Source organism: Aminobacter sp. MET-1 (genome assembly GCF_026521175.1).
In the GTDB taxonomy this organism is placed as follows: domain Bacteria; phylum Pseudomonadota; class Alphaproteobacteria; order Rhizobiales; family Rhizobiaceae; genus Aminobacter.
The window spans coordinates 111,696-160,139 of sequence record NZ_JAMSHL010000014.1 but is presented as its reverse complement, the minus strand read 5'-3'; the positions used below and the strand labels follow the sequence as shown (position 1 = coordinate 160,139).

Sequence of the window (48,444 nt, the reverse complement as noted above, 5' to 3'; positions counted from 1 at the left end):
TTGGGGCGTCGCCAAGCGGTAAGGCATCGGTTTTTGGTACCGACATTCCCAGGTTCGAATCCTGGCGCCCCAGCCACTGCATTCGCAAGCCATTGAGACCATTCATGGATTTCTGGCGAAGACAATCTAAGATAGGCAAGAATTCCGGGGAGCCCTCTCGGCCCGGATGATGCCTATCGCCTGGCTCGGCCACGGACAGCGTTCCGATGGCCATCCAACACGATCTCGGCCATCAGAATGCGGCCTAATTCTGGCTCTTCGCGCCCTTGAGCTATTTAAATAACTATATGATTTTGTTACCTAGTTTCAGAATTTTTCTTGCCAATTCCGCATTCCGGCGCGGTGATCAGGATAGGAGACATCCAGATGCGCGCACTGTCCCAGGACCTAAGAGTCCTCGCTGGCAATGCCGCTGAACGGATGGCCGCCACCTTGGCGCCAGGCATCCCTCGTCAATCCTCTCCGCCCTGCGGGTAGGCGATGATCGACAGGAAGCGGATCGGCAGCCGGGCCAGTCGCTCCGGGCCGTGCGGGGTGTCGGCTTCGAAGAACAGGCTGTCGCCGGGGGTCATATGGTAGAGGTTCGTGCCGTGCCGGTAGGTGATCTCGCCTTCGAGCAGGTAGAGAAACTCCATCCCCGGGTGCTGGAACAGCGGGAAGGTGTCGGTGTCGCTGGCCAGGGTGATGAGGTAGGGCTCGACCGACACCGTGCTGGAACCGGATCCGATATAGCCGAGGAGGTTGTATTGATGGCCCGCCCGGGTGCCGCGCCGCTCGACCCCGACGCCTGCGCCCGCCTTGACGAACACCGCGCTGCGCTCTTCCTCGAAGCTCCTGAGCAGCGCGGTCATCGGCACGCCGAGCGCCTGGGACAGCGCCTGCAATGTGGTCAGCGACGCCGAGATGACGCCGTTCTCGATCTTCGACATCATGCCGACCGAGATGTTTGCGGCGCCCGCAAGCTCGCTGGCCGTCATGCCATGGCGTTTGCGACAGGCCCGCACCTCCCGGCCGATCGCCGCCTGCAGCCCGTTCTCCCCAGGCGCGCGAACGGCGTGCGGGTCCTGCTGCAGCGGAACCGACACGACTTTCCTGCCGGCGACAGCCCCGCCCCGAAGGAACCCCACGGAGCGGGTCTGATGTAAAGGGGCTGAAGTACTCATCCAGGCACCTCATGCTGTTGGGCATATGCATGCTGCTGCGCTCGCGGAGCAGCAGATGGCTTCATCGGTCTCAGACGAGACCGGTCACCACGCCGACACCGGCGACGGCTGCCACTGCGCCGAGCGAACGAACAAAAAGCGCCCCCCTCGCCCCGCTCCTGCCATCGAGCAGCAAGCCGAAGCCAAGGCCCGCCGCATGCAGCATCGCGGTCGCCAGCACAAAGCCCAGGCCATAGGCCAGGCCGCTGACGCTCTCCGGCATCTCGGCGCCGTGGGCATAGCCGTGGAAGACCGCAAAGAAGCCGACCAGCGCCATGGCGGCCGCCACTCCGGCGCGCAGGTTGAAGGCGACAACGCCGCCGAGAACGACGATGGACAGGCCGATGCCGAGCTCGACGAAAGGCACGGCAATGCCGGCCAGGCCAAGTGCGCCGCCCAGCACCATCACCGATACGAAACTCGCCGGCACCAGCCAGCGGGCCCGGCCGGCCAGTTGCGACGCAAACAGGCCGACCATGACCATGGCAAGGACGTGGTCGAGCCCGCCCAGCGGATGGACAAAGCCATGGGTAAAGCCCTCGACATGGCCGAGGCCGGTATGGGCGTTGGCGAGGCTGGGCGCCAGGGCGAAGGCGGCCAGCGCGGCGGACCTGGCGAGAGACTTGCTGTTCATGATCGGCTTTCCTTCACGGTTGCGATGTGAGTGCGATTGTCATTTGCGTCGTGGCACGGGCCGGATGCCGAAGGCCGCGGCCACGGCGAGCTCGAAAAGGCTTTCGCCCATGCTGCGGGCGGCGATCGCATCGGCCGCCAGGCAGCGCAGGCCAAAGCCCGCCCCATTGGCAAGTGTGCTCACCCCTAAGATCGCCGAGGCCATGTCGTTCAGCGCCACAAGCGCTTCGGCCGTCGGAAGCCGGGTGGGATCGCCCAGCAGCATGAAGTTGGACACGACCTTCCAGCCGCCGATGGGCGAAGCCGGCCCTGCGAGATGCGCGCCGCTGACTTCGAGATTGTCCCGCACGAGCAGCCGGCCCGCGGCGTCGCGGATCGAGACATCGGAGCCAAGCCGGTCGAAGCAACGCAAGCGCCCCTCCGGATCGTGGCAGGTAAAGGCATCGGACAGTAGCAGTACGGCGCCGGGTGCGAGCCTGGCCCGCACTGTGCTTGAACTGGATGCGCCGGGAAACAGCACCAGCGGATCGGGCGTCAAGGCCAGGAACGCGTGCTCTTCCAGGACAATCTCGGTCTCCTGGTGCGCCGGCTGGCCGTGGCAATCATGCACCACGGTTGCCGCCTGGGTGGTGACATGGGCTGCCGCACCGGCGCCGAGCTCGTAGCGGCTCGTCAGCCTGTCGTCGCGATAGAGGCCCCCCGAGGAGGATTGCTGATAGACCGTCAGCAGCGACGGAATGGCCCTATCGAGCGCGAACGGCCGTGTCATGTGGAACGGGTAGCACACGAACTGGCGGCCCAGATGGGTGCGCGGCCCATGACGGGAGAAGGCGAGCTCGAAACGGCCACAGCGTGCCTCGGCCTGGCGCGGCTGTACCAGGACGTGAGCGGTACGCGGTTGGGGCCAATGGCTCGTCATCTGAACAACACGTCCGAGACGATGCGGTCGGCAATCGCGTCGACCCCGTCATTGCTGCGGCAATTGGTGAGCGCCATCGGCCGGCCAGCCCGCGCGGTGGCGGCTTGCGCTGCCATCGACGCGAGATCGACGCCGACATGGGGGGCGAGATCGGTCTTGTTGACCACCAGCAGGTCGCATTTGAGGACGCCGGGGCCCTTCTTGCGCGGAATGTCGTCGCCGCCGGCAACGTCGATGACGAACATCCACCAGTCGACAAGATCGAGCGAGAAGGTCGAGGCGAGATTGTCGCCGCCGCTCTCGATGAGGATCAGCTCGACATCGGGAAACAGCACTTCCAGATCGTCGGCGGCGGCGATGTTGAGCGTCGGATCCTCGCGGATGACGGTGTGCGGACAGGCGCCCGCCTCGACGGCTGCGACACGCGCCGGATCGATCAGGCCGGAGCGCCGAATGCGTTCGGCATCCTCGGCCGTCACCAGATCGTTGGTGACGATCGCCAGCGACACGCCGCGCTCGGCAAAGGCCGGGATCAGCCGTTCGATCAGTGCCGTCTTGCCGGAACCGACGGGTCCGCCGATGCCGATGCGGGCAGCCCCGACGCGCGAGGCCGACGGTGCAAAGGAAGAAGTCCTGACGTCCATGATATCACCTCAGCATGTAGCGTTGGGTCAGCGGCAGCTCATGCGCCGGCTCGCAGGTGGCCAATTCGCCATCGACAAAGACATCGAAGGTCTGCGGATCGACGCGGATGTTGGGGCAGGCATCGTTGTGCAGCATGTCCTTCTTCGTGAGGCCGCGATTGCCGCGCGAGGGCAGCAGCGCCTTCTTCAGATCGAGCGTCGCGGCAAGGCCCCGGTCGATGGCGAGCGGATTTACGAAGCAGGCCGAGAGCGCCTGCTTGGCGCGTCCGAAGGCGCCCCATTGCGGGCGCAGCAACAGCGGCTCGCAGGTCATCAGCGACGCGGCGCTGTCGCCCATGGCACCCCAGGCGATGAAGCCGCCCTTGATGACGAGCTCTGGCTTGATGCCGAAGAAAGCCGGCCGCCAGATCACGATGTCGGCCATCTTGCCGTCTTCGAGCGAACCGACATGCGCGGCGATGCCGAAGGTGCGGGCTGCATTGATGGTGTATTTGGCGACGTAGCGCTTGATGCGTTCGTTGTCGCCGAAGCGCGTCGCCTCCTCTGGCAGGCGGCCGCGCTGCTTCTTCATCTTGTCGGCGAGTTGCCAGGTGCGGCAGATCACCTCGTTGATGCGGCCCATGCCCTGGCTGTCGGAGCCGAGCATTGAGATCGCGCCGATATCGTGCAGGATATCCTCGGCGGCGATGGTCTGGGCGCGGATGCGGCTTTCGGCAAAGGCGACATCCTCGGGAATGGCCGGGTTGAGGTGATGGCAGACCATCGTCATGTCGAGGTGTTCGTCGAAGGTGTTGACGGTGTAGGGATTGGTCGGGTTGGTCGAGGACGGCAGGCACCACGGCACGCCGGCGACGCTGATGATGTCCGGGGCGTGGCCGCCGCCGGCACCTTCGGTGTGGTACATGTGGATGGTGCGACCGTTGATGGCGGCGAGCGTGTCCTCGAGGAAGCCGGATTCGTTCAGCGTGTCGGTATGGATCTGGACCGGGAAATCGAGCTGGTCGGCCACCGTCAGGCAGGTGTCGATCGAGGCCGGCATGGTGCCCCAGTCCTCGTGCAGCTTGAGGCCAAGGCAACCGGTCTCGATCTGCTCGACCAGCGAGGCCGGCTTGTGCGAATTGCCGCGGCCGAGAAAGCCGAAATTGATCGGCCATTCTTCCGCCGCCTGAAGCATCTTGCCGACATTGAACGGGCCGCCGCAATCGATGCCGACGGTGATCGGCCCGAGCGAACCGCCGAGCATGGTGGTGATGCCCGAGGCAATGGCATGCTCGCACAATTGCGCGCTGTCGAAATGGACATGCACGTCGAGCGCGCCGGCGGTGGCGATCAGGCCCTCGCAGTCGCGCACCGTGGTTGCCGCGGAGACGATCAGGCGCGGATCGACACCGTCCATGATCGCCGGATTGCCGGCCTTGCCGATGCCGACGATCTTGCCGTCCCTGATCCCGAGATCGCCCTTGACGATGCCGACCACGGCATCGATCACGGTGACATTGCACAACAGGAAGTCGAGCGCGCCCTCGGCACTGGTGACGCCGGCGGCAAGGCCGGCTCCGTCGCGCAAGGTCTTGCCGCCGCCATGCAGGCATTCGTCGCCATAGACGGCGAAATCCTTCTCGACGACGGCGACGAGCGAGGTGTCGCCGAGGCGAAAGCCGTCGCCGGTGGTCGGGCCATACATTGCCGCATAGTCGCGGCGTGACAGTGTTGCCATGGTCGTTCCTCCCCTCAGGCGCCGCGGAAGCCGCGGGCGCGGGCGTTATCAAGGGCAGCGGCCTTGACCGCCGCATCGTCGGCCGAGCCGTTCGACAGCCCGTTGAGGCCGGAGAGCTGTTGCTGCCCGCCGAAAGTGGTGAGCGGCACGTCCTTCTCCTGCCCCGGCTCGAAACGCACCGCCGTGCCCGCGGCAATGTCGAGCCGCATGCCGAAGGCAGCCGCGCGGTCGAAGTCGAGCGCCTTGTTGACCTCGAAGAAGTGGTAGTGGCTGCCGATCTGCACCGGACGGTCGCCGGTGTTGACCACCTTCAGCGTCAGCTTGCGGCGGCCGGCATTCAGCTCGATCTCGCCGTCTTCGGTGATGATCGCGCCGGGTTCGAGATCGTCGGCAACGGCACCGGCTGCCGGCCGCAGCGGCTCATGCACGGTGACCAGCTTGGTGCCGTCGCGGAACGTCGCCTCGATCTGCAACATCGGCAACATCGCCGCCACCCCTGGCATGACGTCGGCCTGGGTCAAGATGGCGGAGCCGAACGACATCATCTCGGCGACCGAGCGCCCTTCCCTGGCGCCTTCGAGAATCTCGTCGGAGATGATCGCGACGGCTTCGGGGTAGTTGAGCGACAAGCCTTTGGCCCGGCGTTTGCGCGCAAGTTCGGCCGCCGTGTAGATGGTCAGGCGTTCAAGTTCGGTCGGGGTAAGCAACATGGCGTGCGCTCCTCATCAATTGGAAAACAGGCGCTGGCCGGACGTGCCGTGCATGGCGACTGCGATCTCGCAAAGCGGCGTGAACGAACGCAGCGCCTCGCCATCCGCGACCGGCCTGCAGGCCGCGGCTTCGATCGCGGGTAGTGCCCGGGCCATCGAAGCCTGCGCGTCGATGGCCCCGATCAGGCCGAGCCGCACCGCAGCCGTCGCCAGCGAGGCGACCATCTGGTAGCCGCCGATCGCAACGGCCGTCGCCTCGTCGAGGCCAAGCGCCTGCCACACAAGGCCCTGGACGACGGCGAGGTGGCCGCAGGCGCTGCCATAACGGACCATTCCGCGATAGGCAGTCGCCCCCTTGGTTCCCAGGCGCCCATGGGTGGTCAGGAGGGCCGTGCCGTTGCGGCGCGAGCCCGACCGCAGCCCCTCCACGAAGGTCGAGGCCTCGACCTCGCGGTCCAGTTCGGCAAGCGCGTCGAGATCGCCGGCAAGCCGATACGCCCGCACCAGCGCGACACGGTCCGCATCGGCCCAGCGGTGGCGGATCTGGGTGTCGACGAAATCGGCGAATTCGAACACGCCCAACCGGTCGGCCAGCGATGACGATGCCTCGAGCCCTTGCGAAAAGGCAAAGCCGCCTGATGGGAATTGCCCGTCGGCATGCTGCAGGGCGACGAGCAGGTTCGTTGCGGAAAGGCTCATTCGGCCTCCTCGCTCAGCTTGACCCGACCGCCGGAAATCAACGGCTCGATGCGCGCGGCATAGGCCGAGGCGGGCCCGTCCTGCGCCACCAGAAGATCCTCACCGTCGAAACGCACCCGCCAGTGGAGATTGCCGGCGTGATAGCCGAGTTCCAGCGCATCGCTGGCCGAGTGCGGCGTGATCCTCAGCCAGCGCTGCTCGCCGGCCCTGACTATCACCGCGCGATGGTCGTCGAGCACAAGCACGGCACCATCGTGCAGCTTCTGGTCGCGCGGCAAGGTGATCGCCACCTCCTCGCCCTTGTCCGTCCGCGCCATCAGCCGCCGCCGGTCGAGATCGCCGGCCGCAACCGTCACGAACTCGACCGCATGGTGATGTTCGAGATGGTGGATGGCCTCGTGCAAGCCCGGATCGCTTCGGCTGCCTACAACGCTTTCAACTCGCAGCATCTCAAAATCCTTTCTGCGCTAGACCACTCGTCGGTGCCATCGGATATCCCGACCACCAAAGCCACTTCGGCTCTACAGGCTCATATGCTTGTGGATCAGCTCGTTGCTGAGGTCGGCAGTTTCGCCGGCTGCCGCGATTTGTCCCTTTTCGAGGATGGCAAATCGATGCGCAGCGGTACGCGCAAAGCGTATCTTCTGCTCGACGAGGATGATGGTCAGCCCATGATCCCGGTTGAGCGACATGATCGCTTTTTCGATATGCTCGACTATGTTTGGCTGGATGCCCTCAGTCGGTTCATCAAGGACAAGAATGCTTGGATCCGTGGCGAGTGCCCGGGCAATCGCCAGTTGCTGCTGCTGGCCGCCGGAAAGGTTGGTGCCACGTCGGTTCAGATGATCTTTCAAGAAGGGAAACAGGGTCCAGACCAAGGGAGGGACCGACATCTGGCGATCCGCCCGCGCGTTGCAGCCAAGCAGGATATTGTCGAGCACGCTGAGCCCTGGCACGATTTCACGCCCCTGGGGCACATAACCGATGCCGCGCCGCGCACGTTCATAGGTAAGGTCCCGGCTGATCTCGGTACCTTCGAATTCGATCGCGCCCTTGGTCTGCACGGTGATGCCGAGCAGGCTGCGCAACAGGGTCGTCTTGCCCACACCGTTGCGCCCCATGATGCAGAAAACCTCGCCCTTGCGGATTTCAAGATTGAGATCGTGGATGATGTGGCTGGTTCCGTAGAACACGTTGAGGTCTTTGAATTTAAGCATGGCTGAGCGTCGCCGATCCAAGATAGGCCTCGATGACCGCGGGGTTGCGTTCGATCTCCTCCGCGGTTCCCTCGGCAAGTACTGATCCCTGGTGCATCACGGTAATGGTCCGGCAGATGCGGCGGACGAATGCCATGTCGTGTTCGATCACCAGCACCGTGTGTTGGCCCGCAAGGTCGAGCAGCAACTCGGCCGTCTTGTCGGTTTCGGCCGAGGTCATCCCTGCGGCGGGCTCGTCGAGGAGAATGATCTTGGGGTCCTGGCTCAGGACCATTGCCAGTTCGAGCCATTGCAGTTGACCGTGCGACAGTTCCGATGCCTTGCGCTTCATCGAACCGAGCAACCCGGTCCTTTCTGCGACGGCGACCTCCCTGTCGCTTGGCCTGGGCTTCACCCGTTCGAACAGGTTCTGGAAAACACGGACCCTGCGGTTGCTGGCAACCTGCAGGTTTTCCAGCACGGTCATGTCCTTGAAAACCGTTGGCGTCTGGAACTTGCGGCCGACGCCGCTCCTTGCAATGGCAGCCTCGCCGATGCCGGTGATGTTGCGGTCATGCAGCCAGATCTCGCCCTCGGACGGCAGCGTCTTGCCGCAAAGGAGGTCGAGCAAGGTCGACTTCCCGGCACCATTGGCGCCGATGATCACCCTGAGTTCGCCATCGGCGATCGACAGATCGACGTCGCGAACGGCGGGAAATTCGTCGAACCTCACCGTCAGATTCTGCGTCCGCAGGATGGGGGCAGCTGATGCCAGTGCCGCAGTTCGAGATGGCCTGTGAAGGGCATTCATCAATCATGCCTCCCTTGCGGACAGTTCGGCCTCGGCAAAGCGCTCGGCCTTGCCGGAGCGTTCGACCAAAGCCTTGAATATCCCGGCAATCCCGTTCGGCATGAACAGAACGACGAAGACAAAAAGCAGACCCAAAATGATCGGCCAGACCGGCTGGAAGGTGGCGCTTTCGCTGGCAAGGGAGCCGACGAAATTGACGATCAGAGCGCCGATACAGGCGCCGAGCAGGGATGCACGGCCACCTGTCGCAGCCCAGATCACCATCGAGATGCTCAATGACGTCGCCATCAGCGACGGCGTGGCGAATTCGGAGGTCAGGGTGAACAGCATTCCCGCCAGGCCGGCGACACCGGCCGAAACGCAGAAGATGAAGAGCTTGTAATTCTCGACGTCGTAGCCGAGGTAGCGGGCGCGCGCTTCGTCCTCGCGAATGGCCTTGAGGACCTGGCCTATCCGCCCCGACAGCATGTAGCGGGCCAGGAGGATCACCGCGAGGAGCGTGAGCGCGACGGTGTAGTACGCGCTTGGGCCGTAGGGGTCGAATTCAAAGCCGCCAATTTCCAGCAGCGCAAGGTTGGCGAGGCCGTTGAAGCCGCCGGTGAGCGGCTGGTTGTTGATGATCAGCAACTGGCCGATCAAGGCGAAGGCCAGCGTGATGATGCTGACATAGACGCCGGTCGTCCGTCGCTTGAACATGACATAGCCGATCGCGGCAGCCAGTACGCACGGCACGACGATCGCAGCAATCATGCCGACCGTGATGGATCGAAATGGAATCCACAGGAACGATCCGGTGGTGACGCAACATAGATCGCGGACAGCATCCGGCTCCATGTTGAGAAGCATGAGTTGCGGTACCGGATTGTTTTCCGGTACGGCCAGGGTCAGCGACATCGCCAGCATGTAAGCGCCCATGCCGAAAAAAAGTCCCTGGCCGAGGCTCAGGATGCCGGCATAGCCCCACGACATGCTGATGCCGATCGCACAGATCGAATAGACAAGGTAAGTCGCGACACGGTTGGTCCAGAAGCTGTTGAGCACGAGCGGAAGCGCAAGCACAACGGCGAAGAACACTATGTATGCGATTATGGAAGCGGTGCGGTATGTCATGCGCTCGTCCATGTTGCAGCCAAGCTCAGCGGCTCTTGGTGACGAAGAGGCCCTGAGGCTTGAAGAGGAGAATGAGGATCACGACGGTGAACAGGACCGTTCGCCCGTAGACGTCGTTTGCCCAGGTGGCGACGAAGCTCTGGACTTCGCCGAGAATGCCTGCCGAGGCGAAGGTGCCGAGCAGATGGCCAACGCCGCCGGCGACGACAACGAGAAAGGCATCGACGACATAAGGCGTTCCCATGTCGGGTGACACGGTCTTGAAACCCGACACCAGCACGCCCGCAATGCCCGCAAGTCCGGAGCCATAGGCGAACGCCAGCATATTGACGCGCTTGTCGTTGATACCGCAGGCCGCCGCAGTATTCCTGGCAACCGAAACGGCCCGAAGCTGGCTGCCAAATCGCGTCCTGAAGATCAGCAGCCAACTGATAGCGCCCAACGCCAGGGCGGCCACGAACACGAAGGCTCGGTAGACCGGTATGTTGGCGCCGAAGACACGTATGGCCTGCTGCAGTTCGGCTGGAACAGGGACGTTCTGAAGGTCCGAGCCGAGGCCATCGATCTCGATGCCGAAGAGCCCGAGCCCAAAGTGAATTCGGATGAGTTGCTGCAGTATGAGCGCAATGCCCCAGGTTGCCAGCAAGGTGTCGAGCAGCCGCCCGTAGAGCCTGCGAACGACTGTTCGCTCGATGATCAGCCCGAAGGTCGCTGTCACCAGGAACGCCAGCGGCAGGCAGAGATAGATGTTGAAGCCAAGGTGCTTGGTCGCCAGGACCGTGGTGTAGGCCCCGATCATCACCATCTCGCCATGGGCCAGGTTGATGACGTTCATGGTGCCGTAGATTATCGCCAGGCCAAGGGCGACCATGAAAAGTATCGATGCGATACTCAGGCCGATGACAAATGTTTCCATGCCGCTTTCATCCGCGTCTGTCGAGGGATCGTGCCGGCGCGAGCATCCGCGCCGGCAAAGCTGGCTGATCGAGGACTAGAGGGTCGCCCCGCTTGTCGCGCAGACCCGCTTCTCGGCCGTCTCGCCGACACTCGAGTACGGCAGCGGCACAAGCGGCTCGGCATACTGATCGACTACGTCGAGCAGGCCGTCCGCACGGGTCTTGCCGATGCGCGGCGTCAGGTAGCTGTGCAGGTTGTCGGGATCGACCGTGACCTTGCCCTGCGGCGCGTCGAAGGACAGGCCGCCAACACTGGCAACAATGGCCTCCGGCGCGAGATCACCGGCCTTTTCTGCCGCCATTGCCCACATGTTGACGCCGATATACACCGCCTCCATCGCCGCGTGGGTTACAGCGTCGGCTCCGGCGTAGGCCTTGAATGCCTCGACGAAAACCTTGTTCTGCGGTGTGTCGACGGTCTGGAAATAGGGCAGCGAAACATAGCTTCCCAGCGCGTATTCAGGACCCATCGCCTTGATCTCGACTTCGGTTGTCGTCGAAGAACACAAAGGCAGCTTGTCGAAGTCGTAGCCCTGGTTGCGCAGCTCCCGGTAGAAGGCAACGATGGAGTCGCCCACGACGTTGGAGAAGATGACGTCTGCGCCGCTCGAACCGATCTTCGAGACCATGGACGCCCATTCGGTATGCCCGAGCGGGAGGTATTCGTCGCCGACAACCTCCATGCCGATCCTTTGGCAGATCGTCTTCGAGGTCTTTGCCATCCCGCGGGGAAAGGCATAGTCGGAGCCAACGATGAAGACCTTGTTCTTGCCGAGGCTCTTTTTCAGCCACGGCAGGGAATTTTCCAGCTGCTGGTTGGGCACTGCCGAGCCGGCGTAGAGCACGTTTTTGGAGCACTCCTCGCCCTCGTACCAGGTCGGCCAGACCAGCAGGCCCTTGCGCCGCTCCACGACCGGCAGGACAGCCTTGCGGCTGGCTGTGGTGTAGCAGCCGAAGATCACGGGAACCTGGTCTTCGATCGTGAGCTTGCGCGCCTTTTCGCTGTATATGCGCGGCTCGGATGCCGGGTCTTCGATGATGGCACGCAGCTGGCGGCCAAGAACGCCACCCTTGGCGTTGATTTCGGCAATCGCCATCTGGGCGCATTGGTTCATCGATTTCTCGACGATCGCCGTGGTGCCCGTCAGCGAATACATGATGCCGACGGGAATCTCATTTGCCGCCCAGGCCTTGCCCCCGAGACGCAGGATCGCCGGAGCTGCCAGTCCGACAGCCGCAAGACCCGATGCTTTAAGAAACGTACGTCGATCTTGGTTCTTCATTGTTCCTCCTGTTCGCATCTATGTGCGATTTATTTTTAGGAAGCCGCCCCATTCGCGGCCGTGCAGAACGTGTATTAGAACGATGTAATAATCAAAACTTATTCAGTATTTTTTCGCTCCTCCTGATATTTAGAAAGCTTAACTCCAAATCATACCATTCACTTCTCCGAAATAGTTGCGGAACACACGCGATAAGAATTTGGTTTTATTTTCTTGTTATTTACTATTACTACAGACATCCCTTTTCAGACGAACGAACGCTTGACTGACGATCCGGCACGCATGACGCCGAAACAGGTATCCGACTTTGGCCAAAGCAATGCCGCGCACGCGTTCGCACGCGCTGACCAATGAGCGTCGGGAATAGCTGTAAACTGAACCAACGGCTGCCAACGGCCCTGTCGGGAACAGCCGAAAACAAAAAAACCCGCCAACTCCGTTCAGGAGTCTTGCGGGCTACACAGCCTGTCAGTGCTGACGACCTTGTCTCGCACCGGATCGACGCTCAGGCTTCACCCGGCGTCAATTATTTTTCATTCTAGTCACGCATCTCTTTGAAGGTCAAGAGCTCATGTGCATTGATGATCGCACTCGCCAGATCGTCCATCGGAACGCGCTTTGCCATCGCCTGCCGACGAATGTTTTCGTAGGCATCATGCTCGCTAAGCCCTTGTGTTTCCATCAGAATACTCTTGGCCCGCAAGATCCGATTGTTTCCGGCCAGCTTTCGTTCGAGCTTGCGGATTCTCTTGCCCGCATTCTGTCGCTCCAGCCAAAGCGCGCGTGCGATCGTCAGGTTGGTCAGTAAGCCGAACGGGCGGATCGGCCGCTCGATGACTGCCAGCGCACCGCATTCCAGGACCACCTGAAGTGTGCTTGGGTCTTCGTAGGTGACCACCGCCAGCAAGGCGGGGTCGGACGGCTGCACCGGTCGAAACAGGCGCAGGATCTTTTCCCGGTTCTCCTGCTCGATCGAAACCAGGACCACCACCGCCGAGGGGCTTATGGCATCAGGCAGAGGCCAGGTCGTCTCACAGCTGCAGCCAATGCGGCGAAGATGCTCGATCAATGCCAATCCCTCCGAGTCCGGCGGATGGATGACTTGAACGCGCAAGCCTTTCAGGTCCTGGAGTATCCTGGCTGGCACCGAACGATCCACTATGCTTTGCGTTGCAGCTGATGTGGTTTGCTCATCCAATCATCGAATGACGCGGTGACGAAGTAAGGATCCGGCCTGACTCTCGTTTCGGATTGCCAGATGACGTCGAACTTGCCCTCCGAATTGACACGCCCGATCCGTGACCAGAGTTCTGTGTGGTGATTATCGGGGTCAATCCGTATGCGGCCTTGCGGCGCATCGAATTCCAGCCCGGCCAAGTGTTTGGCCAAAGCCTCAGGCTCATCCGTACCGGCCAATTCCAGAGCATTGGCGTAGAGATGAACCTGAAAATAGGCGGCCTCGGCGCCTGCCGTGACAGGAGCATTGGGGCCGAAGCGTTTTTTGTAGGCGGAAACAAACCGCCGCGCCTGTGGCGTGTCCAGAGTTTCGAAGAACGACGCCGAAGTCAGATGCCCCGCAGCAACCTCGGGCGCCATCTCGGCAACTTCGGCTTCGGTTGTCGTCAGGCTCGCGATCGGCATGGTCTCGACGTCAAAGCCGGCCTCTTTGTAGGCCTCGTAAAGCATGACCGCGCCGGTGCCCACCACCGTCGACACCACGATGTCCGGCTTCAGCTTCTTGATCTGCTTGATGACCCGGTCGAAATCCTTGCGGACGGCTTCGACAGGGACATAGATCTCGTCGAGAATGGTCCCGTTGGCCCTCGTCACAAGATCCATGACGACACGGTTGTACTCGTAGGGGAACACGTAGTTCGAGCCGACCAGGAGGAACCGCTTGCCGTAATTCTCTATCAGATACCGCGCGAGCTGGACCGCATTCTGGTTCGATGAGGAACCCGTGTAGAAACAACGTGTCGAGTACTCGAACCCCTCGTAGAAAGTTGGGTAGAACAGCAGTCCTCGGTAGGATTCTATTTCCGGGAGGACAGCCTTTCGCGCCGACGACATATAGCATCCGAAAATGATCTTGATGCCATCCTCGGCGAGAAGACGAACGGCGAGTTCCTGATATTTCTTGGCAGAACATTCCGGGTCATAAAAAACAGGCTTGATCGGTCGCCCCCGAACGCCGCCGGCTGCGTTGATCTCTTCTGTTGCCAGGCGTGTCGCATTCGCTTCCGCCATCTCGGCCGCAGCAGTTACCCCGCTGCTGGAGAACAAGACGCCAATACGCCAGTCGACATTTGCCATGCGATCTATGCCACCAATTGAGCAGGCCGAAACAAAGTACTCCGGTCATCAGCGTGAGCCGGACAGATTCTGCTTGGGGAGATTTGGGAAACGCCACTGTTTCCGGTGTCATAGAAATATCCTGCCGGCCGAAGAAAGGCAACGCGCTTGGGCAGCGTTACGTGTCAGGACCGTCAATCCAAACCGGCACTGCCCGTCGGGTCGCCTGAGCACACGGCTCCAGCCCCTTCGACTGATGGTCCTGCTTGCCTCACAGCCCAAGCCTCACATGGATCTGCAATCAATCCGCAACGTCTGGTGAAGCGTTCGCGAGGGGGATCCGCCTGAGGTTGCCAGCGTTGCCAACACCAGGCTCACATCGATCCCCCGCTACCATCTTCGGATATTACCCCTTTGCGGTCCGTTTTTTCTTTTCCGGATCGTCGAAGGTCAGCGTGTGAGCGATCGCGTTAGCCCGCAGCGACTTGCCGCGGACTTCCAGCTTTACGCCTTGCTTGGCATAGGGCACATCGAGACGGGCGATCGCCATCGATCGCTTGGTCAGCTTCGAATAGGACGGGCAGGTGATGACGCCGACCTTCTTGCCGTCGGCCCAGACCTCGTCGCCGAGATCGGCCATCTGGTCGCCCTCGATCAGCATGCCGAAGATCTTGAACCGCTCCTTGCCCTTCTGGCGATAATGCTCTTCCGCCCCCCGGAAGCCGGTCTTGCCAGGCGATACCGTGAAATCGAGGCCGAGTTCCCACAGGCTGTCTCCAACCGGCTCTCCTGCAATCGGGTACATCTGGGAATTGTCGTAGGGATAAAACAGCAGGTAGCTCTCGACCCGCAGCAGGTCGAGCGTGCTGAAGCAGCACGGGATGATACCCATATCCTTGCCTTCGGAAAGGATCGTATCCCAGACAAGCCGCGCATCCTGGCCGCGCACGAAAATCTCGTAGCCGCGCTCGCCGGTGTAGCCCGTGCGCGAGATCGTCACCGGAGCGCCGAACAGCGTGGTGTGGATGTGGTTGAAATAATTGAGGTCGCGGATTCCGGGCACGTGTTTGGCCAAGAAATCGACTGCCAGAGGTCCCTGCAGCGATAGATCGTGAAGGTCGTCGTCGAACAGCACGGCACAATTGCGCCCGGCGGCCTGCTTGATGATCTCCTCATGCGCCGTGCCGGTTCCGCTGACCAGCATCCAGGCGTTGGGTCCGTTGCGATACAGCACGCAATCGTCGGTCAGGTGGCCGCGCTCGTTGAGGATAGCGGCATAGACCGAACGGCCCGGCTGGATCTTGGCCACACTGCGGGTCGTGATGTACTCGAGGATCGCAATCGCGTGCGGCCCGATCAGGTGCATCTTCCGCAATCCTGAAACGTCCATCAGGCCGGCCCTGGTGCGGATCGCGACGTGCTGGTCGAACGGATCGGCGTCGTAGGTCCAGGCTGTTCCCATGCCGCTCCAATCCTCGAGATTGGAGCCGAGTGCTCGGTGACGATCGCCAAGGGCGGTAAAACGCCAGCTCAAGGTCATCTTGTTCCTCCGGTCATTTTGGCAAACAGGTTTCGTACCGGCGCGGCATCGCGCGCCAGGGAGTTCAATCGTTCGTCGCTTCCCATTTGCAGGGCATGCGACAGATCAGGATGCGGAGGTTTCAGCCGTATGGCCGAAGCGATGTGCCTGAGCGCCCTCCAACGCTCAGGCCGGGCGGAGGCGGCTGGGCGCCGGCTCCGCCGATCGATAGGCTCGACCGATCAGCCGGCCAGACCGGCTGCCAGGACGACGCCTGCGGCGGCGATGCCGCCACCGCCCACCTTGAGCGCGCTACGCCAGGACAAGCGGGCGACGAAGCTGGCAAGCGAGAAGCCCAGCGCATGCAGGACAACTGTCGAAGCGACAAACCCCAGCCCATAGAGGAAGGCATTGCTGGCAATCGGCAATTCCTGGCCGTGGGCGAAACCGTGCAGGCCGCCGAAGGCAACCGTCATCGCAAAGGCCGCACCGAACGGCACCCGGCTGCCCAGCGCCACGATCGCGCCCAGCAACACCACCGATCCGGCGATGCCCAGTTCGACAAAGGGAAGCGACAGCCCGGTCATGCCAAAGACCGCGCCCGCGATCATTCCGATGACGAAGCCGAGCGGCAGCCAGCGAAAATACGGCTCGTTGTCGGCATTCTGCCCGGCCCAGATGCCTACCCCAGCCATGGCCAGGATATGATCAAGCCCGGAGAGCGGGTGAGATAGTCCAGCCCCGAGGCCGCCGGCCTCGGGCAGAAAATGCGCGTAGCTCGGCATCGTCGACGCGGCATATGCAACGGCAACCGCCGCAGCGAACCGCGTGATCTTTGTTGTGTTCGTTGTCGTGTTCACCATCAACTCCTGTGGCCGGCGGCAGCCGGCCTTGTCCAAGTGGCTGTCTATTCGGCGGCGACCAGATCGGTGCGGCGCAGCTTGTCGTCGATGACGTCGCCATCCTGTGCTGCCAGCGAAGCCATCAGGCGCATGATCACGCACGCCGCCAGGCGGGCCGCCGTGCCGCTGATGTCGAAGATCGGGCATAGCTCGGTGAGATCGATGACGCTGACACCGCCACGCTTGGCGATCATGTCGACAATCCGCATCATCTCACGCGACTCGAGGCCGCCCGGTTCCGTCGAAGTGACGCCGGGTGCCGTCGACGAATCCATGACGTTGAAATTGAAGCCGAGGTACTGCGCGTCGGTGCCGCTCCAGACCCGGTCGATCGAACGCTCGACCAGCGGGTAGATGCCCGCGTCGAACAGGTCGAACATCGAGTCGTACTGAAGGCCTCTCTCCTTCGAGAGGTCGATATGGTCCTTCGGGTTCATGGCGTTGCGGGCGCCCAGATGCGCGACATTCCTGATGTCGAGATTGGGCAGTTCGGTGATGCGCGCCATGGCGCACGGGGCGAGATTGCGCTCGCCGGCCCAGCTGTCGGCCATGTCGAGCTGCGCGCCGAAATGCATGTAGCCCATCTTCTTTTGCGGGCCGATATGGTCGGACAGCGCCCGCGCCGCAGTGATCGAAATCGAGCGGTCGCCGCCGCAGATGATCGGGATGAGCCCGGACTTCAGCACTTCGCGGACCGCACGATAGATGCGCTCATGGGCCACCTCGGGGCTGACCTTCGGCATCGAAACGTCGCCGCAATCGACAGCCTTGCCATGCAGGTCGACATTGTATTCGAACCAGTAGGAAAAATACTCCTGCGTGATGAGGCGGAACTCGCGCGGAGCATCCTCCGAGCCGGGCTTGCCGATGTTACCCTCGTCGAACGGCACGCCGACGAAGGCGTATTTCGCACCGCAGGCCTTCAGCGCTTCGGCATTCAGCGGCACGTGAGCCGAACGCAGGAACGTGATCAGGCCGGGCGCCCGGTAGTTGTCGCCGGCGTCGCCGCCAAGCGGCGAGAACAGATGGGCATAGGATTTTGCTGGGTTCATGACTTAATCTCCTCCCTGAGAATTCTTACGGTTGCTTGCCCTGCTGGCGCAGGGTCTGGGCACGCGAGCCGAGATAGTGGTAGATCATGTTGACCGTCATCTTGGCGCTGATCTGGCTCGGATCGAAGTCCGGGCAGAGCTCGACGATATCGAGAATGTCGCAGCCGTGGCGGCCAGCGATGCGCGCAAGCTGGATCACTTCGCGCCCTTTCAGGCCGTAGCATTCCGGCGCGGAGTTGGCGGGCATGCAACTGATGTCGATCGAGTCCGTGTCCCAGGTGAAGTACAGCGAGTCGGTGTCCTTCTTCACCCGTTCGAAGATCTCGTTGGCGCACACTTCCAGCCCGCGCTCGATCATCTCGGGCATGGTCACAACGCGGATCTCGTTGTCGACGTAGAAGTCCCACCAGTCCTTGGGATTGAGGCTGTTGCGCGACCCCATATGCGCCATGTTCCTGGCGTTGCAATTGGGCAGGTCGAGCGCGCGCGGCGCGCCGGAGCAGTTGGTGATCAGGTTGCCGGCCCAGTCGGGTCCGGCGTCGAGATGGCAATCGACATGCAGATAGCCCATCTTGCCGCTGCCGGTGAAACGCGACAGCGCCTTGGCGCCGGGGATCGGCAGGGAGTGATCGCCGCCGAACAGGATCACCTTGGCGCCGCCTTCGAGGCACTCGGTGACGTAGTCGGCGGTATATTCCTGCGACTTGATGTTGTTGCCCGGCACGGTCGGCACGTCGCCGCAGTCGACGACACGGAAAAAGCTCAGCAGGTCGACGTCGTATTCGAACATGTAGGGAAAATACTGCGTCGTCGCGTCGCGCAGCCCCGCGGCGCCTTGCGAGGCGCCGGCGCGCACGATCTGGCCCTGGTCCCACGGCACGGCCAGGAAGCATATCTTGGCACCCATCTCGCGGATCTTGTGGCGATCCGGCGGGCAATAGGGCGCGCCCATAAAGGTGGCGAGCCCCCTGGATTTGAACGAACCATTGTGCAGCTTCGGCGAGTAGATGTGGTCATTCTCGCCGAACTGCTCGGCGGGGCCGCGATGTTGATGTGGCGTGAATTGCCACTTTGCTGTCTCTGTTTTTCGATCAAGCATGCTGTTCCTCCCAACAGATAACTACTGAAGTGCTTGCCGAGCCTGGGCCGCAGGGTGCTGCGCTTCTTCCTCAAGCTCGATGTGGATAAGCTCCATCTCGCGCCCGGACAGCACCTTGCGTGAAGGCCTCCCGCAGTCGGGGCAACGAAGATTGGAAAGCGAGAGCGGCGACCGCACCTCGGCGCAGTGCTCGCAGAATATGGTCAGCGGCACTTCCTCGATGTGCAGCTTGGCACCTTCACAAAGCGTGCCGCGCGTCGCCGGGCCGAAGCAGAAATAGAGCGAGCGGGCGATGCCGCACATGACTCCGAGGCGCACATGCATTCCGATGACCCGGGCCCGGCCGTTGCGCGCGGCGTGATCGCTGGCAAGGTCGATCAGGCTTGAGGCGATGGTGAGCTCATGCATGACACAACCTCATGCGTGCAGCGTGTTGCAGATGGAGTCCACCCGTGCCTGCAGGTCTCGTGCGAGGTCCTGCAGCTGCTGCTGACGGGCGCGGACGATCCACTCCAGCCATTCCGTCATCCCGGTGCCATCACGCGCCGAAACGACGATGCTTTCGATCGCCGGGTTCACCTCGCGGGCACGGGCAACACAGGCCTCGATGTCGAAATCGCAGTAGGGTGCCAGGTCCGACTTCGAGATGACCAGAAGGTCGGCCGCGGCGAACGCCTCGGGATATTTGACCGGTTTGTCATCGCCTTCGGTGACAGACAGAATGACCACCTTGTGGGCTTCGCCAAGGTCGAAGCCGGCCGGGCAGGCAAGATTACCGACATTTTCGATGAACAGAACGCCGCCCTGCCGTAGCGAAAGCGAAGCGAGCGCACGCTGGATCATGTCGGCATCGAGGTGGCAGCCCTTGCCGGTATTGATCTGCACCGCCTGGGTGTCCGTCGCACGAATGCGATCGGCATCATTGGTCGTCTCCTGATCGCCTTCGATCACCCAGGTCGGGAAGGTGCCCTTCAACCGCTGCAAGGTCTCGACCAGCAAAGTGGTCTTGCCCGCCCCGGGGCTGGCGATCAGGTTGAGCGCAAGCACGCCATGCGCGCTGAGTTCGTCGCGGACGTCGTCGGCAAACATGCCGTTCTTGGCCAGGATATCCTGCTCGATCTGCACCAGCCGCTTCTGGCTCATGCCCGGAACATGGGTCTTGGCGGCATCCTTGCCGAAATGCAGATCACCAGGACCCGCCCCAGCAACGGAATGCCGGTGCTCATGCATGTCGCCGTCGCCATGAACGTGACCGTGGGCGTCGCCGTGGTGGTGGTGATGATGTCCGTCATCGTGGTCGTGGTGATGGTGCCCATCATGGTGATGATGATGATCGTCATCATCATGGTGATGGGCATGCAGGTGCTCGTGGTCACCCCCGCCGCTCTTGCCGTCAATGCGAATGTTCTCAGGCCCGCAGCCGCATACCTGGCACATGGCTATCTCCCGCTCTTGCTTGTGGAGGGGCTTTTGGCGGACGGGTCGCCGGCATAATCAAGCAACCCCCAGATCACCCCCTTGAGGTAACGCATCGCAGCCGGGATCGGAGTTCCATGCGGCATGAAGCAGCCGAAGTAGATACCGTCGATGTTGCGCGAAATGAACGCCGCCATCTCATCAGGATCCGGGCAGGAAAAAATGCCCGCCTCGACGCCTGTGTGGATGCAATCGGCGAAAAGCCTCTTCTCAGACTCGTAGTAATCCTCGACGAAGCTGTCGATGAACTTGGGACCGGAGTCCTTGGGGCCACAGGCATTGACGAACATGATGCGCGCGAGGCTACGCAGCGTCTCCGACATCTCGACATTGAGGTCCAGACAGGCGCTCAGCCGTTCGGCCGGACTTTCATGTTGCGCGACGAGCTCGCTATAGCGGGTCATCATTCGGTCAAGCGCGTGAAGCACGTGAAGCACGGAAGACTGGTACAGCGATTCCTTGTTCTTGAAGTAATAATAGATGAGCGAGTGAGCAACACCCATCTTCTTAGCGATTAGCGGGATCGTTACTCTCCCGTAATCTTCATCGGCGAAGCATTCCAGCGCCGCCTCCAGCAACGACTCTGCCCGGACGCCTGGATTGCGGTAGAGGCGGGTCGTGGCCCGTTTGACTGATTTCACGCGATCTTTGAGATGGATGAGAGCGGCAGATTCCATGGATGATTTCCTGACTTGAGCACTGCCGGAGAAGCGCGACGCGACTGCGTCGGTTCAGCACCTGAAGTAAGGCCAGACTGCCGCTTCAGGTGTCGAGGGCACTGGTACTCGACTGCACTTTCGAGCTTGACGCTACGTAGCTTTGATATCACTGTCAACATCAGTTTTCAACCACTTTGCAACTCCGTTCGAAAATCACACCTGCTACACGCGGCCGCCAATCGCCTCATCCGCAGCGGCGAAAACACGCACAATCTTCCTTTAACTAATTGTTATATATGTATTTATTTTCAGATTTTTTAAAGTATCCTGCCCGCATTAGAGCGTTCAAGGGCATATGCCTTTCGTCTTGATACGTGCGAACTCGCTACTATTTTTACAATTGTGTCAGGAAAATTGTTTGACACGGAATTCAAACTGCCGCAACGTTATGGCGTGATGGGCAGCGACCCTATGCGACAAGACAACGAGCGCGCCGCACATCCGACAATCCGATGGAACCTGGGGTCGATCAGACAGGAGAACCCCTTGCGAGCTTCCCGGTCCTCAACAGAACCAATGCGTCGGGCGAAACTTTTGCCCGCGGGGGAAGCCGCGATGATTCCGGACTGCCAGGAAAACAGGACGATGCCAACCCCGGGGCGTTGAAGGACAATCAACGCCCCGATCGGTGTTCATTTAATCTTTGGAGGAGGATGAAATGACTATAGCTGCAACGAGCCCCGACAATGAAATACGTCGGGAATTGAACAGGCGACTGAACATCATTGCCGATCCGAACTATGAGGATCCGGCGCGAACCGACATATCGGGCCGCGAAATCGGCATGTGGTTCGCCGTCACTTCCTTTATCCTCGTCGTCGCGATCGCCATGTGGATCGGGGGTAACTGATGGCGTCCCAACCCAATTTCACCGGCGCAAGCTCCGCCTTCGGCACGCTACCAGTGCTGAAAGAAGAACGCGAGATCGGCTTCCTCGATCATTCCTGGATCAGTATCGGCCTCGCCATCGCCACTTGGGCATTCTTGTTTGGCGGCACCACAGCCCTGCTTGTAGGTGCCCGCGACGGCATCTACGCCATCATCATCGGCAACGTCATCGGCGTGTCGATCATGGCCGTCAGCGTCTGCATATCGACCGGAAAGTTCGGGATCGAACAATTCACACTGATGCGCAGCGTCTTCGGGCCTATCGGCATCCTGATCCCGGTCGGGCTTTTCCTGGCATTCGGCGTCGGCTGGTCGGCAATCCTGTCGATCATGTTCGGGCGCGCGATCAGCGGCGCCATGAACCAGGTCGGCGGCACGCATATCGGCGAAAACGACCTCGGGGTCACGCTGTTCGCGATCCTCGCGATCGCAATCTCGTGGCTATTGCTGTGGAAAGGCCCGACTGCCGTCAAATGGCTCAACCGCTTTGTCGGCCCTGGCAAGCTCATCTTGTGCTTCGGCATCCTGTTTCTCATCTTCAGCCACAAGAGCTGGAGCGACATCAGCAGTGCCGCTCCTCTTGCACCGTTTGACGACCACAGGCTCAACTTCATGATCGCGGTCGAGTTCAATCTGGCTGCCGGTTTTGGCTGGTGGCCGGTTCTGGGCAACATCACGCGCTTCACGCGTACACCCCGCGCAGCACTTTGGCCCAATCTGATCGGCGTCTTTGCTGCTACTGTTCTCGGCGAAACTGTCGGGTTGTTTGCCGCGCTCAGCCTCGGGTCATCTGACCCGACCGCCTGGATGATCCCGCTCGGCGGAGCCTTTGTCGGAGTGACCGCGCTGCTGTTCGTCGGACTGGCAAACATCACCGCCATCGCCAGCATCTTCTACGGCATGTGCCTCGCCATGCGGCAGGCTGGCGGACGCTATTTCGAAGCCCTGCCATGGGGACTGCTGACCGGTGCGCTGTTTGTGCCGGCGATCGTCATCACCTTCTTCCCGGGCGAGTTCTACGACAACTTTTTCATTTTCCTCGCCTGGACAGCCCTTGGCTTTGCGCCACTCTCCGGCGTGACGGCGATGGACTATCTGGTCCTGCGGCGAGGCCGGATCAAGCAGTGCGACGTCTTCAACGACGGTGCCGATTCCGACTACGCCTTCTGGCGCGGCATCAATCCGGCTTCGTTCCTGGCTCTGGTGGGCGGAGGCCTCGTCTACTACGCGTTGTTCGATCCCCAGTCGCTTGCCGCGCATGGTCCATTCGTCTGGATCAGTGCGTCCGTTCCTGCCTGTCTGGTGGCAGCGATCCTTCACTACGTTCTAACCAAGACGATAGTGATGCCGGCACGGCGCGGAGGATATTGATCCCGGGCCTCGGGTGGTCCGTTCACATGACGGATCACCCGCCTCACGCAATCCCCAGCACCATCGATCCAGATCCCAAAGTGAAGCGAGCCAGGGAACCACTGTTGCATACGGCAATCGGTCGTGAGGTTCGCGCCTTCCGAACCAGGCACGGTATGAAGGTGAGCGACCTGGCGGCGGCCACGAACCTGTCGGTGGGAATGCTCTCCAAGATCGAGAACGGGGGCATTTCGCCCTCACTGACGACGTTGCAGGCGATATCGCGCGGCTTGGCTGTGCCCATTACCTGGCTGGTGAGCCGATTCGAAACTGAATGTACCGCCGTCTTCGTCAAAGCCGGTAGCGACGCTGTTCCGAACAGCAAGGCTGCCAGACAGCAGTGCAAGCCCCTCGGCCATACAGACGTCAACGCCAATGGACTGCTCGTCGAGCCCCATCTGATCTCCCTCACCTGTGAGACAGACGTCTTTCCGGCGGCCGGCCATCAAGGCACCGTCTTCCTCTACCTGCTGCAAGGCGAGATCTCGTACCGTCACGGGGCCAGTATTTATCGAATGTCTCCAGGGGATAGCCTGTTCTTCGACGCGACGATCCAACATGGTGCCGAGAAACCGGCCCAACTGCCCGTCCGCTGCTTGTCCATCATGACCCGCCGTCGGGACCGATGATACGAAGCTCCCAGTCGGTGAAGGTCTCGGAGCCATCGCTCGTGCGCTGCTGCTCGACGAAGTCGGCTACGGCGTAGGGCTCATAAGAAAAGGCCCCGGATCGCTCCGGGGCCTTTCGCATGTCTCATCCACCAGTTCAGTGATGAGCCGTTTCGGCCATCTGCTTGGCATCAGGCAACTCGGCATGTGCTGCCAGGTCCTTGCGCGAGATGAAGGTGTAGAACATCGGCACCACGAACAGCGTGAACACCGTGCCGACGATCACGCCCGAGAAGATCACCAGGCCCATCGAGTAGCGTGCGGCAGCACCCGCACCCGAGGCAACGATCAGCGGCACGACGCCGAGCGCCATCGCGGCCGTGGTCATCAGGATCGGCCGCAGGCGAACCTTGGCCGAGGCGATGATCGCCTCGCTGCGCGACAAGCCATGCTCCTCGCGCTGCTGGTTGGCGAATTCGACCAGCAGGATGCCGTGCTTGGTGATCAGTCCTATCAGCGTGATCAGGCCGACCTGGGTGTAGATGTTGAGCGTACCGAGGCCGAGGTTGAGCGGTACGATGGCGCCGAAGATCGAAAGCGGCACCGACATCATGATGATGAACGGGTCGCGGAAGCTTTCGAACTGTGCCGCCAGCACCAGGTAGATCACGACGATGGCAAGTGCGAAGGCGATCAGGATCGTGCTGCCCTGCTCGCTTTCCAGGCGCGACTGGCCGGAGTAGTCGACGAAGAAGCCACCCGGCAGCAACGGCCGCGCTATGTCCTCGATCGTCTTCAGGCCGTCGCCGGTGGTCACACCGGGCACCGGCAGTGCCGAGATCGTCGCCGAATTGAGCTGGTTGAACTGCTCGATAGAAGCCGGCGACGAGTTGGTCTTGATCGTCACGACGGCCGACAGCGGCACCATTTGCCCGTTGACGCTGCGAACGAAGAACTCGCCGAGCTTCTCCGGATTGTTCCGGTACTCCTCCGGCACCTGCATGATGATGTCGTAGCTGTTGGAATCGCGGTCGAACTCGGCGATCGCGCCGCCGCCGACCAGGAGGCTCAGCGTCGATCCGACATCGCTGACGGACAGGTTGAGCGCTGCGGCACGATCGCGGTCGATGGTCACGGTGACCTGCGGCGCGTCAAAGGACAGCGAGTTCTGCACGACGATGAAGCGTCCCGAGGCCTGCGCCTTTTCCTTGATCTGCTCGGCCACCTCATAGACCTGGCTCGGATCGCCGGTCGACTGGATGACCATCGAGATCGGCAAGCCGCCGCCGGCGCCCGGAAGCGACGGTGGTGCGAAGACCAGCGCCTGCACGCCGCTGACCTTTGACAGCCGACCCTGGATATCGGCCTGCAACTCGGCCTGCGACCGGTCGCGATCGGCCCAGTCCTTGAACGCCCAGACCGAGAAGCCCGAATTGGTCTCGCCGCCCATGCCAACGATGGAGAAGTTGGCCTTGAGCTCCGGCAGGTCCTTGGTCAGGTCGCGGATCTGGTCGGCGTAGAGGCTGGTGTACTCCGTCGTCGCATAGCGGGGTGCGGTGATCAGCGAGAACAGCGCGCCCGAATCTTCTTCAGGCGCCAGTTCGCTCGACGTCTTGAAGAACATGAAGCCCGTCACCGAAACCAGTGCGATGACGATCAGCAGCGTCACCGGCCGGTACTTGAGCGAGCCGGCCACCAACCGCTCATAACGGTTGGCGACCCGTTCGAAGGTGCGGTCGACGAACTGCGCGAAACGGCTGTGGTTGCCGGCCTTCAGCAGACGCGCCGACATCATCGGGGTGATGGTCACCGCGATAAAGCCGGAGATGACGACGGCACCTGCCAGCGTCACCGCGAATTCGCGGAACAGCGAACCGGTGAGACCGCCGGTGAAGGCGAGCGGGGCGAAGACGGCGGCGAGCGTGATGGTCATGGCGACCACCGGCGCGAAGATCTCGCGCATGCCCTTGAACGCCGCCTGCATCGGCGTCATGCCCTCTTCCATGTGGCGGTGGATATTTTCGACCACCACGATGGCGTCGTCGACGACCAGTCCGATCGCCAGCACCATGGCCAGCAGGGACAAGAGGTTGATCGAATATCCCATCATCAGAAGGATGAAGCAGACACCGATCAGCGACAGCGGAATGGTCACCACCGGCATCAGCACCGAACGGAACGAGCCGAGGAACAACAGGATGACGACGATGACGATGGCGACGGCTTCGGCGATGGTCTTGAACACCTCTTCGATCGAGGCGCTGATGGTCTCGGTCGAATCATAGACCATGGTGATGGTCATGCCTTCGGGCAGGCTGGCGCTGATGGCCGGCAGCTCGGCGATGACGGCTGCTGCCGTGTTCAGCGGGTTGGCCGAAGGTGTCGGGAAGATGCCGATGAAGGTGCCCGGCTCGCCGTTGAAATTGACGACGGTGTCGGTGCTTTCGGCGGCCAACTCGACATGCGCGACATCGCGCAGCCGGACGACGTTGCCGTTCGCGGACTTGAGCGGCAGTTCGGCGAAAGACTCCGGTGTCTGCAGCGTCGACTTCATGGTGATCGAGTAAGCGACGTATTCGTTCTTGGTCTTGCCCGGCGCCGACAGGAAGTTGGAGGCGTTGATGGCCTGCAGCACTTCGGCGGCGGTGAGGCCGCGCGCGGCGAGCTTCACGGGGTCGATCCAGACGCGCATCGAATAGTTGGCAGCGCCCAGGACCTGGACTTCGGCAACGCCTTCGATGGTCGACATGCGCGGACGGATGACGCGCTCGATGTATTCGGTCAGCTCTTCCGAGCTCATGTTCGGGTTCTGCATCGCCAGATACATGATGGCGAACTGCATACCCGTGCCCTTGACGATGGTCGGGTCCTTGGCGTCGCTCGGCAGCTGACCGCGCACCTGCTGGACCTTGGACATGACCTCGGTCAGCGCGGTATCAGGGTTTGAACCGAGTTCCATCTGCACGGTCACCGTGCTCGACGACGGGCGGCTCTGCGAGGTGACGTAGTCGATGTTCTCCGTCGTCGCCACCGCGGCGGCGATCGGCGCGGTGATGAAGCCCTGGATCAGGTCGGCACTGGCGCCGGGATAGACGGTGGAGATGGTAATGACCGTCTCCTCGACCTCGGGGTACTGCCGAACCGACAGGTTGAACAGTCCCTGGAAGCCCAGGAGCAGGATCATGAAGGCGACCACCGTCGACAGGACGGGGCGGCGAATGAAGATGTCGGAAAAACTCATTTCGCGGTTGCCTTCGCATTGGCCGAGGCTGTCGGCGAAACGGTGTTGTCGATCTTCACCGGCGTGCCGTTGGTCAGCCTGTTCTGTCCGGCAATGACCAGTTCGTCGCCCGCCGACACGCCTTCGGTGATCTCGACGCGGCCTTCGGAGCGGCGGCCGACCTTGACGAACACCTGCCTGACGGCAAGAGCCGGCTCAGCCGCCGCCGGCTGGGCGGGTGCGGCAGATGCGGCGGCGGAAGCTGCAGTGCCTGCGGCCGCCTTGGCCTCGGCCGGACGAACGACATAGACGTAGTCGCCATAGAGGCTGGTGGTCAGCGCGGTCTGCGGCACGGCCAGCACGCCGTCTTCCTCGGGCAGCTCGACGCGGACGCGCACGAACTGGCCGGGGCTCAGATTGCCTTCCGGATTGGTGATTTCGGCGCGGACCGAGACCAGGCGGCTCTGCGGATCGACCTTGGGGTCGATACCAACCACCGAGCCCTTGAACGGCATGTCGTCGGCGGCAATGCCGAAGCCTACCGGCTGGCCGATCTTCAACAGGCCAAGCTGCTGCTCGGGAACGGAAAAATCGGCGCGCATCGTTTCGAGATCCTGGAGCGTGGCGACGATCGTGCCCGGCGCCAGATACTGGCCGTCATCCACCTTCGGAATGCCGATGGTGCCGGAGAACGGCGCACGCAGCTGCTTCTGGTCGACCACGGCCTGCAGCTTCTGCACCTGTGATGCCGATGTCGAGGCGGCTGCCCTTGCAGCATCGAGAGCGACTTCGGAGCCGACGCCGCGACGCTGCAGCTCGATGGCGCGGTCGAGCGACTGCTGGTCGAGCGCCGCCTGGGTCTTGGCGGCCGCCAGGTCCGCCTGCTGAACTGTATCGTCGAGCTGGATCAGCACGTCGCCCTGGTTGACGCGCTGGTTGGCCGCGAACTTGATGTCCTTGATGATGCCGGCCTGTTCGACCGTCAGATCGACGCCCTGGGAGGCGTTGACCGTGCCGATGGTTTCGATGCCGGGCGTCCACGGTGCGGGCTCGACCTTGGCGGTCGCCACGGTCACCGAGGCGACCGGCATGTTGGCGAAGAATTGCTGGATCGCGTTGTCGCGGAAGACGTTGAATCCAACGATGCCGCCGCAGACGAGAACGAGCAATACGAGAGCGATGATGAGACGCTTGATCAAAGGAGATCCCCAATCGGCATCCGGGCGGGCCGCGATGCACATTGAACCTGTTTATATGAAAACCCAAGTGCGGGGCGCTTACTGTACCGTCTGGACGGTAATGTCAATCGACGATAATGTGAAGTTTCACGGAGACGCCATCATGTCGGGCCACAGACCTAGTTCACGCGACAAAATTCTCGCTGCCGCCGCCGAACTTGCCGACATTGTCGGCCCGGGCAACCTGTCGCTCGATGCGGTGGCCCAGCGCGCCGGGGTGTCGAAGGGCGGGCTGCTCTATAATTTCCCCACCAAAGCCAAGCTGATGCAGGCCCTGGTCCAGGATTACCTCAAGACCTTCGAGGAAGCGCTCAGCGCCAAATCGTCCGACGACGAAGCCAATAGCAGCCTGGCTGCCTATGTCGAGCTGTCGGCCCAGGAGTGCAGTCAAAAGCAGCACTCTGCGGCCGGCGTCCTTGCCGCCCTCGCCGAAGACCCCGATTTCCTCAATCCGGTCAGGGACTTCAAACGCCATCTGCTCGACCGCCTCAAGGCCGAAAATCCCGATACGGCCAAGCTGCTCGTGGCTTTCCTCGTCATCGAAGGGCTGCGCAGCATGAAGCTCTTCGACATGGACATACTCCACGAGGATGAACGCAACATGGCGATCGCCTATCTGCTCGAGCAAGCTGCAGTGCAGTAGGCGCGCCTCGCCGAGCCGGTCCCGGAGCGCCGGAAAGCCTCATTGGCTCGCATGGGCTGGCCGCGAACCGGTTGCGGGTCAGCTCGCCTCGCGCAGGGCCTCGGCGGCCTGGAGGTCGACTGAGACAAGCTGACTGACGCCCTGCTCGGCCATGGTCACGCCGAACAGGCGATTCATCCGCGCCATGGTGATCGGGTTGTGCGTGATGACGACAAATCGCGTTTCGGTCGATGCCGCCATCTCGTCCATCAGGTTGCAGAAACGCTCGACATTGTGGTCGTCGAGCGGCGCATCGACCTCGTCGAGCACGCAGATCGGCGCCGGATTGGTCAGGAACACCGCGAAGATCAGGGCCATCGCCGTCAGCGCCTGCTCGCCGCCGGACAACAGCGTCATCGTCTGCGGCTTCTTGCCGGGCGGGCGGGCAAGGATTTCGAGACCGGCTTCGAGTGGGTCCTCGGATTCGATGAGCTGAAGCTCCGCCGTGCCGCCGCCGAACAGGTGGGTGAACAAGCGCTTGAAATGGCCGTTGACGAGATCGAAAGCGGCCAGCAGGCGCTCGCGCCCTTCCCGGTTCAGCCCTTGGATACCCTGGCGCAGCTTGCGGATGGCCTCGATGATATCCTCACGCTCGGAGACGATCGCCTCGAGCCGCTCGGACAGTTCCTTCTGCTCTTCCTCGGCCCGCAGGTTGACCGCACCGAGCCGCTCGCGCTCGATCTTGAGGCGCTCCAGCGTGCGCTCGACCTCAACCGGGTCCGGCATCGGGCTGTCGGCTTCGAGACCGGTATGCCGAAGGACCAGATGGGGCGGTGTCGCAAGCACTTCCTGGATGCGTGCCTCGACCTCGCGGCGACGTTCGTCGGCGGCGGTCAGGCGCTCCTCGGCCCGCGCACGGGCCTCCCGGGCTTCGGCCAGCCCCTGGATCGCGGCGGTCGCCGCCTTGTCGAGAACGGCCTGCCTGGCCTCGGCCTCCTGCAGGCGATCGGAGACTTCCTTGCGCGAGACCTCGGCGCGGCCGAGCTCCGACATCAGCGCCCTGCGGCGGACGTCGAGTTCGTCCGGCGCTTCGGCCAGCGTTTCGCGCTCGGCTGCAGCTTCCTCGCGCCGCTCGGCGAGCGCCTCGATCTGCTCGCCAGCACTTTCGGCACGCAGCACCCAGCTCTGGCGCTCGGCGGCGATCGCCGCAAGCCGGCGCGCCCTGGCCTCGGCCTCGCGGCTGAGCCCGTCATGCACGGCGCGCGCATCGGCCACCGCCGAGCGATCGCGCGCGACGGCGCCCGAAAGCTGTTCGAGGCGCATCTGCAGGTCGGCGAGATCAGGTGCCGAGCCAAGCAGTTCCTCGGCCTCGACATAGGTCGCTTGCGCCTCTTCATGCGCATCGGCGACACGCGCCCGGGCCTCGTCGAGCGCGGCACGGCGGCTGGTCAATTCGCCCGCAGCCTTTTCGGCCTGGGCCAGCGCATCGCGGGCCGCCCCCACCTCGTGCTGCGCTTCGCGCCAAGCCTGCCGGGCCTGACGCTCTGCCTCGGTGCTTTCGCGTAGCGCATTTTCGGCACGTGCCAGCGCTTCTTCGGCCTTGCGCACCAAAAGTGTCGCCTCGACCGCCTCGGCGTCGAGTTCGGCAAGCCGGTTCTTCTGCGCAAGCCGTTGTGCTGCCGCGGTCGGGGCATCGGCGCTGGCGGTCAATCCGTCCCAGCGCCACAGCGCGCCTTCGCGGCTCACAAGGCGCTGGCCGGGCATCAGAAGCCGCTGCAGCTTTGCGCCCTCGGCGGCATCGACCACGCCGACCTGTGCGAGGCGTCGCGCCAGCTGGCGCGGTGCGCGGACAACCTCGGCAAGGCTGCGCGCGCCATCGGGCAGCTTCGGATCGCCCGGCGCCGGTTCGGCATCGCCCCAATGGACGGGCGCAGCACGGTCGAGCGCTGCTTCGAGATCGTCGCCAAGGGCAGCGCCGAGAGCCGTCTCGAACCCGCGTTCGACGCCGATCTGTTCCAGCACAGCCGGGAAAAGGTCGCCCGAGGCAGCATTGATGATCTTGGCCAGCGTGCGCGCTTCGGTCTCGATACGCGCCAGTTCGGCCTTGGCTTCTTGCAGCGGCGCGCGCGACGAAGCTTCCGCCTGCCGTGCCTCGGTGACCGCACGTTCGGCCTCGGTGGCAGCAAATTCTGCCTCTTCGAGCGCTTCCTGCGCTGCTTCGGCAAGCATCTGCTTTTCCGCCGGATCGGCGAGTGCAGAGATGCGGGCGGCAATCTCGCTTGCCTCGCGGTCGAGCTCGGCCAACTGGCGGGCGAAACGGTCGCGGCGTTCGGCGGCATCGCGCATCGCGCGCTCGGCCTGGGTGCGTCCGGCGGCGGCGTCGGCGCGTTCGGCGGTCACCCGGCCCAGTTCCGCCTCGGTCAGCGCCAACGTCGCCATCGCCTCTTCGAAGGCAGCGCGTGTCGCCGTCTCGCGGTCGGTCGCGCCGGCGTTCTCGTCGTTGAGCGACTTTTCCTCGGCGTCGAGGCGCGACAGGATCGCGGCGTTGTCGCCGATCATGCGCTGCTCGCGGGCAATGTCGGCGTCGAGCTGCTGCAGACGGCGGTCGAGTTCGCTCTGGCGCGAGTTGATGCGCCCAGCTTCTTCCTCGAGCTGCGAACGGGCAATGGAGAGCCGTTGGAAGGTCGCGGCCGCCGCAGCAGCGGCATCGCGCATTTCCGGCAACTTGTGTGCGCCGACCGCCTGGTCCCTCGCCGCCGCCATCTGGGCCGCGGCACGGTCACCGACCAGTGCCGTCGCCGTCGCCAGTGCCGACTGCGCTTCGCCTTCCTGGGTCTTGGCCAGCGTCCAGCGCAGATGCAGCAGCGTCGCTTCCGCCTTGCGGATGTCGGCGGACAGGTTCTTGAAGCGGGAGGCCTGGCGCGCCTGGCGCTTCAAGCTTTCGATCTGGCTTTCGAGTTCGCCGACGACATCGTCGAGGCGTTCGAGGTTCTGTTCTGCCGCGCGCAGACGCAACTCGGCTTCGTGGCGACGTGTATGAAGGCCGGAGATGCCGGCCGCTTCTTCCAGCAGCGCACGGCGCGCCTGCGGCTTGGCCTGGATCAGTTCGCCGATGCGCCCCTGCCCCACCATCGACGGCGACCGGGCACCGGTCGACTGGTCGGCGAACAGAAGCTGCACGTCCTTGGCACGCGCTTCCTTGCCGTTGATGCGATAGACGGAGCCTGCCTCGCGCTCGATCCGGCGCGACACCTGCAACTCGTCGGCATCGTTGAAGGAAGGCGGGGCTGTGCGGTCGGAATTGTCGAGGAACAGCGTCACTTCGGCGGTGTTGCGCGCCGGCCGGGTGCCCGAACCCGAGAAGATGACGTCGTCCATGCCGGAAGCGCGCATGTTCTTGTACGAGCTTTCGCCCATCACCCAGCGCAACGCTTCGACCAGATTGGATTTGCCGCAGCCATTCGGCCCGACAATGCCGGTGAGGCCGCGTTCGATCACGAACTCGCCCGGCTCGACAAAAGACTTGAAACCGAGAAGGCGGAGGCGCGAAAACTTCATTCGCGCCAGTCCGCACGCAAGGGTACGCCGAAGCCGCGTGGCCCCGGCGCTACGAACCTGTCAGAGCATGCCGTCGATAACCGCCGACATTTCCTCAATGGACATCGCCCCTTTGTAGACATTCCCGTTGATGAAGAAGGTCGGCGTGGAGTCGACCTTGAAATCCTTCTCGCCGCGGGCACGCACCGCCCTGATATCGTCCAGAAGCTTCTGGTCAGTCAAGCAGGCCTCGAACGACTCCTGTGAAAAGCCGGCCAGCTTGGAAATTTGCAGCAGCGCGTCCTTCGGGTTCTGCGACGCTGCCCAGTTCGACTGCTGCTTGAACAGCACGTCGACCATCGGGAAGTAGTTATCCTTCGAGCAGCGCGCAAGCATGAAGCCCGCCTCGGCCAGCGGGTCGAAGGGGAATTCGCGATAGATCAGGCGCACCTTGCCGGTGTCGATGTATTTGGTCTGGATCGCCGGCAGCGTCTTTTCATGGAAGGTGGCGCAGTGCGGGCAGGTCATCGAGGCGTATTCGACGATGGTGACGGGAGCGTCCGCCTTGCCCAGAACCATCTCGGGCAGGCTGCCGGCTTCCAGCAGCTTGGCCATGTCGACGGTGCCCTGTGCCTCAGGCGCCTTCACCGCCTGGACTGGCGTCGCCGGGGCAGCCGGGGTGGCGGCCGGCGTAGCCGGCTCGGCAGGCTTGGGCGTTGCTGCGTTGGCCTGCTCGCCGGAATCGCTGCAAGCTGAAAGCAGGGCCGCGGCCGAAACGGCTGCGAGCCCGGTAAGTGCGGTCCTGCGAGAAATCGAACGAAGCATACGAATCACCTGACGATGGTTGGATTTTGCAATGTGCGGTTACGTGAAAGCGAGAGTTGGCGCGAATTAAGGCATGGCTGTCCCCAAACCAATCGCGATTTGCCGCACATTCGATCACGAATGCGCGAGAACGATGGCCAATTCTACTTTCGACTGCCCAATATGTTCGCGCCAAGCTTCTCGAGCGACGCCTTCAGGCCCTCGTCCTCGATGTAGCGCACTGCGCCCGCCACCTTGACTTGTTCGGCGTCGGTAAGCTTGCGAAGGCGTGGCCGCGGCCTGGTTGCCGCCCCCGACACCGGCTTCTGGACGATGCGGATGCGGCCGATGGCGTTGAAGCCGAGATAGGAATTGACCCGACCGATGATCTCGCCGGTCTCGTGCTGGAGATGGAGTGCTGCCGGCCCCGAACAGGCGACGATCAGGACCGCCGGCTCGAACGGATCGTCCTCCTGCATGCGCCGCGGCCACTGGATCTTTTCGGGTCGGGTATTGTGGGCAAGACGCGGGCCGACGATCTCTTCCCACGACTGCACGAGCCCGACCGAGATACCGGTGCGCTTGCGCAGGACGGGATCGAGGATGGCACTTGCCAGATCGCTGACCGGAACGGGATTGCCCGTCCACCTTTTCCCTGCCATGTCGTTCTCCAGAAATACCCCTGTCGACACGCAACGCCGAAGGCAGTCAGACCATCAATGGCATCCCCGACCGATAGCCGCAAGCACGCCACCGATGTGGACGGCAGGATCGCGACACTGCTGCTCGAATGGTACGACCTTCACCATCGCGAATTGCCTTGGCGCACGCCGCCCAGCGACCTGAAGCGTGGCATCCGCCCTGAGCCATACCGTGTCTGGCTGTCCGAAATCATGCTGCAGCAGACCACCGTCGAGGCGGTGAAGCCCTATTTTCGGGCGTTTCTGGAAAAGTGGCCGGACGTTGCGGCACTGGCCGCCGCCGAGACCGAAGACGTCATGAAGGCCTGGGCCGGGCTCGGCTACTACTCTCGCGCCAGGAACCTCAAGGCCTGCGCGGAGAAGGTGGCGCACCTGCCGGGCGGGCGTTTCCCCGACAGCGAAGACGGCCTGCGCGACTTGCCCGGCATCGGCCCCTATACGGCTGCGGCGATAGCCTCCATCGCCTTCAACCGGCCGGCGGCGGTTGTCGACGGCAATGTCGAACGTGTCGTCACGCGGCTTTTTTCCATCGCAACGCCCCTGCCCCAGGCCAAGGTGGAAATCCGCGCCCATGTCGAGCGGATGCTGGCTGCGGCGAGGCCCGGCGATTTCGCCCAGGCGATGATGGATCTGGGCGCCACCATCTGCACGCCGCGCCGGCCGCGCTGCATGCTGTGCCCGTTGCGTTCGGACTGCAGCGCCGTCGTCTCGGGCGATCCCGAATACTATCCCGTCAAGCCGGCCAAGGCGGAACGACCACAGCGGCGCGGCGCGGCGTTCGTGGCTGTCAGGGGCGATGGCGCGGTGCTGTTGCGCAAGCGGCCGGGCAAGGGTCTGCTCGGCGGCATGACGGAGGTGCCGACGACCGACTGGACCGCACGCGTCGACGGCGCCACCGGACCCGACAGCGCGCCCTTTGCCGCGAAATGGCAGCGAGCGGGAAATATTACCCACGTTTTCACCCATTTCGCACTCGATCTGGACGTGTTTCGCACCGACGTCACGATGGACCAGGCTCCGACCGACCACTTCTGGTCGCTACCCGCAGACCTCGCCGGCGAAGCCTTGCCAAGCGTCATGAAAAAAGTCATCGAAGCTGCCATACCGGGCGTAACGAAACGAGGACGTTAGCGAAACCATGAGCGATATCCGCCACATCGTCTACGACATCGGCAAGGTGCTGATCCATTACGACCCCGACATTCCCTTCAGCCGCATCATCCCCGATCCGGTCGAGCGCCGCTGGTTCTTCGACAATGTCTGCACCAGCGAGTGGAACATCGAGCAGGATCGCGGCCGGAACTGGGAAGAAGCCGAGGCGCTGCTGATCGCCGACTTCCCCGAGCACGAAAACAGCATCCGCGCCTTCCGCCAGCACTGGCATGAGATGGTGCCGCACGCCTATGACGACAGCGTCGCCCTGATGGAGGGACTGGTCGATGCCGGCCATGACGTCACCATGCTGACCAACTGGGCGTCGGACACGTTCCGCGAGGCGCGCGGTCGCTTCCCGTTCCTCGAAAGGCCGCGCGGCGTCACCGTTTCCGGCGATGTCGGGCTGATCAAGCCCGACCGGCGCATCTACGATCTCCACGTCGCCTCCTTCGGTCTCGACCCGAAGGCTGCGCTGTTCATCGACGACAGCCAGAAGAACGTGAATGCCGCCATCGAGGCCGGCTGGCAGGCGGTGCTGTTCACAAATGCGAAAACGCTCGAGGCGGACCTCGAGCGTCTCGGGATCGGACGGTGACTGGAAACCGGCCGATCGACGAATCCGGACTGGCTAGATTGGCTGCCGGAATTCGATCTCTATGGCAGGCTCGAAACGGGCTCTGAAGGTCCAGAACGGGTTATCGATGAAGCCTGTGCCGTCGCGCCGGACAGGCCGGCGCGAGTGAATCTTCAGGCCCCCGCCTTTTCCATGCCGACGCGCACGATACGGCGCAATTCGTCGATCTGGGTCAGGCCGCCGGCACGCTCGTAGTGCCAGAAGGTCCAGCCGTTGCAGGCGTCGAGCCCCTGGACCGAGGCGCCGACGCGGTGGATCGAACCTGCGGTGTCGCCGATCGCCAGCGTACCGTCGGCGCGAACCTTTGCCGCCCAGCGCTTCTTCGCATCATACAGCGTCGCCCCAGGCGCCAGCAGGCCCATGTCGAGCAGGCTGCCGAAGGCGACACGCGGCTCGGCGCGCTTGCCGGTGAGCACGGTGAGCGCCGGACCTTCGAGCGGACGCACAGCGGCGATGCGCTCGTTGGCGGCGTCGATATAGGCCTGTTCGCGCTCGATGCCGACGAAATGGCGGCCGAGTCGCTTGGCGACGGCACCTGTCGTGCCGGAGCCGAAGAACGGGTCGAGAACCACGTCGCCCGGCTTGGTCGAGGCCATCATGATGCGGGCAAGCAGCGCCTCCGGCTTCTGCGTCGGGTGCAGCTTGTTGCCGTCCTCGTCCTTCAGGCGCTCGCCGCCGGTGCAGATCGGGAACAGCCAGTCCGAGCGCATCTGGACGTCGTCGTTCGACGCCTTCAGCGCATCGTAGTTGAAGGTGTAGTTCTTGCCCTTCTGGTCGCGCGAGGCCCAGATCATGGTCTCATGGGCGTTCTGGAAGCGGCGGCCGCGGAAATTCGGCATCGGGTTGGTCTTGCGCCAGACGACATCGTTGAGGATCCAGAAGCCGAGATCCTGCATCGTCGCGCCGACGCGGAAGATGTTGTGATACGAGCCGATGACCCAGATGGTGCCGTTCGGCTTCAGCACGCGGCGGGCGGCAAGCAGCCAGGCGCGGGTGAAGGCGTCATAGGCGGCGAAGCTCTCGAACTGGTCCCAGTGATCGTCAACCGCGTCGACCTTCGACTGGTCCGGGCGATGCAAATCGCCATCGAGCTGCAGGTTGTAGGGCGGGTCGGCAAAGATGATGTCGACGGAGTTGGCCGGCAGCTTGTCGAGCGCCGCAACGCAATCGCCCTTGATGATGGTGTCGAGCCATTCCGACTGCTGGGGAGTGCGGGAAAGCTGGTCGAGAGGACGCACTGCTGACATTCTGATACCCGGGATGACGCGTTACTGTTTACTCACCGTTATGGTTACCGATCAGCGTAAACAATTGGTGAAGCGGCCCTCGCAATTTGCAGATCGGGGCAGAATGGTGTAATCGCCGCGGCTTGATCTTTTCGGCCTGCGCCCGGCGCCGCCCCAGTTTCCCGGACCGTCATGACCCAGCCAGAACTAGTGATATTCGATTGCGACGGCGTGCTCGTCGATTCCGAGATCATCGCCGCCCGCATCGAAGCGGAACTGCTGACCGCAGCCGGCTTCGAAATCACCGCCGAGGAGATCGCCGAGGCCTATGCCGGGCTGACCTTCAAGGACATCATGCTGAAGATCGAGGAGAAGGCGGCCATCCCCTTCCAGGCCTCGCTCATCACCCAGGCCGAGGAACTGGTGGACCGTCGCCTCAAGTCCGACGTGCGCGCCATCGACGGCGTGCACGAGGCGGTCGCTGCGGTGACGGCGCCGCGGTGCATCTGCTCCAACTCGACCACAGAGCGCATCGAAATGATGCTCGAGCGCACGCGCATCCTGCCGCTGTTCAAGGGCCGCATCTTCTCGGCGCTGGAAACCCCGAGCAAGAAGCCGAAGCCTTCGCCGGACGTCTTCCTGCACGCCGCAAGCACCTATGGCGCCGATCCGGCCAAGACCTTCGTGATCGAGGATTCGGTGCACGGCATATCGGGCGCGGTTTCGGCCGGCATGCGCGTCATCGGCTTCACCGGCGGGGCGCACAGCTATCCCGGGCATGCCGACATGCTGACAGAGGCAGGTGCCGAGACGGTGATTCGCCGCTGGGCCGACCTCGGCGGCGTGCTCCAGGCACTCAGCATGTGGTCCGAACACGCCTGAACGCAAAAGCGCCGGCGATACGCCGGCGCTTGAATGCATGCAGGAAGAACTTGCCTACTGGGCCTTCTTCTTGGCCGGGCCCTCGTCGAAACCGGCAAAGATCTGGATGTCGCGCGCGGTCGGAACCGGAATCACGACATTGGCGTCGGTGAAGACGAACTGCGTCGCGGTCGACGGGTCGGAAACCTGCACCACGTTCTTGTGGAGCTGCGAATAGAGCACCTCTTCGCCACGGATCACTGCGATGCGGATCGGCATGTTGACCGTTCCGGCACCGCCCGCCGGACCGACCACGACCTTGCCGGCGACGCCGACCTTGATCGCCATCTGGCCGTCGGCGCGCGTGCAGCTGCGGGTGACGTCGGTGATCGCCGACTGGTGGACCAGCTTGGCCGGATCGTCCTGGCCGCCCTTTGCATAGCTGTTGAAGAAGGCCGTGCCGTCGCGCAGCGTGACATTCGGGCAGTAGGCAAGCAACTCGCTGGCCAGGATCTTGCCCTCTTCGGCCGCAATCACCTTGGGGTCTTTCGGCGCGGGAGGGCTGAAAAAGCCGCCGCTGCCGCCTGATTGGCAGCCCGTGACGGCGAGCATAAAGCCTGCGGTCGCCAAAGCCGTCAGAAAACGGCCGTCGATCAAACGAAACACCATGAACTGCACTTCCCTCTCGCAAAGCAGTCGTTCTATATCAACCGCGCGGCAAAAATGCGACTGATGGAGCGCAGTTTTCCCCGTCCCGCCGATTACCGGCAGGTCGCTGCGCGTTGGAACGGATAGATATGCACTATGTGAGTACCCGTGGGGAAGCGCCCACGCTCGGATTTTCCGATGCAGTTCTGGCCGGCCTGGCCCGCGACGGCGGCCTCTATCTCCCGGCGCAATGGCCAACCTTCAGCGCCGCCGAAATTCGCGCCATGCGCGGGCTCGGCTACGCCGACCTGGCGATCCGTATCCTGACGCCATTCCTTGGCGGCGAGATCAAACAAGACGTCTTCGAGCGCCTGGTGCGCGAGGCCTATGCCACCTTCCGGCACGACGCCGTTTGCCCGCTCGTCCAGACCGGCGCCAACAGCTTCGTGCTCGAACTGTTCCACGGCCCGACGCTCGCCTTCAAGGACGTCGCCATGCAGCTTCTGGCGCGCCTGATGGACCACGTGCTTGCCGAACGCGGCCAGCACGCGACCATCGTCGGCGCGACCTCCGGCGACACCGGCGGCGCCGCGATCGAGGCCTTTGCCGGACGCGAACGCACCGACATCTTCATCATGTTCCCGCATGGCCGTGTCTCGCCGGTGCAGCAGCGCCAGATGACCACCTCGTCGGCCTCGAACGTTCATGCGCTGTCGATCGAAGGAAACTTCGACGACTGCCAGGGCCTGGTGAAGGACATGTTCAACGACCACGGCTTCCGCGATCGGGTGCAGCTGTCGGGCGTGAACTCGATCAACTGGGCGCGCATCATGGCCCAGATCGTCTACTACTTCTCGTCCGCCATCTCGCTCGGCGCGCCTGACCGGCCGGTGTCCTTCACCGTGCCGACCGGCAATTTCGGCGACATCTTCGCCGGTTACGCCGCCAAGCGCATGGGCCTGCCGATCGACCAGCTGGTCATCGCCACCAACGACAACGACATCCTGGCCCGCACGCTGAAGAGCGGCGAATATCGCCAGACCGGCGTGGTTGCCACGACCTCGCCGTCGATGGACATCCAGGTTTCGTCGAACTTCGAACGGCTGCTGTTCGAGGCCTCCGACCGCGACCCGGCCGTGGTCCGGCGCTACATGGCCAGCCTCAAGCAGTCCGGCGCCTTCACCATCGAGGCAAAGGCCTTGGCCGGCATCCGCAGCGAATTCGGCGCCGGTCGCGCCAGCATGGACGAGACCGCCGCGGCCATTCGCTCGACGCTCGAAGGCAGCGGCTACCTGCTCGATCCGCATACCGCGACCGCTGTCCACGTCGCCGCCGGACTTCCCGGGAGCGACGTGCCGATGGTGGTGCTTGCCACCGCGCATCCGGCAAAATTCCCGGCTGCGGTGAATGCTGCCTGCGGCATCGAACCCGCTTTGCCAAAATGGCTGTCGGGGCTGATGGAACGTAAGGAAAAGTTCACGGTACTTCCATCAGAGATAAAAATGGTGGAAGATTACATTAGCCGCCGTACACGAGCGGCGGGTTAGGGAGTACGCTTAATATGGGTGTTGAGGTAAGCCGTCTGTCGAACGGCCTGACAGTGGCCACTGAAGCACTTCCAAGCGTAGAGACCGTAGCTCTCGGCACATGGGTCAAGTCGGGCGCGCGCAACGAGCGCGACGACGAGCACGGCATGGCTCACCTGCTCGAACACATGGCGTTCAAGGGCACCAAGAACCGCTCCGCCTTCGAGATCGCATCGCAGATCGAGAACGTCGGCGGCGAAATCAACGCCGCCACATCGGTCGAGACGACGTCCTTCTATGCCCGCGTGCTGGCCGACGACGTGCCGCTGGCGGTCGACATCCTGTCCGACATCCTCCAGGATTCCGAATTCGATCCGAACGAGCTCGAGCGCGAGCAGCATGTCATCCTGCAGGAAATCGGGGCAGCGCACGACACGCCCGACGACATCGTCTTCGACCGCTTCACCGAAACCGCGTTCCGCCACCAGACGATCGGCCGTTCGATCCTCGGCACGCCCGAGACGGTGCAGTCTTTCACCTCGGCTCAGCTTCACGATTTCATGACCCGCCAATACGGCGCCGAACGCATGGTCGTGGTGGCTGCCGGCGACGTCAAGCATGACGAATTCATCCGCCACGTCGAAAAACGGCTCGGCAACTTCCGCTCCAAGGCCGAAAGCGCCATTCCGCAATACGCGCAATATGTCGGCGGCGATTTCCGCGAAGACCGCGACCTGATGGACGCGCAGATCGTGCTCGGTTTCGAGGGCCGCGCCTATCACGTCCGCGACTTCTACGCCTCGCAGGTGCTGTCGATGATCCTCGGCGGCGGCATGTCGTCACGCCTGTTCCAGGAAGTGCGCGAAAAGCGCGGCCTTTGCTACTCGGTCTATGCCTTCCACTGGGGCTTTTCCGACACCGGCATCTTCGGCGTCCACGCCGCGACGGGTCAAAGCGACATCGCCGAACTGCTGCCCGTCATCATCGGCGAATTGCAGAAGGCCGGCGACAGCATCCTGCTGGAAGAACTCGACCGCGCCCGCGCCCAGTATCGCGCCGGCCTGATCATGTCGGCCGAGAGCTGCTCCAGCCGCGCTTCGCAGATCGCGCGCCAGCTTCTGCTGTTCGGCCGCCCGATCGCCAAGGAAGAGCTGATGGAGCGGCTGTCGGCGCTGACTGTCGAGCGCCTGACCGACCTGTCGGCGCGCCTGTTCTCTACCCAACCGACGATCACCGCGGTTGGCCCGATCGGCACCCTGGCGCCTTACGAATCGATCCTTGACGCGCTGCCGGGCGCACATACGACCGCGCGCAAGCTCGCCGTCTGACCAGCCCAAACACGCATGTTGTCGTTCTCGCTCTTTCGCCGCGACACCCCGGCACTGAAAGGCGAACGCGTCAGCCTGCGGCTGCCGAACTGGCGCGACTATCACGAGTGGGTGGCGCTCCGGGCTGAAAGCCGTTCGTTCCTGGAACCCTGGGAGCCGCGCTGGGCACCCGACGAGTTGGATCGCTCGGCCTGGCGCATCCGCCTCTCGCGCTACAAGGACGAGTTCATCCAGGGCACGGCTGTCGCCTTCTTCATCTACGAAAACTCGAGCGGCAAGCTCGTCGGCGGCATCACCCTCGGCAACATTCGCTACGGCGTCGCCCAGACCGGGCATATCGGCTACTGGATCGGCGAACGTTATGCCGGCCAGGGCTTCATGGTCGATGCCGTCAGGCTGGTGGCGCGGCATGCTTTCGATACGCTCCGGTTGCACCGGATCGAGGCTGCCTGTATCCCCGACAATGCGCGCTCTGTCCGCGTGCTTGAAAAAGCCGGATTCCGGCGCGAAGGACTTTTGCGATCCTATCTCAGGATCAACGGCGAATGGCACGACCACTATCTTTACGCACTGATCGCGGACGACCCGCAAGCTGTCACCATGAAGGCCTGAACTTGTCGAAGCATCTCCTGCTGGCGCCCCTGTTTGCGCTCATCGTGTCCATGATCGCTAGTGTCTGCGCGGTGTCGCCGGCACTCGCCGTGGAACCGATCAAGATCTCCCGCGACGACGTCGCGCTCAATCTCTCGGGCGCCGTCGAAATCTACCGGAATCAGGGCGAGAACTTTCAGGTTTCGACAGCGCCGGGCCTCGACGGCATCGTGCGCCGCATCGAGGTCGAGGCCAACGACAAGCGCTCGTCCGGCGACTGGGCAGTGTTCGCGCTGGCCAATACCACCGACCAGGTGATCGACCGCCTGATCGTCGCGCCGCATTTCCGGCTGGTTGGCTCCGGCCTTTTCTGGCCCGACCTCGGCTCGAGCCGCATCGCCGCCATCACGCCAAGCGAAGGCTTTGCCCTCGACCGCCAGGCCAGCCCCGACGCCGACGTGTTCCTGGTCACCCTCAATCCGAACTCGGTGGTGACCTTCATCGCCGAGCTCGCCTCCCCCAAGCTGCCGCAGGTCTATCTGTGGGAACCGGAAGCCTACAAGGACACGGTCAATTCCTACACTCTGTTCCGCGGCATCGTCATCGGCATCGCCGGCCTTTTGGCGCTGTTTCTGACCATCCTGTTCGTGGTCAAGGGAACCTCGATGTTCCCGGCAACGGCCGCTCTGGCATGGGCGGTACTCGCCTATATCTGCGTCGACTTCGGCTTCCTCAACAAGGTCATCGAGGTCTCGCCCGGCAACGAGCAGATATGGCGGGCCGGGACTGAGGTGGCGCTGGCAGGAACGTTCGTCGTCTTCCTGTTCGCCTATCTCAACCTCAACCGATGGCACGGCCATTTCAGCTACGGTGCCTTCGTCTGGATCATCGGCCTGCTGCTGATCGCCGGCGTCGCGATCATCGATCCCGCCGTTGCCGCCGGCATCGCGCGTATTTCTTTCGCCGCGACCGCACTCACCGGCCTTGGGCTTATCGTCTATCTCAGCATCCGCGGCTACGACCGCGCCATCATGCTGGTTCCCAGTTGGGCGATGGTGCTGATCTGGCTGAGCGGCTCGTGGATGGCGATCACCGGCGTGCTCGACAACGACATCGTCCAGCCTGCCCTCGGCGGCGGCCTGATCCTCATCATCCTGCTCATCGGCTTCACCGTCATGCAGCATGCCTTCGCCGGCGGCGGGGCCCATCAGGGGCTGTTCAGCGACATGGAGCGCCAGGCGCTGGCGATTTCCGGCTCCGGCGACATCGTCTGGGACTGGGACGTGCTGCGCGACCGCGTCGTCACCCGCCCCGACGTGTCGATCCAGCTGGGCCTTGCTCCCAACAGCCTTGGCGGGGCCGCGCGCAACTGGCTGCCCGTGCTGCATTCCGACGACCGCGACACGTTCCGGACGACGCTCGACGTCGTGCTGGAGCACCGCCGTGGCCGGGTGTCGCAAAGCTTCCGCCTGCGTGGCGCCGACGGCCACTATCACTGGTTCTCGCTCAGGGCCCGGCCGGTGATCGGCTCCGACGGCGAAGTGATCCGCTGCGTCGGCACGATGGTCGACGTCACCGAGCAGAAGAAGTCGGAAGAACGCCTCTTGCACGACGCCGTGCACGACAATCTGACCGGCCTGCCCAATCGCGAACTGTTCATGAACCGGCTGGAGGCGATCATCTCGATCGCCCGCACCGAGGAGAAAGTGCGGCCTTCGGTCTTCGTCATCGACATCGACCGCTTCAAGCTGGTCAATGACGGTCTCGGCATTTCCGCCGGCGATACGATCCTGTTGACCATTGCGCGGCGCCTGCACCGCCTGCTCAAGCCGAAGGACTCGCTGTCGCGCTTCGCCGGCGATCAGTTCGCCCTGATGCTTCTGTCGGAGCAGGACCCCACGCGCATAGCGGCCGTGGCCGACGCCATCAAGCAGGCGATCAAGGCGCCGATCACCTTCGCCAAGCGCGAGATCGTGCTCACCGCATCCGTCGGCCTGATCACCTGGACCACGGCCCAGGCCTCGGCCGAAGACATGGTCAAGGACGCCGAGCTTGCCATGCACCAGGCCAAGCGCTTCGGCGGCGATCGCATCGAACCGTTCCGCCCGGCCTTCCGCACCGTGGGCACCGATCGCCTGCAGCTCGAATCGGATCTCCGCCGCGCCATCGAGCGCAAGGAGTTCACGCTTGCCTACCAGCCGATCGTGCGGCTTGAGGATGGCACTGTCGCCGGCTTCGAAGCGTTGCTCCGGTGGGACCACCCGCGCCGCGGCATGATCCCGCCGGGCGACTTCATTCCGGTCGCCGAAAGCTGCGGCCTGATCGTCCAGCTTGGCCTGTTTGCCATGCAGCGCGCGGCCGACGACCTGGCCGACTGGCAAAAGCAGATCAACGACGCCCCGCTGTCCGTTTCGGTCAACCTGTCGAGCCGCCAGCTGATCCGCCGAGACCTCGTCAGCGACGTCCGTTCGGTCATCGCGCGGGCCAATCTCAAGCCGCGTTGCTTCCGCCTCGAGCTCACCGAATCGCTTGTCATGGACAATCCCGAGCAGACCAACCATGTGCTGACCAAGCTGAAGCAGCTTGGCATCGGCCTGTCGCTCGACGATTTCGGCACCGGCTATTCGTCGCTGTCCTACCTGACCCGCTTCCCCTTCGACACCATCAAGATCGACAAGAGCTTCGTCGACGACACCTCGCCCAAGCGCGCGGTGCTGATCAAGTCGATGGTCAACATGGCTCACGAACTGGGGCTGTCGGTGGTCGCCGAAGGCATCTCGGACGAGAGCGACGCCCTCGAACTGCGCCAGATGGGCTGCGAATATGTGCAGAGCTTCATGTTCGGCGCGCCGATTCCCGGCGACCAGGCGCTCAAGATGCTGAAGGAACAGTACCCGCTCGCTCAGGCGTGACCGGCTGCCGTGCTCAATCGCGCCAGGTCGATCCCGAGCGCAGCGAGGATGCGGTCGTATTTGCGGTCGATGTCGGCGTCAAACAGCAGCTCGGACGTCGCCGGGCAGGTCAGCCAGCCATTCTCGGCGATCTCGCTTTCGAGCTGGCCTGCACCCCAACCCGAATAGCCAAGTGCCATCAGCGCATGGCGCGGCCCACGGCCGGCCGAAATCGCGCGCAGGATGTCGACGGTTGCCGTCAGGCATATCTCGTCCGAAACCGGCAGCGAGGATTCGACCTTGTAGTCGTCTGTGTGCAGCACGAAGCCGCGGCTGCGGTCGACCGGCCCGCCATTGCGGACGATGAAGTCCTTGGCCTTCATCGGCAACCGGATCGCCTCCTGCTCGTCGAGGATGCCAAGCTGGACCAGGAGATCGGGAAAGAGCAGCGGCTGGACCTGGTTGATGATCAGGCCCATGGCGCCTTCGTCGCTATGGGCGCAGATGTAGATGACGGCGCGCGAGAACCTGTCGTCCTTCATCCCCGGCATGGCGATGAGGAACTGATCGTCGAGAAAACCGCGCTGCGAGGCGCCCTTCTTCTGGCGTAAGAGGTCCATAGCCAAAGGTAACGCGTTTCCTGCCGTCTTGAAAGATGGCTCAAGGGGACTACGTGTTCACCTTTGGCCCGTGGCGTCACGCAAAAATGATGGCAACGTGACGTAAGGCAGGTTGCGCACGCCGCCGGAGACTATCAAATCACCGCCATGAAATTCACGCTCCCGATCGCCGTCTGCCTCGGCACCGCCTTTTTGGCCGCAGCACCCGCCCATGCATCGTCGTCTGCCTGGTTCGAAACCGACGGCGGCCGGTTTCGGCTGGTGACGGCCGGCCAGCCCGACGCCTCAGGCAAGCTCCAGGGGGTGCTCGACATCGAGCTCAAGCCCGGCTGGAAGACCTATTGGCGCGACCCCGGCAATTCCGGCGTGCCGCCGCAGGTCGACATCTCGGCCAGCCGCAACGTCTCGGCCGCCGAAATCTCCTATCCCGCACCGCAGCGGCACGACGACGGCTATGCCAAATGGGCGGGCTACGACTTCCCCGTCCGCCTGCCGGTCAGCTTCACCGTACCCGCCCCCGGCGAGCCGACGGCGATTGCCGCCGACGTGTTCCTCGGCATCTGCGAGACCATCTGCGTTCCGGTGCAGGCGCGGCTGGAAGTCGACCCCGCCGCCGACCCAGGCAATGCCAGTGATGCCGCGCTGGTAGCGGCAGCGCTCGCCGCCCTCCCCTCTGCCGCCCAGCCGGACTTCGGCGCCACGCTGGCGCCAGCAGAGGGCGAGACGATCTCGATTGCGACGACCGCCCCCGGAGATCCCGAGGGCATCGATATTTTCGTCGCCGGCGTGGATGGGTATCAGTTCGGCACGCCCGAGCGGAACGAGGCAGCGGGCAAGCTCACCTTCTCGCTCAAGGTGCTCGAACGGCCCACGTCAAAGCCTGCCGGCAAGGGCATTCCCTACACCCTGATCAGCTCAGCCGGCGCGGTCGAAGGATATCTACCCTACCCCTGAGCCAATCCGCCACCCATTGGATAACCCACGCATCTGCGCTAGTGGATCGCAGCGGCCCACCCGATTTCAATCTCATTGCCACGAGGACCTCCATGACCATTTCCATTGGCGACAAGCTGCCCAGCGCCACCTTCAAGACGATGACCGCCGACGGCGCCAAGAACCTCACCACCGAAGAAGTCTTCGCCGGCAAGAAGGTCGTGCTGTTTGCGGTGCCAGGCGCCTTCACGCCCACCTGCAGCAACAATCACCTGCCCGGCTATGTCGAGAACCATGACGCCATCGTCGCGCGCGGCGTCGACACCATCGCGGTGGTCTCGGTCAACGACGTACACGTCATGGGCGCCTGGGCGCGCTTCAGCGGCGGTGAAGGCAAGGTCCTGTTCCTCGCCGACGGCAGCGGCGATTTCGCCCGCGCAACCGGCCTCGACCTCGACCTCTCGGCCGCCGGCATGGGCCTGCGCTCGAAGCGTTTCTCGATGGTTGTCGAGGACGGCAAGGTCGCCCAGCTCAACGTCGAAGGCGCAGCTGGTCAGGCGATCGATTCAGGCGCAGCCCGTATCCTCGAACAGCTTTGAGATAAACGCGGGGCACGCCGTCAGCTCTTGGCGGCGCGCAATCCTGCCGGCGCACTGCGTCCGGCCTTGAAGGGTGCCATGCCTTCGCGCGCCAGTTCGTCGGCGCGCTCGTTCTCTTCATGCCCGGCATGGCCCTTGACCCAATGCCAGGTCACCTGGTGACGCTTGTTGGCTTCATCCAGCGCCTGCCACAACTCGCCGTTCTTCACCGGCTTCTTGTCGGCCGTCTTCCAGCCGTTACGCTTCCAGCCGTGGATCCACTTGGAAATGCCGTCCATGACGTATTTGCTGTCGGTATGCAGGTCGACGGTGCACGGCTCCTTCAGCGCGTTCAGCGCCGAGATCGCCGCGAGCAGTTCCATGCGGTTGTTGGTCGTCTCGGCCTCTCCGCCGGAGAGTTCCTTGATCTTGCCGTTGTAGCGCAGGATGGCGCCCCAGCCGCCAGGGCCCGGATTGCCCGAACAGGCTCCGTCAGTGAAGATCTCGATTTGCTTTGTCATTTCAGGCCGTATTCCTGGGCGGACTTGATCGTCCTGTGGAAGCGCATGCGGCGTATGTACTCCGACGGGTCGCGCTTCATGACCAACCCGCCATCCGGTACCGTCAGCCAGTCATAGAGCCTGGTCAGCATGAAGCGCAGGGCCGAGCCGCGCGCCAGGATAGGCAGGGCCGCCTTCTCGGCTTCGCTCAGCGGCCGGACGCTCTGGTAGCCGTCCAGCAGTGCCGTGCCCTTGGTCAGGTTGAAGGAAAAGTCCTTCTCGAAGCACCAGGCGTTGAGGCAGGTGGCGAGGTCGTAGGCGTAGAGGTCGTTGCAGGCGAAATAGAAGTCGATCAGGCCCGACAGCCTGCTAGGTCATCGTCACTTGCCGCGATCGACGAACCGAAGCGCGTGCTGGGAGCGCTGCACGGCAACGCGGTGCGGTTCGCTTCAACATCGGACCCAGACATGATCGCTGGCGAAGGCCTCGAAACCATCCTTTCTGTCGGCACGGCCCTTCCAGCCGCTTCACTCGCCGCTTGCCTGACCGCAAACCATCTCGCAGCCTTCGAACCACCGGCCCATGTCCGCCGGCTCTTTGTTGCACTCGACAATGACGAGGCCGGTGCGCGCGCCCTTGGCCTCCTGCGCGAACGTCTCTCACCGCGCGGACTTCAGATCGCACCGCTCACCCCGCGCGCTAACGATTTCAACGACGATCTTCGCGCACACGGCCTGCCAGCCCTGCGCGATGCGCTTGCCCGCCAACTCGATCACGCCACCTTCGAGCGGCTGAGTGCCGCCTCAAGGGAGAAGCGGCCTACCTTCGCCTGACTTGCCACGCCGGCGCTAGACGCCAGACCCGGTCGCGATGGAGAGAAGCGGCGTGCCCGGCTCGGTCAACTGCGCCGCTCCCTGCGGGCCAGAAAAAGCGGGTCTCCCCATAATCGCGCTAAGCGCGATCACGGCAGCGCTGCGCTCGCCGCC

General features: G+C 63.1%; 47 protein-coding genes, 1 tRNA gene and 1 pseudogene. 16 read left to right on the top strand and 33 right to left on the bottom strand.

Annotation, left to right across the window (positions count from 1 at the left end; translation table 11 throughout):
- The first annotated feature begins 1 nt into the window (after position 1).
- A tRNA-Gln gene (locus NDO48_RS19660) sits at positions 2-76 on the top strand.
- Between the two features lie 376 nt (positions 77-452).
- Here the strand turns inward: NDO48_RS19660 and NDO48_RS19655 are convergent.
- From NDO48_RS19655 to hypB, 21 genes are all read right to left on the bottom strand, one after another.
- Positions 453-1,085 carry an XRE family transcriptional regulator gene (locus NDO48_RS19655; protein ID WP_318762264.1) on the bottom strand — a complete coding sequence of 211 codons (633 nt, stop codon included), beginning with the start codon at positions 1,083-1,085 and terminating at the stop codon, positions 453-455.
- A 148-nt stretch (positions 1,086-1,233) separates the two neighbouring features.
- Positions 1,234-1,836 carry a HupE/UreJ family protein gene (locus NDO48_RS19650; protein ID WP_263007815.1) on the bottom strand — a complete coding sequence of 201 codons (603 nt, stop codon included), beginning with the start codon at positions 1,834-1,836 and terminating at the stop codon, positions 1,234-1,236.
- Positions 1,837-1,875: 39 nt separating this feature from the next.
- A complete protein-coding gene (locus NDO48_RS19645; protein ID WP_263007816.1) occupies positions 1,876-2,754 on the bottom strand; it encodes an urease accessory protein UreD in 879 nt (292 codons plus the stop codon).
- A complete protein-coding gene (ureG, locus tag NDO48_RS19640; protein WP_263007817.1) occupies positions 2,751-3,398 on the bottom strand; it encodes an urease accessory protein UreG in 648 nt (215 codons plus the stop codon). Before ureG ends, NDO48_RS19645 begins: the two co-directional genes overlap by 4 nt.
- A gap of 4 nt (positions 3,399-3,402) precedes the next feature.
- Positions 3,403-5,115, bottom strand: a complete 1,713-nt coding sequence (gene ureC / locus NDO48_RS19635; RefSeq protein WP_267322175.1) for an urease subunit alpha — start codon at positions 5,113-5,115, stop codon at positions 3,403-3,405.
- Between the two features lie 14 nt (positions 5,116-5,129).
- Positions 5,130-5,825 (bottom strand): urease subunit beta, encoded by a 696-nt coding sequence (locus NDO48_RS19630; protein ID WP_263007822.1) that lies wholly within the window; start codon positions 5,823-5,825, stop codon positions 5,130-5,132.
- A 15-nt stretch (positions 5,826-5,840) separates the two neighbouring features.
- Positions 5,841-6,524 (bottom strand): urease accessory protein UreF, encoded by a 684-nt coding sequence (locus NDO48_RS19625; RefSeq protein ID WP_263007823.1) that lies wholly within the window; start codon positions 6,522-6,524, stop codon positions 5,841-5,843.
- Entirely contained in the window at positions 6,521-6,973 is a 453-nt protein-coding gene (ureE, locus tag NDO48_RS19620) for an urease accessory protein UreE (protein ID WP_263007824.1), read from the bottom strand. The genes NDO48_RS19625 and ureE overlap by 4 nt, the downstream gene beginning before the upstream one ends.
- Positions 6,974-7,045: 72 nt before the next feature.
- Complete coding sequence (gene urtE, locus NDO48_RS19615; protein ID WP_263007832.1) at positions 7,046-7,741, bottom strand: urea ABC transporter ATP-binding subunit UrtE; 696 nt, start codon at positions 7,739-7,741, stop codon at positions 7,046-7,048.
- Positions 7,734-8,531, bottom strand: coding sequence for an urea ABC transporter ATP-binding protein UrtD (urtD, locus tag NDO48_RS19610; RefSeq protein ID WP_263007825.1), 798 nt, complete (start codon positions 8,529-8,531; stop codon positions 7,734-7,736). Before urtD ends, urtE begins: the two co-directional genes overlap by 8 nt.
- A gap of 3 nt (positions 8,532-8,534) precedes the next feature.
- Positions 8,535-9,641: an urea ABC transporter permease subunit UrtC gene (gene urtC / locus NDO48_RS19605; RefSeq protein WP_263007826.1), complete on the bottom strand. Its 1,107-nt coding sequence runs from the start codon at positions 9,639-9,641 to the stop codon at positions 8,535-8,537.
- 25 nt (positions 9,642-9,666) lie between these two features.
- Complete coding sequence (gene urtB, locus NDO48_RS19600) at positions 9,667-10,557, bottom strand: urea ABC transporter permease subunit UrtB (RefSeq protein ID WP_263007827.1); 891 nt, start codon at positions 10,555-10,557, stop codon at positions 9,667-9,669.
- A gap of 75 nt (positions 10,558-10,632) precedes the next feature.
- Positions 10,633-11,880 (bottom strand): transporter substrate-binding domain-containing protein, encoded by a 1,248-nt coding sequence (locus NDO48_RS19595; RefSeq protein ID WP_263007828.1) that lies wholly within the window; start codon positions 11,878-11,880, stop codon positions 10,633-10,635.
- A gap of 538 nt (positions 11,881-12,418) precedes the next feature.
- Complete coding sequence (locus NDO48_RS19590) at positions 12,419-13,027, bottom strand: ANTAR domain-containing response regulator (RefSeq protein ID WP_263007833.1); 609 nt, start codon at positions 13,025-13,027, stop codon at positions 12,419-12,421.
- An 11-nt stretch (positions 13,028-13,038) separates the two neighbouring features.
- On the bottom strand, positions 13,039-14,193 hold the full coding sequence (locus tag NDO48_RS19585; RefSeq protein ID WP_263007829.1) for a transporter substrate-binding domain-containing protein: 1,155 nt from the start codon (positions 14,191-14,193) through the stop codon (positions 13,039-13,041).
- 385 nt (positions 14,194-14,578) lie between these two features.
- Positions 14,579-15,712: an aminomethyltransferase family protein gene (locus tag NDO48_RS19580; protein WP_263007830.1), complete on the bottom strand. Its 1,134-nt coding sequence runs from the start codon at positions 15,710-15,712 to the stop codon at positions 14,579-14,581.
- A 221-nt stretch (positions 15,713-15,933) separates the two neighbouring features.
- Positions 15,934-16,551, bottom strand: a complete 618-nt coding sequence (locus NDO48_RS19575) for a HupE/UreJ family protein (protein ID WP_267322174.1) — start codon at positions 16,549-16,551, stop codon at positions 15,934-15,936.
- Positions 16,552-16,598: 47 nt separating this feature from the next.
- Positions 16,599-17,645 (bottom strand): arginase family protein, encoded by a 1,047-nt coding sequence (locus tag NDO48_RS19570; protein ID WP_254300332.1) that lies wholly within the window; start codon positions 17,643-17,645, stop codon positions 16,599-16,601.
- Positions 17,646-17,670: 25 nt separating this feature from the next.
- Entirely contained in the window at positions 17,671-18,744 is a 1,074-nt protein-coding gene (locus tag NDO48_RS19565; protein ID WP_267322173.1) for an agmatinase family protein, read from the bottom strand.
- 21 nt (positions 18,745-18,765) lie between these two features.
- The gene (locus tag NDO48_RS19560; protein WP_254300334.1) at positions 18,766-19,152 is read right to left on the bottom strand and encodes a hydrogenase maturation nickel metallochaperone HypA; all 387 of its coding nucleotides are present in this window, start codon (positions 19,150-19,152) and stop codon (positions 18,766-18,768) included.
- A gap of 9 nt (positions 19,153-19,161) precedes the next feature.
- Positions 19,162-19,974, bottom strand: coding sequence for a hydrogenase nickel incorporation protein HypB (gene hypB / locus NDO48_RS19555; protein ID WP_263007834.1), 813 nt, complete (start codon positions 19,972-19,974; stop codon positions 19,162-19,164).
- On the opposite strand from hypB, the gene NDO48_RS19550 reads away from it, so the two are divergent.
- Positions 19,963-20,238 carry a hypothetical protein gene (locus tag NDO48_RS19550; RefSeq protein WP_263007835.1) on the top strand — a complete coding sequence of 92 codons (276 nt, stop codon included), beginning with the start codon at positions 19,963-19,965 and terminating at the stop codon, positions 20,236-20,238. The two genes, hypB and NDO48_RS19550, sit on opposite strands and share 12 nt — an antisense overlap.
- Here NDO48_RS19550 and NDO48_RS19545 read toward each other — a convergent pair.
- Positions 20,184-20,897 (bottom strand): TetR/AcrR family transcriptional regulator, encoded by a 714-nt coding sequence (locus NDO48_RS19545; RefSeq protein WP_267322172.1) that lies wholly within the window; start codon positions 20,895-20,897, stop codon positions 20,184-20,186. The genes NDO48_RS19550 and NDO48_RS19545 overlap by 55 nt on opposite strands.
- 700 nt (positions 20,898-21,597) lie before the next feature.
- Between NDO48_RS19545 and NDO48_RS19540 the strand changes: the two genes are divergently transcribed.
- Genes NDO48_RS19540 through NDO48_RS19530 form a run of 3 tightly spaced genes read left to right on the top strand, consistent with a single transcriptional unit; the run spans position 21,598 to position 23,866 of the window.
- Positions 21,598-21,789 carry a hypothetical protein gene (locus tag NDO48_RS19540; protein WP_254348555.1) on the top strand — a complete coding sequence of 64 codons (192 nt, stop codon included), beginning with the start codon at positions 21,598-21,600 and terminating at the stop codon, positions 21,787-21,789.
- Positions 21,789-23,198 carry a purine-cytosine permease family protein gene (locus NDO48_RS19535; protein ID WP_267322171.1) on the top strand — a complete coding sequence of 470 codons (1,410 nt, stop codon included), beginning with the start codon at positions 21,789-21,791 and terminating at the stop codon, positions 23,196-23,198. Before NDO48_RS19540 ends, NDO48_RS19535 begins: the two co-directional genes overlap by 1 nt.
- Before the next feature lie 26 nt (positions 23,199-23,224).
- The gene (locus NDO48_RS19530) at positions 23,225-23,866 is read left to right on the top strand and encodes a helix-turn-helix domain-containing protein (protein ID WP_267322170.1); all 642 of its coding nucleotides are present in this window, start codon (positions 23,225-23,227) and stop codon (positions 23,864-23,866) included.
- Here the strand turns inward: NDO48_RS19530 and NDO48_RS19525 are convergent.
- The 3 genes from NDO48_RS19525 to NDO48_RS19515 are packed head-to-tail and all read right to left on the bottom strand — an operon-like array spanning position 23,841 to position 28,264.
- Positions 23,841-23,987 (bottom strand): hypothetical protein, encoded by a 147-nt coding sequence (locus NDO48_RS19525; RefSeq protein WP_263007840.1) that lies wholly within the window; start codon positions 23,985-23,987, stop codon positions 23,841-23,843. The two genes, NDO48_RS19530 and NDO48_RS19525, sit on opposite strands and share 26 nt — an antisense overlap.
- A 15-nt stretch (positions 23,988-24,002) precedes the next feature.
- The gene (locus NDO48_RS19520; RefSeq protein WP_263007841.1) at positions 24,003-27,086 is read right to left on the bottom strand and encodes an efflux RND transporter permease subunit; all 3,084 of its coding nucleotides are present in this window, start codon (positions 27,084-27,086) and stop codon (positions 24,003-24,005) included.
- Complete coding sequence (locus NDO48_RS19515; RefSeq protein WP_263007842.1) at positions 27,083-28,264, bottom strand: efflux RND transporter periplasmic adaptor subunit; 1,182 nt, start codon at positions 28,262-28,264, stop codon at positions 27,083-27,085. The genes NDO48_RS19520 and NDO48_RS19515 overlap by 4 nt, the downstream gene beginning before the upstream one ends.
- Positions 28,265-28,406: 142 nt before the next feature.
- Between NDO48_RS19515 and NDO48_RS19510 the strand changes: the two genes are divergently transcribed.
- On the top strand, positions 28,407-28,946 hold the full coding sequence (locus NDO48_RS19510; protein WP_263007851.1) for a TetR/AcrR family transcriptional regulator: 540 nt from the start codon (positions 28,407-28,409) through the stop codon (positions 28,944-28,946).
- A 78-nt stretch (positions 28,947-29,024) separates the two neighbouring features.
- On the opposite strand, the gene smc is transcribed toward NDO48_RS19510, so the two are convergent.
- The 3 genes from smc to NDO48_RS19495 all read right to left on the bottom strand — a co-directional run bounded on the left by smc (position 29,025) and on the right by NDO48_RS19495 (position 33,928).
- Entirely contained in the window at positions 29,025-32,483 is a 3,459-nt protein-coding gene (smc, locus tag NDO48_RS19505) for a chromosome segregation protein SMC (RefSeq protein ID WP_267322169.1), read from the bottom strand.
- Between the two features lie 60 nt (positions 32,484-32,543).
- A complete protein-coding gene (locus tag NDO48_RS19500; RefSeq protein WP_267322168.1) occupies positions 32,544-33,287 on the bottom strand; it encodes a DsbA family protein in 744 nt (247 codons plus the stop codon).
- 143 nt (positions 33,288-33,430) lie between these two features.
- Complete coding sequence (locus NDO48_RS19495) at positions 33,431-33,928, bottom strand: DUF721 domain-containing protein (RefSeq protein ID WP_267322167.1); 498 nt, start codon at positions 33,926-33,928, stop codon at positions 33,431-33,433.
- A 57-nt stretch (positions 33,929-33,985) separates the two neighbouring features.
- Between NDO48_RS19495 and mutY the strand changes: the two genes are divergently transcribed.
- Both mutY and NDO48_RS19485 read left to right on the top strand, forming a co-directional pair.
- Positions 33,986-35,098 carry an A/G-specific adenine glycosylase gene (gene mutY / locus NDO48_RS19490; protein WP_267322166.1) on the top strand — a complete coding sequence of 371 codons (1,113 nt, stop codon included), beginning with the start codon at positions 33,986-33,988 and terminating at the stop codon, positions 35,096-35,098.
- Positions 35,099-35,105: 7 nt separating this feature from the next.
- The gene (locus NDO48_RS19485; RefSeq protein WP_267322165.1) at positions 35,106-35,717 is read left to right on the top strand and encodes an HAD family hydrolase; all 612 of its coding nucleotides are present in this window, start codon (positions 35,106-35,108) and stop codon (positions 35,715-35,717) included.
- Positions 35,718-35,869: 152 nt separating this feature from the next.
- On the opposite strand, the gene NDO48_RS19480 is transcribed toward NDO48_RS19485, so the two are convergent.
- Positions 35,870-37,003 carry a site-specific DNA-methyltransferase gene (locus NDO48_RS19480; RefSeq protein ID WP_267322164.1) on the bottom strand — a complete coding sequence of 378 codons (1,134 nt, stop codon included), beginning with the start codon at positions 37,001-37,003 and terminating at the stop codon, positions 35,870-35,872.
- Positions 37,004-37,174: 171 nt separating this feature from the next.
- On the opposite strand from NDO48_RS19480, the gene NDO48_RS19475 reads away from it, so the two are divergent.
- Complete coding sequence (locus NDO48_RS19475; protein WP_267322163.1) at positions 37,175-37,864, top strand: HAD family hydrolase; 690 nt, start codon at positions 37,175-37,177, stop codon at positions 37,862-37,864.
- 54 nt (positions 37,865-37,918) lie between these two features.
- On the opposite strand, the gene NDO48_RS19470 is transcribed toward NDO48_RS19475, so the two are convergent.
- Positions 37,919-38,512 (bottom strand): hypothetical protein, encoded by a 594-nt coding sequence (locus NDO48_RS19470; RefSeq protein WP_267322162.1) that lies wholly within the window; start codon positions 38,510-38,512, stop codon positions 37,919-37,921.
- A gap of 128 nt (positions 38,513-38,640) precedes the next feature.
- Here NDO48_RS19470 and thrC point away from each other — a divergent pair, with 128 nt between their 5' ends.
- From thrC to NDO48_RS19450, 4 genes are read left to right on the top strand one after another with little or no spacing between them, the layout of a single operon-like run.
- The gene (thrC, locus tag NDO48_RS19465) at positions 38,641-40,038 is read left to right on the top strand and encodes a threonine synthase (RefSeq protein ID WP_267322161.1); all 1,398 of its coding nucleotides are present in this window, start codon (positions 38,641-38,643) and stop codon (positions 40,036-40,038) included.
- Positions 40,039-40,052: 14 nt separating this feature from the next.
- A complete protein-coding gene (locus tag NDO48_RS19460) occupies positions 40,053-41,345 on the top strand; it encodes a M16 family metallopeptidase (protein ID WP_267322160.1) in 1,293 nt (430 codons plus the stop codon).
- 15 nt (positions 41,346-41,360) lie between these two features.
- The gene (locus tag NDO48_RS19455) at positions 41,361-41,957 is read left to right on the top strand and encodes a GNAT family N-acetyltransferase (RefSeq protein ID WP_267322159.1); all 597 of its coding nucleotides are present in this window, start codon (positions 41,361-41,363) and stop codon (positions 41,955-41,957) included.
- Between the two features lie 50 nt (positions 41,958-42,007).
- Positions 42,008-44,848 carry an EAL domain-containing protein gene (locus NDO48_RS19450; RefSeq protein ID WP_267322178.1) on the top strand — a complete coding sequence of 947 codons (2,841 nt, stop codon included), beginning with the start codon at positions 42,008-42,010 and terminating at the stop codon, positions 44,846-44,848.
- Here the strand turns inward: NDO48_RS19450 and NDO48_RS19445 are convergent.
- Complete coding sequence (locus NDO48_RS19445; protein ID WP_267322177.1) at positions 44,839-45,447, bottom strand: YqgE/AlgH family protein; 609 nt, start codon at positions 45,445-45,447, stop codon at positions 44,839-44,841. The two genes, NDO48_RS19450 and NDO48_RS19445, sit on opposite strands and share 10 nt — an antisense overlap.
- 147 nt (positions 45,448-45,594) lie before the next feature.
- On the opposite strand from NDO48_RS19445, the gene NDO48_RS19440 reads away from it, so the two are divergent.
- Both NDO48_RS19440 and NDO48_RS19435 read left to right on the top strand, forming a co-directional pair.
- A complete protein-coding gene (locus NDO48_RS19440) occupies positions 45,595-46,401 on the top strand; it encodes a protein-disulfide reductase DsbD domain-containing protein (RefSeq protein WP_267322158.1) in 807 nt (268 codons plus the stop codon).
- Positions 46,402-46,493: 92 nt separating this feature from the next.
- The gene (locus NDO48_RS19435; RefSeq protein ID WP_267322157.1) at positions 46,494-46,979 is read left to right on the top strand and encodes a peroxiredoxin; all 486 of its coding nucleotides are present in this window, start codon (positions 46,494-46,496) and stop codon (positions 46,977-46,979) included.
- A 20-nt stretch (positions 46,980-46,999) separates the two neighbouring features.
- Here NDO48_RS19435 and rnhA read toward each other — a convergent pair whose 3' ends face one another.
- Both rnhA and NDO48_RS19425 read right to left on the bottom strand, forming a co-directional pair.
- Positions 47,000-47,479: a ribonuclease HI gene (gene rnhA, locus NDO48_RS19430; protein WP_267322156.1), complete on the bottom strand. Its 480-nt coding sequence runs from the start codon at positions 47,477-47,479 to the stop codon at positions 47,000-47,002.
- Positions 47,476-47,826, bottom strand: a pseudogene (locus NDO48_RS19425) (phosphotransferase); the annotation flags it as partial. The gene rnhA and the pseudogene NDO48_RS19425, both read right to left, overlap by 4 nt.
- A gap of 99 nt (positions 47,827-47,925) precedes the next feature.
- On the opposite strand from NDO48_RS19425, the gene NDO48_RS19420 reads away from it, so the two are divergent.
- A complete protein-coding gene (locus NDO48_RS19420) occupies positions 47,926-48,291 on the top strand; it encodes a toprim domain-containing protein (RefSeq protein WP_267322155.1) in 366 nt (121 codons plus the stop codon).
- Positions 48,292-48,444: the final 153 nt, after the last annotated feature.

Bases quoted from the DNA above. Each gene is read 5' to 3' on its own strand.
- NDO48_RS19535 (WP_267322171.1), top strand. From the start codon at position 21,789: ATGGCGTCCCAACCCAATTTCACCGGCGCAAGCTCCGCCTTCGGCACG.
- NDO48_RS19485 (WP_267322165.1), top strand. From the start codon at position 35,106: ATGAGCGATATCCGCCACATCGTCTACGACATCGGCAAGGTGCTGATC.
- ureC (WP_267322175.1), bottom strand. From the start codon at position 5,115: ATGGCAACACTGTCACGCCGCGACTATGCGGCAATGTATGGCCCGACC.
- urtD (WP_263007825.1), bottom strand. From the start codon at position 8,531: ATGAATGCCCTTCACAGGCCATCTCGAACTGCGGCACTGGCATCAGCT.
- NDO48_RS19545 (WP_267322172.1), bottom strand. From the start codon at position 20,897: ATGGAATCTGCCGCTCTCATCCATCTCAAAGATCGCGTGAAATCAGTC.
- NDO48_RS19455 (WP_267322159.1), top strand. From the start codon at position 41,361: ATGTTGTCGTTCTCGCTCTTTCGCCGCGACACCCCGGCACTGAAAGGC.
- urtC (WP_263007826.1), bottom strand. From the start codon at position 9,641: ATGACATACCGCACCGCTTCCATAATCGCATACATAGTGTTCTTCGCC.
- thrC (WP_267322161.1), top strand. From the start codon at position 38,641: ATGCACTATGTGAGTACCCGTGGGGAAGCGCCCACGCTCGGATTTTCC.
- NDO48_RS19595 (WP_263007828.1), bottom strand. From the start codon at position 11,880: ATGAAGAACCAAGATCGACGTACGTTTCTTAAAGCATCGGGTCTTGCG.
- NDO48_RS19420 (WP_267322155.1), top strand. From the start codon at position 47,926: ATGATCGCTGGCGAAGGCCTCGAAACCATCCTTTCTGTCGGCACGGCC.
- NDO48_RS19470 (WP_267322162.1), bottom strand. From the start codon at position 38,512: ATGGTGTTTCGTTTGATCGACGGCCGTTTTCTGACGGCTTTGGCGACC.
- NDO48_RS19645 (WP_263007816.1), bottom strand. From the start codon at position 2,754: ATGACGAGCCATTGGCCCCAACCGCGTACCGCTCACGTCCTGGTACAG.
- smc (WP_267322169.1), bottom strand. From the start codon at position 32,483: ATGAAGTTTTCGCGCCTCCGCCTTCTCGGTTTCAAGTCTTTTGTCGAG.
- NDO48_RS19445 (WP_267322177.1), bottom strand. From the start codon at position 45,447: ATGGACCTCTTACGCCAGAAGAAGGGCGCCTCGCAGCGCGGTTTTCTC.
- NDO48_RS19580 (WP_263007830.1), bottom strand. From the start codon at position 15,712: ATGACCTTGAGCTGGCGTTTTACCGCCCTTGGCGATCGTCACCGAGCA.
- NDO48_RS19650 (WP_263007815.1), bottom strand. From the start codon at position 1,836: ATGAACAGCAAGTCTCTCGCCAGGTCCGCCGCGCTGGCCGCCTTCGCC.
- NDO48_RS19565 (WP_267322173.1), bottom strand. From the start codon at position 18,744: ATGCTTGATCGAAAAACAGAGACAGCAAAGTGGCAATTCACGCCACAT.
- ureG (WP_263007817.1), bottom strand. From the start codon at position 3,398: ATGGACGTCAGGACTTCTTCCTTTGCACCGTCGGCCTCGCGCGTCGGG.
- NDO48_RS19460 (WP_267322160.1), top strand. From the start codon at position 40,053: ATGGGTGTTGAGGTAAGCCGTCTGTCGAACGGCCTGACAGTGGCCACT.
- mutY (WP_267322166.1), top strand. From the start codon at position 33,986: ATGGCATCCCCGACCGATAGCCGCAAGCACGCCACCGATGTGGACGGC.
- NDO48_RS19495 (WP_267322167.1), bottom strand. From the start codon at position 33,928: ATGGCAGGGAAAAGGTGGACGGGCAATCCCGTTCCGGTCAGCGATCTG.
- ureE (WP_263007824.1), bottom strand. From the start codon at position 6,973: ATGCTGCGAGTTGAAAGCGTTGTAGGCAGCCGAAGCGATCCGGGCTTG.
- NDO48_RS19440 (WP_267322158.1), top strand. From the start codon at position 45,595: ATGAAATTCACGCTCCCGATCGCCGTCTGCCTCGGCACCGCCTTTTTG.
- rnhA (WP_267322156.1), bottom strand. From the start codon at position 47,479: ATGACAAAGCAAATCGAGATCTTCACTGACGGAGCCTGTTCGGGCAAT.
- NDO48_RS19435 (WP_267322157.1), top strand. From the start codon at position 46,494: ATGACCATTTCCATTGGCGACAAGCTGCCCAGCGCCACCTTCAAGACG.
- NDO48_RS19480 (WP_267322164.1), bottom strand. From the start codon at position 37,003: ATGTCAGCAGTGCGTCCTCTCGACCAGCTTTCCCGCACTCCCCAGCAG.
- NDO48_RS19450 (WP_267322178.1), top strand. From the start codon at position 42,008: ATGATCGCTAGTGTCTGCGCGGTGTCGCCGGCACTCGCCGTGGAACCG.
- NDO48_RS19500 (WP_267322168.1), bottom strand. From the start codon at position 33,287: ATGCTTCGTTCGATTTCTCGCAGGACCGCACTTACCGGGCTCGCAGCC.
- NDO48_RS19530 (WP_267322170.1), top strand. From the start codon at position 23,225: ATGACGGATCACCCGCCTCACGCAATCCCCAGCACCATCGATCCAGAT.
- urtE (WP_263007832.1), bottom strand. From the start codon at position 7,741: ATGCTTAAATTCAAAGACCTCAACGTGTTCTACGGAACCAGCCACATC.
- NDO48_RS19540 (WP_254348555.1), top strand. From the start codon at position 21,598: ATGACTATAGCTGCAACGAGCCCCGACAATGAAATACGTCGGGAATTG.
- NDO48_RS19625 (WP_263007823.1), bottom strand. From the start codon at position 6,524: ATGAGCCTTTCCGCAACGAACCTGCTCGTCGCCCTGCAGCATGCCGAC.
- NDO48_RS19475 (WP_267322163.1), top strand. From the start codon at position 37,175: ATGACCCAGCCAGAACTAGTGATATTCGATTGCGACGGCGTGCTCGTC.
- urtB (WP_263007827.1), bottom strand. From the start codon at position 10,557: ATGGAAACATTTGTCATCGGCCTGAGTATCGCATCGATACTTTTCATG.
- NDO48_RS19510 (WP_263007851.1), top strand. From the start codon at position 28,407: ATGTCGGGCCACAGACCTAGTTCACGCGACAAAATTCTCGCTGCCGCC.
- NDO48_RS19630 (WP_263007822.1), bottom strand. From the start codon at position 5,825: ATGTTGCTTACCCCGACCGAACTTGAACGCCTGACCATCTACACGGCG.
- NDO48_RS19525 (WP_263007840.1), bottom strand. From the start codon at position 23,987: ATGCGAAAGGCCCCGGAGCGATCCGGGGCCTTTTCTTATGAGCCCTAC.
- NDO48_RS19570 (WP_254300332.1), bottom strand. From the start codon at position 17,645: ATGAACCCAGCAAAATCCTATGCCCATCTGTTCTCGCCGCTTGGCGGC.
- NDO48_RS19560 (WP_254300334.1), bottom strand. From the start codon at position 19,152: ATGCATGAGCTCACCATCGCCTCAAGCCTGATCGACCTTGCCAGCGAT.
- NDO48_RS19520 (WP_263007841.1), bottom strand. From the start codon at position 27,086: ATGAGTTTTTCCGACATCTTCATTCGCCGCCCCGTCCTGTCGACGGTG.
- hypB (WP_263007834.1), bottom strand. From the start codon at position 19,974: ATGCATGAGCACCGGCATTCCGTTGCTGGGGCGGGTCCTGGTGATCTG.
- NDO48_RS19585 (WP_263007829.1), bottom strand. From the start codon at position 14,193: ATGGCAAATGTCGACTGGCGTATTGGCGTCTTGTTCTCCAGCAGCGGG.